This window comes from Lysobacter antibioticus (assembly GCF_000731095.1).
Lineage (GTDB): Bacteria > Pseudomonadota > Gammaproteobacteria > Xanthomonadales > Xanthomonadaceae > Lysobacter > Lysobacter antibioticus_B.
Window position 1 is genome coordinate 1 of record NZ_JMTZ01000006.1, and the last position, 57,075, is coordinate 57,075.

The following is a 57,075-nucleotide window of genomic DNA, read 5'->3' on the forward strand; positions in this document are numbered from 1 at the left end:
CCGCAGCGACGTACGTAAGCGTCGTAGCCGAAGGCCAGACAATCGGAAGCCCGCAGGGTAGGCGCTCCGGCAACCGCGTGGTATTCGTCCCCTTCGCGTGTCGCGGCTTGCGCCGCTCCTACCCCGGAGGGTTCGTCGCCTTTGTAGGAGCGGCGTAAGCCGCGACAACCACAGCGGTGCACGCAAGCGCAACGGCCGAAATCCGGACAGTCGGGAACTGCCCCGCAGAGTCGGCGCTCCGGCAACCGCGTGGTATTCGTCCCCTTCGCCTGTCGAGGCTTACGCCGCTCCTACCCCGAGGATTCGTCGCCTTTGTAGGAGCGGCGTAAGCCGCGACCAACCGCAGCGGTGCACGCAAGCGCAACGGCCGAAGTCAGGACAGCCGGGAGCTGCCCCGATGAGTCGATGGCTGCAGAAACTGCGCGGTATTCGACCGCTGCGCCTGTCGCGGCTTACGCCGCTCCTGCACAGGGTTCGCGTGAGAGGGTTTGCGCGCGCAGGCCTTTCGCTGCGCTGCGACGGCTGTTATTCCAGCCCGTACTCGCGCAGCTTCTTGCGCAGGGTCGCACGGTGAATACCGAGCATGGCCGCGGCGCGGCTCTGGTTGCCGTCGCAATGCTGCAGGACTTCGGCGAACAACGGGATTTCCAGCTCGCGCAAGGCGATCTCGTAGAGGTTCTCGGTGCCGCTGCCGTTCAAGTCGCCCAGGTAACGACGGATCGAAGTCGCGACATGGTCGCGCAACGGAACGCGAGGTCCGGAGCGGGCGGCTTCGTTGCGGTCGTTGAGAGCGTTCAAGTGCATCCCCGTGGCAAGTGACTTCCGCCGGGAGCTTGCCGATACGCTCGCTGCGCATCGCCGACGGGAGGGGGAGTCTAGCGCGGGGGAGTCGCTGTAGACAACGCGACGGCGCGATATTTCAACGGAAATCGAACGTGAACGCGACTACGCGCGGCGCCGGTTCGAGCACGTCGAACTGCACCGCGGCGCTCTGCCCCGGCGCGATCAGTTCGCCTTCCCTGTACCCCTTGCGATAGTCCTCTGGAGAGAACGCACGTTGGCCGACGCGGCGGCCATCGACGTCCTCCAGGCTCAGCACCAGGGTCGGCCAGGGCTGCGCCCAGCGCGCATCGTTGCGGAAACTGGCCGATACCCGCAATACACCCGCGCGCTCTGCGACCGGCAGCACGTTGCGATTGAGCATGGTCAGCGCGGCCGGTTCGCGCCATGCCGGAATCGTGCACGGCAGCGTCCCGCACAAGGCGCCGACGAGCGGGCGCCAGCGCGCGTCGGCGGCCAGTTCGTTGCGTTGCGCAAGCAGCAGTTGCAGGGCCAGCAACAGGCCGAGCGCGACCGCCACCGCCGGACCGCTCCAGTGCCGGCGCGCCGCCGGCGCAGCGGCGCGGGCGCGGCTGCGTACGAAGCTCGGCGCGAGGCGCGCATGCGCTACCGCGGTTTCGGATTTGCCGGCGCGCTTGCGCGTCGCGCGCTTCGGCACGACCGCATCGGCGGCGGCGCTGAGTGGCGCCAGCGCGACGGTCGGGGCGGCCTTGACCGTGGCGTCGTCGCTCGCGTCGGCGGCGTCCTGCGCGCCGAGCGTTGCCGCCTCCGGCGAGGCGGCAAGATGGCCGGCCTGGTCGTGCTCGGCGACGGTATCGCCGGCTTGAACCGGTGTTGCGCTGGCCTGCGCCGCCGAAGCTTCGGCCGACAGCGCATCGGCGCCCGTCGCTGCGTTCGCAACCGGCGCGCTCGCCGCGCCGATCGCAGCCGATTCGACCAAGGCCGGTTCGTTTGTGGCCGGCTCGACGGCGGTCGATTCGGCGGGCGCCGACTCGATCGCCGCCGCGGCGGCGAGGTCGCCGCCGCAACGCGGGCAGGCCCGGGTCGGACCGTCCTTGGCGACGATGAGGGCGACGAGGTATCCGCAATGGGGGCAGGCAGCGAACATTTCAGTATTCAATCATGCCGTCGCGCTCAGCGCCGGCGTACGCCTGTGACGCGCATCCAGTCTTCGAGACGGTCGGCGCGCAGCCCCTCGAAGTCCGCGGCATAGCGCGCGAGCACCTCGTCTTCCTGCCCGGCCAGGATGCCCGACAGCGCGATGCGCCCGCCCGGTGCGACGCGCGCGGCCAGGGTATCGGCCAGGGCGACCAGCGCCGAGGCGAGAATGTTGGCGACCACCACCGGATAGGTCGCGGCCGGTTCGTCCTGCGGCAAATGCACCTCGATGCGTTCGGCGACGTCGTTGCGTTCGGCGTTGTCGTGGGTGGCGATGACCGCCTGCGGATCGTTGTCGACGCCGACCGCGTGCGCGGCGCCGAGCTTGAGCGCGGCGAGGGCGAGAATGCCGGAGCCGCAACCGAAGTCGAGCACGCTGCGATCCGCGAGCGCGCCTTCGTCGGCCAACGCGTCGAGCCATTGCAGGCACAGCGAGGTGGTCGGGTGGGTGCCGGAGCCGAACGCCAGGCCCGGGTCGAGGCGCACCACCGCGGCATCGGCCGCATCCGCGCCCGCGGGCAGCTCGTGGTTCCACGGCACGATCCAGGTGCGGCGGCCGAACTGCAGCGGCTCGTACTGGTCCATCCAGGCGCGCTCCCAGTCCTGATCCTCGACCTGGCGAAAACGCACCTGGGTCCATTCCAGACCCGGGTCGAACGATTCCAGCGCGGCCAGGATCACCAGCGCGTCGGCATCGTGCGGAAACAGGGCGCTGAGCACGATCGACTGCCACAACGGCGTTTCGCCGACGCCGGGCTCGAGGATCGCGTGCTCGTTGCCGGTGTCGGCATCGGCGTCGAGCATCGTCACCGCCAGCGAGCCGACATCGTCGAGCGCGGCTTCGTAGCGCGGTTGTTCGGCTTCGCTGCAGCGCAGGGTCAGTTCGAGAAAGGGCATCGGTTACGGCGAGAGGCGAAAACGGCGGTCATTATTGACCCGTTTCGCGGCGATCAGATAGCGTGCGGGCTCTTCTCAGGAGTCAGACGCCATGGAATCGCAGGCCAACCCCTCTACCGCCGCCGTCATGCGGGCCTGGATATTGCTCGGATCGCTGGCCCTGGGCGCCTGCGCGGCCGGCGAAGGCACTACCCCCGTCGGCACCGCTCCTGACGACGCTAGCCAGGTCGGCGCGAGCCGGGTCGATGCTACTCGGGCAGAGGCTGCCCGAGTCGACACGCCTCAGGTAGATGCTGCGCAAGTGGGCGCCAAGGGCCAGGTCGAGCAATTGCGCCTGGAAGCGGTGACCGAGCTGCCCCGCTATGTCGCGCCCACCCCGCCGCTGGCCGACGACGGCAGCGTCCCGGACTGCGCCGAGGATGCCAAGTCGAGCGAGGCGCGGGCTGCGGTCGCGGCCGGCTGGACCATCCGCGCCGACATGGCCTGGGGCAAGGACTACCGTGTGGTCGGGGTGGCGCCGCGCGCGACCCAGGTGGCCGGCTTCGGCTGCATGTTCCCGGCCGCGCGGGTGCTGTTCTTCCGCGATGGCCGGGCGGTGGCGCAGTTGCGCGACCTCAAGGCCGACGAGGAAAGCTTCGACAGTGGCGTGCAGGGCGTGTTCGAGCACAGCGCCGAACCAGCCGACCCGGCCGGCAAGGCGGGCAGCGAACTGCGGGTCGGCGAATGGCAGGTGGCGCGTGCTCGCGTGCTCGCGACCGCCGCCGGGCTGGAGCTGACGGCCTTACCGGCGCTGGACGCCTACTGCGGCGGCGGGGCGAAGGTGCCGCGGATCGAGGGCCTGAGCCTGCCGCAGGCGCGGGCGAAGTTGCTTGCCCAGGGCTGGCGCGGCGTGCAGCCGGACCGAGAGGAGGGCGCCGAGCGCTTCCTGGGCGGCCTGATCGAAGCCGGTTACCCCGAGGTCGTCGATTGCGCCGGCACCGGCCAGGGCTATTGCAGCTTCGAATATGCCGCCGACGCCGGCCACGGCCTGGCGGTCACCACCGCCGGCGAGCACGGCGAGGACGGCGGCAAGACCTATTGGCCCACGGTCGTCGGCAGCGAAGTGACCTGCGCGGCCAAGGCCACCGCGGCTCCCGCTCCGGGCGGCTGAAGCGCCGTCTCGCCGAAGTTCGAGATCCATCACGGTTCAGCGTCGTGCGGGCATCGGCACGGCGCTTGACTTACTATCGGCATCTCGACGAAACACAGTTCAGGCCGGCCCATGCCAGCTCATGCCGACCCCGGCCCTTGCGGGGCGGCAGGCGGGCTGGGTGGCGCCAGTGCGGCGGCCCGCACCTGCGTTGCGTCCGGTTCCTGCCAGCAGCGTAGAGGCTCAGAGAAACGGTCTTGATGTCCGATGCCTACCCCTCCGGTTACAAGCCAGGCCCTGGCGGGGCGCCGGCCGGTGTGCGCGTGTCCGGACGCTCGCTGATCGCGATCATGGGCTTCGCCTTGTTGGCCGCCGCTTTCGTCTATGCCGGCCGACGCAATGGCGGCGAACAGGCCGTGCCCGACGAGAGCGTGCCGGTCCGGGTCGCGGAGAAGGCGCAGCCGACGGCGCGCGGCCAAGCCGATGCGCCGCGCGACGACTCGGTGCCGGTGGTCGAAAAGAAGGCCGCGCCGCGGGGTGCGGTCGCGTCGTCGCCGCTGCGCGTGCAGTTCGAGCAGGCGCCGGACTTGTACGCGTATGCGCAGTCGATCCGCTCGCGCGCCGATGCCGGCGAGCCCGAGGCGATCTGGCTGTTGAGCCGAGTCTACGACTACTGCTCGAACTACGCCAACGCACCGGTCGACTACGGCAACGACACGCGCACGATCGAGAGCATGAAGCTGCGCGGCGCCTCGACGATGACCGAGGCGCGTAACCGGGTCAGCTCGCGCTGCGCGCGTTTCGCGCCGAGCGACAACCTCAGTTACCAGATGATCTTCCTCAAGCGGGTCGAGGCCGCCCAATCGGGCAGCCTGCCGGCCGAGGCCTCGTTGCTGGCCGCCGGCAAGCCGCTGGAGAAGACCGAGGAATACCGGCTCAACCTGGTCGATCGCGTGCAGCGCTCGAAGGACCCGGAAGCGTATTCGGCGTTGTCGCCCGGCATGGGCATCGCCGCGAACGGCCGGCGCTGGGGCGACATGCGCGTGGCCGGCACTCAATTCGCGGAACTGGCTTGGCAGTTGGCGGCATGCGAGCTCGGGCAGGATTGCAGTCCGAAAGGCTCGTTGATGACGTCCTACTGCGCCAACGGCGGAATTTGCTCGCAAGACGCCAAACAGGATTTTGCGAGTTTCGTATACGACGCGGCGATCCCGCGTCAGGGGGCGGATGTGGTGGAAGACATGGTCGATTCGCTGCTAGGCGAACAGAGGACAGTGCAATGAAACGCGAGCACTTCGTAAACACGGCCAAGATCGGTTTCTGGGCATTGCTGCTCAGCGCGTACTCGGTCGGCGCAGCCGGCGTGATGATCGACGTATTCGGCGAGGACTACCGCGAGCTGGGACAGGTCGCGGTGACCTCGGTGGATTCGAAGACCGAGTTGCGTTCGCTGAGCGCCGCCCAGATCGCGGCCGTCTATCGCGCCCAGAGCGGCGCGCCCTTCTCGACCCTGCCGCCCGGCAGCACCTTCAAGGTGGTCTGGCCGGACGGTTCGAGCGAGTACGTGATGGTGGTCAGTCCATCGACGAGCGGCGGCGTGCAGCCGATCCCGGGCACCCAGGTGCCGGGTTCGGGCAAGAAGCCGTCGGGCACCTCGGGCAGCTCGGCGAAGGGGCCGACCCTGTTGCCGGCTTCCTCGTCTACGGAGCTCACCGAAGCCGACGTGCAGGAGATGGCGTCCTGGGTCGAGCCGGTATTGCGATGAAGCCGGGCGCCGCACCGGCGACGGTCCGCTGGCGGTAGCAGCGGCCTAAACCGCGACCGCCGACGGCGGTGTCGCGGTTTAGGCTGATGCTGCGGCGCGGTCGCGCCGACGCCTCGCCTGGTGCGTCACTCAAAACGAAACGGCCCGCGTCGTCGACGCGGGCCGTTTCGTTTTTGCCGCAGGCGTTCTTGCCGCAGGCCCGTCGAGTGCGGGCGCCGGCTCAGACGAGCGAGCGCAGACGATCGAGCTCAGACGATCGAGATCGTCTTTTCCTTCTGTTCCTTGAGCCGCTTTTCCAGGTAGTGGATGTTCATCCCGCCCTGCTGGAAGCCGGCATCCGACAAGATCCGCTGTTGCAGCGGGATATTGGTCTTGATGCCGTCCACGACCATCTCGCTGAGCGCCACGCGCATGCGCGCGATCGCGGTGTCGCGGTCGGGCCCGTGCACGATCAGCTTGCCGATCATCGAGTCGTAGTTCGGCGGCACGCGATAGCCTTCGTAGATGTGGCTGTCGACGCGCACGCCGGGGCCGCCGGGCGCGTGGAAGTGCTGGATCAGGCCCGGGCAGGGCATGAAGGTTTCCGGGTCCTCGGCGTTGATGCGGCACTCGATGGCGTGGCCTTCGAGGACGATGTCGCTCTGCTTGATCGACAACTTGCGGCCGGCCGCGATCATCAACTGCTCGCGTACCAGGTCGATGCCGGTGACCAGCTCGGTGACCGGGTGCTCGACCTGGATGCGGGTATTCATTTCGATGAAGTAGAAGCGGCCGTTCTCGTACAGGAACTCGAACGTGCCGGCGCCGCGGTAACCGATGCGGATGCAGGCTTCGACGCAGACCTTGCCGATCTCGGCGCGCTGTTCCGGGGTGATGCCCGGCGCCGGCGCTTCCTCGACCACCTTCTGGTGGCGTCGCTGCATCGAACAATCGCGTTCGCCCAGGTGGATCGCGCTGCCCTGGCCGTCGGCGAGCACCTGGATCTCGACATGGCGCGGGTTCTCGAGGAACTTCTCCATGTAGACCATGTCGTTGCCGAACGCGGCCTTGGCCTCGGACTTGGTGGTCTGGATCGCGGCGTTGAGGTGGGCCTCGGTATGCACCACGCGCATGCCGCGACCGCCGCCGCCGCCGGCGGCCTTGACGATGATCGGATAGCCGATCTCGCGCGCGATCTTGATGTTGGCGGCGTTGTCGTCGCCGAGCGGGCCGCCGCTGCCGGGCACGCAGGGCACGCCGGCGTCCTTCATCGCGCGGATCGCCTCGACCTTGTCGCCCATCAGGCGGATGGTCTCGGCGCGCGGGCCGATGAAGATGAAGCCGGACTGCTCGACGCGCTCGGCGAAGTCGGCGTTCTCGCTGAGGAAGCCGTAGCCCGGGTGGATCGCCTGGGCGTCGGTGACTTCGGCCGCGGCGATGATCGAGGCCATGTTGAGATAGCTCTCCGACGACGGCGCCGGCCCGATGCAGACCGACTCGTCGGCCATGGCGACGTGCTTGAGATTGCGATCGACGGTGGAATGCACCGCGACCGTGCGGATGCCCAGCGCGTGGCAGGCGCGCAGGATGCGCAGCGCGATTTCGCCGCGATTGGCGATGACGACTTTATCGAGCATTGGGTAGCCAGGTTCGGGAATGGGGAATGGGGAATCGGGAATCGTAAAAGCGCGTGCGGCGTTTCATGTGGAGGCCTCGCGCTTGTTGAGTGCGTTCATCAGGCCGGTGAGCTTCGCGAAAACCCGATCGATCAGTTCGTCGAGCGACGGCGACGACGCGGCGAACCCCAGGCGGATGGCGATCTGCTGTGGCGTATCCAATTCGGAAAGCGAGCCGCGGGCGATCGACAGGAAGCGCAGATAATCCCGGGTCGAACGTCGCGCTGCGCCCTCGGCCACATTCGAGGGGATGCTGACCGCCGCACGGCGCAACTGCGAGGTCAGGCCGAACCGTTCGTTGTCGGGGAACTGGGCCGAGAATCGGTAAATCGCCTCCACGAGGTCCATGGCATCGCGCCAGACCTCCAGGCCCTCGTGGGGCCGCTTCGACGATTCCCGATTCCCCATTCCCGATTCCCGTCGTGACCGGCTTCAGCCGATCACGAACAAAGGCTGATCGAACTCGATCGGCTGGCCGCTCTCGGCCATGACCTTGAGCACCGTGCCGGAGACGTCGGCTTCGATCGGGTTGAACATCTTCATCGCTTCGATGATGCCGAGGGTGTCGCCGGCCTTGACCGCCTGGCCGACGGCGACGAAGGAGGGCTTGTCCGGCGCCGGCGAGGCGTAGAAGGTGCCGACCATCGGCGCGCGCACGACGTGGCCGTCGGGCAGGTCGCTGCCGGGCTTGGCGCTGCCGCCGGTGGCCGCTTCGGTCGGCGAATGCATCGGCATGGCCGGGGCCGGGCGCTGCTCGGCGTAGGGCGCGGCCTGCATCTGCGGCGGCGCGTAGGCATAGCCGCCCTTCGGGGTGCGGGCCAGGCGGACGGATTCTTCGCCTTCCTTGATCTCGATCTCGGCGAGGTTGGATTCCTCGAGCAGGTCGATCAGTTTCTTGATTTTGCGCAGGTCCATGGAGCGGGCCTCTGGTTGGATCGTCGTTGCGGCCCGCGCGAACGCGGCCCGGGCTGGGTGGGTATCAGGTCGCCAGTCGCTTGATGGCGGCGTCGAGCGCGTAGCGGTAGCTGTCGGCGCCGAAGCCGCAAACCACGCCGACGGCGTGGTCGCTGAAATAGCTGTGGTGGCGGAACGGCTCGCGGGTGTGCGGGTTGGACAGGTGGATCTCGATGAACGGGATCGCCACCGCGGCCAGGGCGTCGCGGATCGCGACGCTGGTATGGGTGAAGGCGGCCGGATTGATCAGGATCATCGCCGTGCCGTCGCTGCGCGCCGCCTGGACCCGGTCGACCAGGACGTGCTCGGCGTTCGACTGCAGGCTGTCCAGGGCGTGTCCGGCGGCCTGGGCGTGCTCGCGCAGCCCGGCATCGATCTCGGCCAGGGTGGTGTGGCCGTAGACCTCCGGCTCGCGCGTGCCGAGCAGGTTGAGGTTGGGGCCGTGCAGGACCAGAAGCTTGGCCATTGGGACCGGACGGTTGCCTTCAAAGGGCGGCAGTTTGCGTGAAGGCCGGCCCGGTGTCCAGAAGTTGCCCGCCAAATCGGCGAAGTTGCCGCGATTTAAGCGGTTGTTTGAGTGGCGACTCTAGAATGCCGGCACGTTCGCCGGCGTCGCCGTGTTTTCGTGACCGGTTCGGCGCATTTGCCGGCACGACGGCGATTCTGAGGGTGGTCCCCGGAGCCCATTCGAGCACGATCGGGCCAGGCAAGCCGGTAACCCGTTGGCGGAATCGGCGCGTGCCTGTCGTTCGCGGCTGGCGCGGCTAGCCGACGATCGGCGAGTTTTCGCGGAGGTTGCCGCCGCGAGGTGGCGCGGGCATGACAGCGCGGCTTCGGCCCCGGACCGGTTTCAGTCGACCCAGCCCTCGATCTCGCCGTCCTCGAACGGGCCGATGCGCTGCTTGATCAGCTTGCCGTCTGCGCCGATCAGCACCGTATACGGCAGCACGCCCTTGAGATTGCCGAGGCGGACGCCGGCGTCGCGCGGGCCGGGCGCGTCGAGCAGGATCGGGTAATCGACCGGCACCCGCTGCAGGAAGGCGGCGACGTCCTCGGCGTTGTCGAGGGCGATGCCGACCACTTGCGTGCCCTGACCGCCCTGGGCCTTGGCGTAGCGGTTGAGCTCGGGCATTTCCTTGATGCAGGGGCCGCACCAGCTGGCCCACAGATTGATCATGATCGGCCGGCCGGCGTAGGCCTGCGGCAGCTGCGAGGGCCGGCCGTCGAGGCCGGGCAGGGTCAGCGCAGGCATGGCCTGGCCCGGGCTCGCCACGGCGAGGTCGGCCGGCGGCTTGGGCGCGCTGCGGGTCATGCGCTCGTGCAGGAAGTACTGGCCGAGTTCGGTGCGGGCCAGCCAGCCGCCCCCGCCGACGAGTTGCCCGGCGAGCAGGCCGAGCGCGCCCGCACCGAGCGCCAGGGCGACGAGTTTGACGGTCGAGGAGATCGCCATCGGCCGGCCTCAGCGAGTCGCGGCGCGCGCGCGCTGCGCGCGTTCGGCGAAGGCCGCGGCTTTCTCGAAACCGAACAGGCGCAGTTCGCGGCGTTCGGCGCCGGCGACGAAGTACAGGGTCGCCGGCGGGCCGATGATCTCCAGACGCTTCATCAACGCCTGGTCGATCTCGTCGTTCGCGGTCACGTCGACCTTGAGCAGGACGAAGCCCTTCAGCGCTTCGTGCACCTGCGGCTCGGGGAAGGTGTACTTCTCCATTTCCTTGCAGGCCACGCACCAGTCGGCATAGAAGTCGAGCATCAGCGGCTGGCCGGAGGCCTGCGCGGCGGCGATCTCGCGGTCGAGGTCGGCGCCGGACTTGATCTTGCGGAACGGTAGCTCGCCGGCCTGCGCGGCGTGGCCGCCGCGCAGGCCGGCGAGCGGCTGCAGGGCCTGCGCGGCGTGGCCGCCGCGCAGGCCGGCGAGCGGCTGCAGCGGGTCGTCGCTGCCGGCGAGGGCGCCGACGACCTGCGCCGCGCCGGCCAGGCCCAGCAGCAGCGCCAGCAACCAGGCGAACACGCGCACGCCCTGGCCGAGCGTCTTGGCGCCGGCCGACAGGGCGACCATCACCGCCGCGCCGAGCAGCAGTGCGCCCCACAGCGCCAGCGTCACCGGGCCGGGCAGGATGCGCGAGAGCATCCACACCGCCATGCCGATGAAGATCAGGCCGAACGCGCGCTGCACCGCGACCATCCACGGGCCGGTGGTCGGCAGGCCCCTGCCGGCGGCGACGCCGAACACGATCAAGGGCGCGCCCATGCCCATGGCCAGCGCGAACAAGGCCGCGCCGCCGAACAGCGGGTCGCGGGTCTGGCCGATATAGAGCACGGCGGCGGCGAGCGGCGGCGCCACGCAGGGGCCGACGATCAAGGCCGACAGCGCGCCCATGCTGGCGACGCCGAGCCAGGAACCGCTGCGTTGGCGATTGCTGGCTTCGCTGAGGCGGCTGCGCAATGCATGCGGCAACTGCAGTTCGTACAGACCGAAGCTCGACAGCGACAGCACCACGAACAGCAGGGCGAACAGCACGATCACCCACGGCGTCTGGAAGGCGATCTGCAGATTGGCGCCGGCCAGCCCGGCGACGATGCCGGCGAGGGTGAACACCACCGCGCTCGCCAATACGTACACCAGCGACAGCGAGAACGCGCGGCGCGTGCTCAGGCCGGGGCCCTGGCCGACGATCAGGCCCGACAGGATCGGCACCATCGGCAACACGCAGGGCGTGAACGCGAGCAGCAAGCCGAAGCCGAAGAACGTCAGCAGCGCCCAGTAGCGGTTGGCGCCCTTGAGCGAGGCGGCTAGCAGGCTGTCTTCGGCCTGCGGGGCGGCCGCGTCTGAGGGATCGGTCGCGGGCGTTGCCGCGTCGTTGGCGGGCGCCAGGTTGGCTGCGTCGGTGGCGGGCGTCGCATTGCTCGCGGCCATGCCGACGGCGGAGGCGTCGCCGGCGATGTTCGCGGCGTTCGCTTGCCTCGATGCTGCGGCGGTCGCGGGCGATACGGCGCTCGCCGCGGTTGCAGCGGCCGTCGTGCCGGCGGCCGGCTCCGTCGGCGCGACCACGCTCGCCGCCACGGTGCCGCGCGGCAGATCCAGGGTCACTTTGCGCGTCATCGGCGGATAGCAGATGCCGTCGGTCTGGCAGCCCTGGAAGTTCGCGGTCAGGGTCAGCTTGGCGGCGTCGGCCTGCTTGCGCAGCAGCGGCAGCGGCACGTCGATCTGGTCGAAGAACACGGTGACCTCGCCGAAGTGCTCGTCGCGGTGCGCGGTGCCGCGCGGCCACTGCGGCTTGCCGGCGGCGATCGCGGCCTGGTCGGTCTTCAGCGAGGTCTTGTCGCGATACAGGTAATAGCCGCGCGCCGGGGTGAAGCGCAGCAGCAGGGTGTTGCCGTCGCTGACGATGGCCTCGAAACCGAAAGCCTGCTCCGGCGGCAACGGCAGGGCATCGGTGCCGGTGTTGGCGGCCGAGGGCGCGCCGAGCGGGCTGCTGCCGAGCAGCGGATTGGCGCCGCCGCGCGGGCCGAAGGAAACCAATGGCGCGGCGGCCGGAGCCGGGTCCATCGCCGCGGCGGCGGGCGCAGCCAGCGCCACGCTGACGGTGCGGGTCTGCGGCGGATAGCAGATACCAGCGTCGGCGCAGCCCTGGTATTTGATGGTGAGCTTGGCGCTGCCGGCCTTGGCCTGGCCGGGCAGGGTGGCGACGACGCGGTCGCGGTAAGTCTCGACATCGCCGAAGAACTCGTCCTTGTAGGCCTTGCCCTTCGGCAACTGCAGTGCCTGCCCGGCGAAGCCGGCGTCGCTCTTGACCGAGATGCGGTGCTTGTAGAGGTAGTAACCCGGCGCGACCTTCCACGACACCGCGATGCGATCCGCGCCACTGGCCTCGGTCGCGAGCACGAAGGCCTCGTCGACCGGCAACAGGTCTTTTTCGTCGACCGCAAGCGCCGGCGCGGCGAACAGCGCGGCCAGGCAGGCGAGGGTGAAGGCGAAGGCGGCGCCGGCGCGCGGGCGCCGACCGGGAAGCAGGTCGTCAGTCATCGGTCTCGGGTCTGTTCGGCCACCCAGTGCAGGTACGGGTCGAGGCCGTCGCGGACTTCGACCACCAATGCCTCCGGCAGTTCATACGGATGCAGCTCGGCGATCCGCTTGAGCACGGCCGAGGCCAGGGCGGGGGTGGTCTTGATCAGCAACTGGACCTCGGTCGCGTGTTCGATGCGGCCTTGCCAGCGATAGGTCGAGCGCACGCCCGGCCAACGGCTCACGCAGGCGGCGAGCCGTTCCTCGACCAGGGCCAATGCGATGGCGTCGGCCGTGGCCTCGTCGGGGCAGGTGCTGAGCACCAGCCTCGGCAGCGGGGTGGAGTCGGTGAGGGACATCCGGCCAAGTGTAAGGCCGCCGTCGGGACCGGCCTAACCCGATCCGGTCGGATGGTGCAGGATCGAGGCCGGAACGGGCCGGAGCGGTGCCCGACAGGCCTGGAACTCCGCCGGCGTCACAAAACCCCGGGCTGCGCGTTTCCCCCCCCCTTTGAAAAAGGGAGCAGGGGGGATTTGTTTTGGGGCCAACCCCGGCCAACCCCGATGGTATAAGCCCTGCATCGAGGAGATGCCCGCGTGCCCGTAACGATCCCTGCCCGCCTGATCCTGTTCCTGCTGTTGGCCACGGCGTTGTGCAGCGCGACGGCGCAGACCGCATCCACGGCCTCGCCTGCGCTCGCGCGCAGCGTCTCCCACGGCCGCTTCCACAACATTCCGGTGCGTCTGCCCTCCGGCGAGGCGCGCCGCTTCGTGCTCTGGTTCGCCGACGGTCTCGACGGCGCGCAACGCAAGGAGCGCGTCGACGCCTTGGTCGCCGACGGCGCGATGGTCGCGACCGTCGACGTCGCCGCGCTCGAACGCGACCTGCGCAAGGACGGCGGCGCCTGCGCGTTCTCCTCCGGCGACGTCGAGAACTTCTCGCGTTTCGTGCAGGCCTATTACCGTTTGCCGACCTACCGCCTGCCTTTGTTGCTCGGCGACGGCGAAGGGGCGGCGTTCGCGTATGCGATCGCTGCGCAGGGCGGCGGCATGCTGTTCGCCGGTGCGATAGCGGTCGATTTCTGCCCGCGCCTGGCCCTGGCGCGTGCAATGTGCCCGTCCGGCGCCTTGAAGCTGATGCCGGCTCGCAACGCGGGTTCGGCGCAGTTGCAGCCTTCGCCGTTGTCGTTGCCCTGGTTGGTCGCCGCCGCGCGCGCGGACGGCCATGGTGTGCAATGCCCGAAGGCGGCGAGCGATGCCTTCGTCGCGGCCATCCCGCAGGCGCGCCGTTTCGCCCGCGATGCGCGCGGCGATGCTACGCCGGGCCTGCGCGCGGCCTTGATCGGCCTCGGTGCGCAAGGCCATGTCAGCGCGCCGTTGCCGCCGGCCGATCTGAAGGGCTTGCCGCTGACCGAGATCGCTGCAAGCAGCGGCGGCCACCGCGACAGCTTCGCGATCTTCGTGTCCGGCGACGGCGGTTGGGCCGGCTTCGACCAGAGCGTGGCCGACCGCTTGGCGAAAGCCGGCGTGCCGGTGGTCGGCATCGACTCGCTGCGCTACTTCTGGAGCCCGCGCACGCCGCAGGGCTTCGCCGCCGACCTCGATCGCATCGTCCGCTACTACCGCGCTCAGTGGCGGCGCCCACGCGTGCTGTTGATCGGTTTCTCGCAAGGCGCCGACGTATTGCCGGCGGCCTATAACCGCTTGCCGTCGCCGAGCCGCGAGGCGATCGCGCTGACCGCGTTGATTTCGGTCGGCGAGAAAGCCGAGTACGAGTTCCACCTCAGCAACTGGATCGGCAGCAGCGGCCGCGGCTTGCCGATCGCACCCGAGATCGCGCGCATGCCGGCCGCGCGCACGCTATGTTTGTACGGCGCCGACGACGGCGATGCGCTGTGTCCGAAGTTGCCAGTGGCTGCGGCACGGATCGAAAAACTGCCGGGCGATCACCACCTCGACGGCGATTACGACGGCGTCGCCGCGCGCGTGTTGTCGGCGGCCGGTATCGCGCCGGGTTCCTGAGCCTCGGGCGCGCGGGTCGGGAAACGCGCGATGCGCGGCTCGCCGTCGTCGTGCCGGCGCGGGTCGAGCGAGATCAAGCGGGTGACGTCGATCAAGGCCGCCGGCAGATGCATGCCGCCCGGCGCGGCGAGGTAGCGCGTGCGCCAGACCGGGTCGTACTTGGCCTTGAAGCGGCGCAGGCCGACGAAACCGTAGAAACGTTCGCCGTGGCGCGCGACCAGGTTGGCGAAGCGGTTCCAGCGCCCGGCAAGGCGATGCTGAGACAAGCCCGACAAGGGCGCCATGCCGAGCGAGAAACGTTCGTAGCCGTGTTCGCGGCCCCAACCCAGCAACTCGGCGAACAAGAAATCCATCGTGCCCTTCGGCGCGGTCTCGCTGTGACGCATCAGGTCGACCGACAGCTCGCGGCCGTTGGTGGCGTTCCACAGATTGGCGAAGGCGACGATGTGGCCCTCGCGTTCGACCAGGGCGACCGGCAAACGCTCGAGATAAGCGGCGTCGAAGTGGCCGAGCGAGAAGCCTTTCTCTTCGCCGGATTTGTGTTCCAGCCAATCCTCGGAAATTTCCGCGAGCACCGGCAGCAAGGCTTCGACCTCGTCGGCCGGGGCGATGCGGAAACTCAGCCCGGCGCGCTTGCCGCGGTTCCAGGCCTGGCGCAATTCGGCGCGGGTCGAGCCCTGCAGGCTGAAATCGGTCAGCGGCACCAACGCTTCTTCGCCGAGCTTGACCAGGGTCAGGCCGAGGTCGAGGTAGGTTTGCCAGTACTGCTCGCCGACCTGGTAGAACACCGGCCGCATGCCGAGCCGGTCGGCTTCTTCGCGGAAACGCCAGATCAGCGCGCGTGCGACCTCGGGCGGCCCGACCGGGTCGCCCATCGCGATCAGCGAGCCGCCGTAACGTTGCATCATTGCGAAGCCGCGTTGTTGCGGATCGAGCAGCAGCGCTTTGTCGCCGGTCAAGGCCAGATGCGCCTGGCTGTCGTCGGCCAGGGCGAGGACCGGCCGGATCGCCGCGAGTTCGGCATCGCTCGCCGCCGGCAGCGGCGCCCGCGCGGCATGCAGCAGGCGCGCCAGGCCGAACGCGATCACGGTGACGCTGACCAGCAGCATCGCGCGCAAGGCGCGCGGCGCGTTGCTCGACACCAGGAACTCCCACCACAGCTCGTTACGGTATTCGACGTGGCTGTAGGCGAAGAACAGCAGCCAGACCGCGGCGATCAACACCAGACCGAGATTGCGCAGCCAGCGCCACGACCAGGCTTCGTCGAGCAGGGCGCCTTCGCGATAGAACTCGCGTCGCGCCGCCCACAACGCGACCGCCACCAACGGCGGCGCCAGGGCCAGGCTGAGGTGGCCGCCGCGCAACCAGGTCGGCAAGGGCAGCACGATGCACACGGCCAGCGCCAGCGCCCACGCGGCATGGCTGCGGCGCTGCAGGCCCTGGCCGATCAGCAACAGGCCGACGCCGCCGAGGCTGGCGAGCAATTGCGAGGTCTCGATCAAGGGCAGCGGCGCGCCGACCAGGCGATGGCGCGGTTTCGGCAAGGTGCCGTCGAGGATCAGCGCGGCGCCGAGTACGAACGCAGCGAGCGCGATCACATGCGGCAGCCACGGCCGGATCGCGAGCCAGGCGGTGCGCAGGGCGCCGGCGCGCGCCGCCACCGGTCCGCGCACGGCGCCGATCATGCCGACCATCGTCGCCAAGGCCAGCGGCAAGGCGTAGTAAGTGATGCGATAGGCCAGCGCCGCCGCCAGCAAGCTGGCCGGCGCCACGCCCGGCAGCAGCTTGAGCAGGCTCCACTCGAACACGCCGATGCCGGCGGGCACGCTCGACAGCAGGCCGGCGACCACCGCGACCAGATACAGGCCGACGAAACCGATGAAGTCGGTACCGGCGATCGGTGCGAGCAGGACATACAGCGCGCTGCCGGCCAGGGCCAGTTCGACCACGCTCAAGGCGGTCACTTCGAGCACAGTGCGGCGATCGGGCAGCCACAGGGCATGGTCGCGCCAGCGCAGGGTGCGGCCGTCGCGCCCGACCGCGAACCACAGGCCGACGAAGGCGAGCGCGATCGCTGCGCCGATGGCGCGGATTGCGCCTTCGCCGAGCGGCAGCAACAACGCCGCCGGGGCCGGCTCGAACAACAAGGCGCAGGCCAGCAATACCCAGGCGCCGAACACGAAGCCGAGGGTGCTCATCAACACGACTTGGCCGATGTCGGCGAGCGACAGACCGGCCGCGCCGTAGCCGCGCAAGCGCACCGCGCCACCGGTCAACGCCGCGAAACCGAGCGTGTGCCCGACCGCATTGGCGAGGAAGGCGGTGACGACCAGGCGCAGCGGTTTGACCTTGCTCGCATTGCGACGCAGGCCGATGGCGTCGAAACCGACCAGGCAGGCATAGCTGGCCAGGCCGAGCAGAAAGGCCAGGACGATGCGGCGGTCTTCCAACTGCGCGAAGGCATGCCGGATCGAGCGATAGCCCTGTTCGCTGAACTCGCCGGCGAGCGCATGCAGCGCCAAGGCGAGGATCGCCAGGCTGGCCAGCATCGACAGCGCGCGGCGCCAGGAACTGGAGGTCGTTGCAGCGGGAATCGGCGGAGTCATCGGCGGGCCGTGGGGGCGATGAGCAAGCTTTCAGCAAACCACGCGAAAGCGGAATGAGGGACGGGGCTTGGAGTTTGCCGGGGGCGGTTGGTTCCGGACTTGAGGGCAGGAGCAAATCCCCCCGGCCCCCTCTTCAAAGGGGGGAATCCTTCGGGTGGGTGCTTGGTGGCCGGAGGTCTCGTGCTCCTGCCCGCGCTCGCGCTTTAGCGGCGAGTTTGAGCCGACAGGCGACACCGACATAAGCGCGATCGATCATCGCCCCCTTTGACAAAGGGGGCGAGCGCCCCGCACAGATTCGATGCCGATGCAGAACCGCAGCGCGGGGGATTTGCTTTGTGCCCGAAGCCGGGCACGCGCCAAACGCGCGTCACGTCTGCCCGGCGATCACCCGGTCCCACACCGCCGGCTCGCCGATGGTCGCTTCGACGAAGTCGATGAAGGCTTCGACCTTGCGAGGCCGGTAGTCGCGGCTCGGGTACACCGCGTAGATGCCGATCGGCAGCAGGCTCCAATCCGGCATCACTTCGACCAAACTGCCGCTGGCGAGCTCCTCGGCGACGGCGAAGGTCGCGGTCTGCAGGATGCCGCGGCCGTGCACGGCGGCATCGACCAGCGGCAGGCCGTAGTTCGCTTTCAAGCGCCCTCGCACCGGTACGCGCAGCGGTTCGCGGTCGCGATGGAATTCCCAGGTCGGGGTGTCGCGGAACAAGGTGTAGTGCAGGCAGTCGTGCTCGATCAGCTCGGCCGGCGTACGCGGTGCGCCGCGCCGTGCGAGGTAGTCGGGCGAGGCCACCAGGATCCGCCGCGTCTGCGCGATGCGGCGCGCGACCAGGCGCGAATCGCTGAGCGCGCCGATGCGGATCGCGGCGTCGAAGCCGGCGCCGATCAGGTCGACGAAGCGGTCGTCGAATTGCAGGTCCAGGTCGATGCCGGGCCAACGCTGCAGGAAGGCTTCGACGTGCGGCATCACGTACAGACGGCCGAAATTCATCGGCACCGACACCCGCAGCTCGCCGCGCGGCTGCGCCGACAGGTCGTGCACGCGTTCGCCGGCGGCGAGGATCTGCGCCAGCGCCGGCGCGACTTCGGCGTAGTAGTGGCGTCCCGACTCGGTCAGGCTCAGCCGTCTGGTCGAACGGTTGAGCAACTTGGCGCCGAGCCGCGCCTCCAGGGTATTCAGGCGGCGAGTGATCGCGCCCGGGGTGACCTGCAGTTGCTTCGCCGCGGCGGTGAAGCTGCCGTGCTGGAGGATGGCCTCGAAGGCCTCGAGTTCGGAATAGAGCCCGCCGATCATTGTTGAGACATCCTCAATGATGAGTTGCCATCGCGATCCTATATCAGTAGTCGGCTCAACAATAGTCTGGGCATCCCCCCACCCGGCCGGTCCGCGCACCGGCAGCGGAGAACCACGATGGATGCCTACCAACTCCAGGGCCACAGCCTCGACAGCCTGCGCCGCATCGACTTGCCCGAACCCCAGCCCGGCCCCGGCCAAGTCCGGATCCGCGTCGCCGCGGCGTCGGTGAATTACCGCGATTACGCCCTCGCCACCGGTCGCTATCAGCCGGAACTGCCGCGGCCGTTCGTGCCGCTGTCGGACGGGGTCGGCCGCATCGAGGCGGTCGGCGACGGCGTCGAGGGCTATGCGCCCGGCGATCGCGTGCTCGGCCATTACACCACCGGCTGGATCGAAGGGCCGTTCAAGTCGGCGAACCACCTCAGCAAACTCGGGGGCCCGCTCGATGGCTGGCTCGCGCGCCAGATCGTATTGCCCGCCGGCGCGATCCTGCCCGCGCCGGAATTCCTCAGCGACGAAGCGGCCTCGACCCTGCCGGTGTCCGGCCTCACCGCTTGGAGCGCGCTGCAGCGCATGGACCTGCGGCCTGGCGCCAGCGTACTCGTGCAAGGCACCGGCAGCGTGTCCTTGATGGCCTTGCAACTCGCGGTCGCGCGCGGCGCCGACGTGATCGCGACCACCGGCGATGCCGGCAAGGCCGAACGCTTGCGTGCGCTCGGTGCGCGCGCGGTGATCGATTATCGGCAGCGCCCGGATCTGGCCGCGGCGGTGCGCGAACTCACCGACGGCCGCGGCGTCGACGGCATTGTCGACGTGGTCGGCGGCCCGCAGTTCCTCGAGCTGTTGCAGGCGGCCGCCGACAACGCCCATATCGCGGTGATCGGCTTCCTGCACGGCATGCAGGTCGACGGCAATCTGATCGGGCCGATCATGGCGCGCCAGCTCAACATCCAAGGCATCAGCGTCGGCAGCCTGCGCGATTTCGAGGCCTTTCTGGCCGATGTGGAACGGCATCGCATCGAGCCGGTGGTCGGCGCGCGCTATGGCTTCGACGACGGCGCCGCGGCGATCGCTTCGATGGCCGGCGCGCGCGAGATGGGCAAACCGGTGGTGGTGTTCGATTGAGTGGGCAGACTATCGCCAGACCTTCATCCGGAGGTATCGCCAGGTCGCTACGCCCCGGCCAGGGCGCTCCGCGCCCACCGGACTTTCATGCGAGGACGCTTGAGGTCTTTAGGACGATGCGGCGGTATCCCCTGCGCGGGGATGACGCCAGATGGGTTACGACCCATGCGGCCATACGATCAATACGAGGCAATGCAAGCAAGCGCACTGCCCGGGCTGCGCGGTTCTCGTTGCTCCAAAAACGAACGCCCGCATCCGCGGGCGTTCGTCCTTGCGCGTTACTTGCCGATCACGGAATCAGCTGGCAGCTCGCCGGCTTGGCCGAGTTGAACAGCGAGGCGGTGGCCCACTCCGGATGATCGATGAAGGGGTTGCGGTTGCCCTGGAAGCTGAAGATCACTTCGTTGCGCGCCAGTTCGGCGGCATCCGGCGGGTCGGCCTGGTGCCAGGACAGCAGCGTGGTCAACAAGCCCATGTAGGCCGGCGAGGACGAGGTGATGACGATCTTGCTGCGGTCGTCGGTCAGTTCCAGGTCCGGTTCGCTCTGGCCGTTGTTCGGATCGGTGCCGCCTTCGTAGCGGATCGCCATATACAGCACCGCGCGCGCCATATCGCCCTTGCGCTTGCCCCAGACCTGGAACGAACCGGCATTGCCGTCGGGCGTCTTGAACCAGTTCGAGTTGCCCGGGTACACGCCGCTGCCGCCGCCGTTGCCGTTGTTGACCTCGGTGACGCGCTCGCCGCAGCCGCTCGACAGCGAGCAGTCGGCGAAAGGCTTGTTGCCGCGGTCGGCGTTATAGCCGGCATCGGTGAGGTACAGCATGTGGGTGTCGGTGTAGGGCGCGTACGGCAGGCCGAGGTTGCCGGTGGCCGAGCCGAAGCCGAGCGAGTTCGGCCAGGTGTGTTCGCGGTTGTATTTCACGCCGCTGCCGCTGCCCGCGCGGTCGGTGACCTTGACGAAGCTGCGGTTCTTGTAAGCATCGAGGATGCGGCCGGCGTTGTTGGGGTCTTCGTCGGCGATTTCCAGGATCGTCCAGGTGTTGGTGGTGCCGCCGCTGTACGGATAGACCGTGTGGCCCTTGATGGTTTCGTGCAGCGAGCAACGCAACTGGCTGGCGCTGCTGGTGTTGACGTGCGAGTAGTAGCCGGTGCCGCCACCGCCGCCGCTGGCGACGGTGAAGTTGGCGACCGTGTTGGCCGCCAGATGCGCGCCGCCGGCGTCGCTGACCTTGCTGGCGACGACGGTGAAGGTGCAGCTTTCGCCGGCGCGCAGGGCGGTGCCGGTGGAGGCGGTAATGGCGGTGCCGCTGGACGGATGGGTCAGGGCGACCGTGCCGGAGGTCGCGCACTGCAGGGTCAGCGCGCCGCTGGCCAGGGTCACCGCTTCGCTGAAGTTCGCGACCAGGTCGCCGGCGGCCGGGAAGTTGCTCGCGCCGTTGCTCGGCGTGGTCGAGGTGACGCTCGGCGGCGTGTTCGGCGTCGAGGTGGTGAAGCTCTGGCCGTTGTTGCAGGCGCCGAAGGTTTGGGACGCCGAGTTCTGCCAGGCGAATTGCGAATAGGCGCTGCCGCTGCCCGACAGCTGCAGCGAGGTGCCGGCCGCGGTCGAGCCGGATTCCGACACCGGCAGGTTGGTGCTGGTGCGGCCCGAGGCGGGACCGCCGCTGGCGGTGATCTGGCCTTCGTAGCTCAGGAACTGGACCACGTTGCCGCTGCCGTCGACCAGGGCGAAGCCGTCGTTGGAACCGTTCTGGATGCCGTTGGTGGGATAGCTCAGCGTCGCGATGCGCACGCTGCCGCCGCAGGTGACGACGCTGCCGGCCGGCACCAGGTCGTTGTCGCAGGTCACCGCCGACGAGGGCGAGCTGCCGTTGTACAGATAGACGCGGTAGTTGCTCAGCGTTTCGCCGGCGGTCGCGACGATCTCGATGCGCTCGCCGACGTCGCCGGCGGAGGTCGCATCGTCGTAATGGAATTCGTTGATGAAGACGGCGGCCGAGGCCAGCGACGGCAACAGGGCGCAGATCGCCAGGGCCAGGCGCGCGGCTTGGCGCGGCAGGGCGGGGCGGGGGCGTGCGGGGTGTGAACAGTGCAGGGCGGTGGATCTGCCACGAACGGACATCGGCATCGAACGGCTCCTTATGTATTGACGACGCGTGCGTGCGGAACGACGCGGTCGATGCACCCTCCCCGGGCGCATACGGTCGAGTCTAGTCGGGGTTTATGACATCGCCCGCTGCCCTGCGTCACGGTTCGCGCCCGAACTTGCGACGGGCTTCTCAGGTCGTCGTGCGCTTGCCGCCGCCAGCGACCGAGCGCGCCGGGCGGCCGGTGCGCAGTTCGGCCATCTGTTCGACGACCTCGACCAGCGGTGCCTTGGCGCGTGTCGGCGCCTCGCGGAAGGCCAGGATCAGGCGCAGTTCCAGCGGGTCGTCGATCAGCAAGGCCTCGGCCGCGGCGACCGAGTCCATCGCCGTGTCCAGCGACAGGCTCATCTTGCCGCGACCGGTCGCCAGCCATTCGAACTGCACCCCGGTGACCAGGGCCAGTTCGCGCAGGTGGGCGACGCTCGGGAATTTGCTCTGCGCCGACTCCCAGTGACCGACCGCGCTGCGTTGCACCCCGACCGCCGCCCCGAGCGCGGCTTGCGAGAGTCCGGCGTGACGCCGGGCGAGGCGGATGCGCTGTTGCGGCGTCATATGACAGTTCCTGACAGGTTTGTGGCCGAAATCACACGTTCAGCTACCAATAGTCACCAGGTGATCGATAGTCGCATCAGCCCGTGCGTTTACGCTGTCGTGCTGCACCATTCGGCCTATTTATTACAATGACTTAGGCCGATAAGCAATCGGCAGCGCTACCAAAAGTAGCGTAATTTCCGGTCGCGCTCCCTAGCAACCGTAGCGTGGACTTTGGAATATGGCCGCACGCCGATAAGGACTTCGGAAAGACAAGAGGTCGGTTCGGGGGGAGGGCGCCGGATAGCGCCATGCAGAGGACAGGCCATCTCCGCACCAAAGAGCGCGTTCCACGGGACGCGCTCTTTTCTTTTGTGGCGTCGGGTCTTCGGCGTCGACACCGAATCGTCCGGCCCGACCGGCCGTGAGCATCGGTAGCGGCAACCGCGATCGAGCGATGATGCGTCCATCGACGACGCGGCGGCTGCCAAGCCATCGCGTTCGCAGGTCGTCTCGTCGATGGATTCGGTCGCGTCGGCTCAGCCCAAGGGGCGCAGTTGCTCGTCGAGCGAGCGAGTCTTGTCGGTGACCACGTCGCCTGTGTGCAGGGTGGTCTTGCGCTCGATCAGCATCAGATGGCATTCCTCGTCGGCGATCGGGTTGTGGCGCACGCCCTTGGGCACGACGAACATCTCGCCCTCGCCGAGTTCGACCTTGCGGTCTTCCATCTCGATCACCAGCCGGCCCTTGAGCACGAGGAACAGCTCGTCCTCGTCGGCGTGGCTGTGCCAGGCCAGTTGCCCTTGCACGCGGGCGACCTTGATGTAGGCGTCGTCGACTTCGGCGACCACGCGCGGCGACCAGAATTCGGTCAGCGACGCGGCGATCTGTTTGGGGGAGGTCACGGATGACATGCGGCGGTCCTGGCGATGGCGGGGATGGCTGCAGTCTAGTGCGCGGCGTAGCGGGGCGCGCGGTAGGGAAGTCATGGGTAGCGTGGAATGTCGGGCACCGCAGCGACGCGGCAGGCGGAGCGATCACGGTCGCGGCTCGCGCCGCTCCTACCCAAGCGCCGCGACGATCGTTGCCGTTGCCGTTGCCGTTGCCGTTGCCGTAAGTGCTTGGCGCAGTTCCGAACTAGCGATGCAACCGTAGACCCGGAGGGCGCCGCACAGGACGTGCGGCGTTTTCCGATAAGACAAGGATGTCTTATCGGAAAATCCCGGCGCAGGCTGCGTGCTCGCAGGGGAGCTTCGTCAAGGAGAGCCCTTTTCTTTGGTTAGCTTTCTTTTGGGCTTAGCAAAAGAAAGTAACCCGGCCGCGTAGCGGACGGAAGCTTTAGATCTTGATGTTGTTTCACCGCTCTGCGGCAAGACACGTGGTCACGGCAAGCAGCGCGGTCGCGGCTTACGCCGCTCCTACAGGGGGCTACGGCCAGGAGCGCCGCGAGCCGCGACCGCGAACCAGGGACGCGACGAAACCTCGGCCCTTACGCGTCCGCCATTCCTATCCTTGCCCGGCAACCCACGCACGCAGCCCCGGATCGCGAATCTCCAATACCTCGAACAGACCCAACGCGCGCAAGGCCGGCAACGCCTCGGCGATATGCCGTTCGGCCTGCGCACGCGCATCGGCATCGCCATCCGACCAGACCCGCGCATTGGCGAGAAACGCGCCGACCGATCCTTTGCGCACGAGGACGCCGTCGATGCGGGTGTGGTCGAGATGGTCGGGCAACAAGTCTTCGGCTCGCATGGCGCGGCTCCGTTCGGGATGAAGCGATCATGCTGGGTTCGGCGACGGCGCTCTGCTACGTTGCCCCGGCCATTCGATAGCGCGTTCCAGCCAATGTCCGACCCTCTGCTCGCCGCGCTCCGCGCCGATTCCGCCGACGGACCGGTGGTGATCGCCGTGACGATGGCCCGCGCCGGCGTGCGCGACACCGCCGCGCACCGACACGCACGCGGGCAGTTGTTCGGCGCGCACCGCGGCTTGCTGACCGTCGGCACCGCGCAAGGGCGTTGGGTCGTGCCGGCCACCGATGCGGTATGGGTGCCGCCGCAGGCCGAGCATTCGCTGCGCTCGCACGGCGCCGCCTTTTCCGGCTGGAGCGTCTACGTCGCCGAATCCGCCTGCGCGGCGCTGCCGGCGCAAGCCTGCGCCCTGCGCGTGTCCGGTCTGTTGCGCGAGGCGGTCGCGCGGGCCGCGCAATGGCCGGGCGACGCGCCCCTGGGCCCGGCCCAGGCCCGGCTCGCCCAGGTGCTGCTCGACGAGATCGCCCTGGGCGAGCCTGCTCTAAGCGGGTTCGCACTGGATGGGCCCGCTCTCAGCAGGCCCGCGGACCCGGCGCAGCGGCCGATCGGCCTGCCGATGCCGACCGACCCGCACTTGCTGCGCGTCGCCCAGGCCCTGGCCGACGATCCGGCCGACCCGCGCGGCCTGGCCGAGTGGGCCGCGTTCGCGCATCTGTCCGAGCGCAGCCTGAGCCGGCGCTTCGCCGCGCAGACCGGCCAAAGCCTGCTGCAATGGCGGCAGCGCGCGCGCCTGATGCGGGCGCTGGAGCGCCTGGCCGCCGGCGATGCGGTTACCGCCATCGCCCTGGACCTGGGCTACGACAGCGTCAGCGCCTTCATCGCCATGTTCCGGCGCAGCCTCGGCGCCACCCCGACTGCCTACCTGAAGCGGCTCGGGACCTGAGCGGTCGGGCTGCGCGAGCGGGCCGGTACCCGGCCTGTCATCGACCGGCGCCAGGATTTCGTCGCCCACCCCTTGAAAGGCTCCCGGGACCGCCTCATCTAGCGTGCAGTCCCGGTTCGTCCGGGCGCTTTTGTCCCCGGCGTTGGCACTCTCCGGGGGCGACTGCTAAAATTCCCGTCCTTTCTCCACCCATTCAAGCACTTACAGAGGGTTGCCATGAATCTCAAGCCGCTTTACGACCGCGTTGTGGTCAAGCCGATCGAAGCCGACGAAATCTCGGCCGGCGGAATCATCATCCCCGACGCCGCCAAGGAAAAGTCGACCAAGGGTGAAGTCGTCGCCATCGGCGAAGGCAAGGCCCTGGACAACGGCAGCGTGCGCGCGCCGAAGCTCAAGGTCGGCGACAAGGTCATCTACGGCCAGTACTCGGGCAGCTCCTACAAGCAGGACGGCGTCGAATACAAGATCCTCAAGGAAGACGACGTCCTCGCGATCGTCGGCTGATCGGGCGGGAGTCGGGAATAGGGAATCGGGAATCGGTAAGCGCTTGCGCTGCCTCCCGGGTTTCCGTTCCGACTCCGTAATGCGCTCTCTCGATTCCCTATTCCCTATTCCCCATTCCCGGAGTTCCAACCATGTCCGCTAAAGAAATTCGTTTCGGTGAGGACGCGCGCGCCAAGATGGTGCGCGGCGTCAACGTGCTCGCCAATGCCGTGAAGGCCACCCTCGGTCCGAAGGGCCGCAACGTCGTGCTCGAGAAGAGCTTCGGCGCGCCGACGATCACCAAGGACGGCGTGTCCGTCGCCAAGGAAATCGAGCTGGCCGACAAGTTCGAGAACATGGGCGCGCAGATGGTCAAGGAAGTCGCTTCCAAGACCTCCGACAATGCCGGCGACGGCACCACCACCGCGACCGTGCTGGCCCAGGCGCTGATCCGCGAAGGCATGAAGGCCGTTGCGGCCGGCATGAACCCGATGGACCTCAAGCGCGGCATCGACAAGGCCGTGATCGAGGCCGTGGCCGAGCTCAAGAAGCTCTCCAAGCCGTCCTCGACCAGCAAGGAAATCGCCCAGGTCGGCGCGATCTCCGCCAACTCCGACGCCGACATCGGCGACCTGATCGCCCAGGCGATGGACAAGGTCGGCAAGGAAGGCGTGATCACCGTCGAAGACGGCTCGGGCCTTGAGAACGAACTCGACGTCGTCGAGGGCATGCAGTTCGACCGCGGCTACCTGTCGCCGTACTTCATCAACAACCAGCAGTCGATGTCGGCCGAGCTCGACGACCCGTTCGTGCTGCTGTACGACAAGAAGATCTCCAACGTCCGCGACCTGCTGCCGGTGCTGGAAGGCGTGGCCAAGGCCGGTAAGCCGCTGCTGATCGTCGCCGAGGAAGTCGAAGGCGAAGCGTTGGCGACCCTGGTGGTCAACACCATCCGCGGCATCGTCAAGGTCTGCGCCGTCAAGGCCCCGGGCTTCGGCGACCGTCGCAAGGCGATGCTGGAAGACATGGCCGTGCTGACCGGCGGCACCGTGATCTCCGAGGAAGTCGGCCTGCAGCTCGAAAAGGCCACGATCAAGGATCTCGGCCGCGCGAAGAAGGTGCAGGTCTCCAAGGAGAACACCACCATCATCGACGGCGCCGGCGACGGCGATTCGATCCAGGCCCGCATCAAGCAGATCAAGGCGCAGATCGAAGAGACCTCTTCGGACTACGACCGCGAGAAGCTGCAGGAGCGCGTGGCCAAGCTGGCCGGCGGCGTGGCGGTGATCAAGGTCGGCGCATCGACCGAGATCGAGATGAAGGAAAAGAAGGCTCGCGTCGAAGACGCGCTGCACGCTACCCGCGCTGCCGTGGAAGAAGGCATCGTCCCGGGCGGCGGCGTCGCGCTGCTGCGCGCCAAGGCCGCGATCTCGGGCCTCAAGGGCGCCAACGAAGACCAGAACCACGGCATCCAGATCGCCCTGCGCGCGATGGAAGCCCCGCTGCGCGAAATCGTCACCAACGCCGGCGAAGAGCCGTCGGTCATCCTGAACAAGGTCCAGGAAGGCAAGGGCGCGTTCGGTTACAACGCCGCCAACGGCGAATACGGCGACATGCTCGAGTTCGGCATCCTGGACCCGACCAAGGTCACCCGCACCGCGCTGCAGAACGCGGCTTCGATCGCCGGTCTGATGATCACGACCGAAGCGATGGTCGCCGAGCTGCCGAAGAAGGACGAGCCGGCGATGCCGGGCGGCGGCGGCATGGGCGGCATGGGCGGCATGGACTTCTGATCGACCGATCGCCATGAAGCAACATAAGGAACCCCGCCGAAAGGCGGGGTTCTTTTTTTGCGGCATGCCGTGCGGCGCCGATCGCGCCGCGCACCACGATCGCGGTATCGATTTCCGATCCAGCCGTTCGCCGTCGCACGCATCGAAAAACCCCGTCGGAAGGCGGGGTTTCTGTCGATTCGGCGCGCGACCGCGGGCTAGAGAATCGTGCCGAGGAAATCGCGATTGAGCGGCATCACGTAAGCGGCCATGTCCAGCACGGTATAGCGCGCGCTGGCGCCGGAACCGGCGAATTGATCGATCAGGCTGACACAGCGGTCGCGTTGCCGGGCAGGCAGAAAGCGCAGGATCGGCACCAGCCGGCGATGGCCGATGGTTTTCCATAGCTCCACCGCGTCCAATCCGGCCATCCATTGCAGGGCCAACTCGTCCGACAGGCCCAGCGCCGGATGCCCGCCGACGGTGCGGATGCTCTGCTCGCGCAACTGGCGGATGTGGCGATGATTGGAGCGCTGCTGGTCGGCGCTGGCGAAGCCGATGTCGCTGCTGGCCGGGCCGAAGCGGGTCGGCGCGTCCTTCGCGGCGGCGCCGAAACCGAAGCCCGACAGCAACTGCTCTTGCTCCTGCAGGTCTTCGCTGATCGCGCTGAGCGTGCGCATGCGCGTGCCGCCGAGCAAGGCCTCGCACGGGAAGAAATAACCGAACGCGGCGAACACGCGCTCGTGCAGCGCTTCGTATTGTCCGGCCCGGCCGGGCGTCGCCAGCGCGCGGTCGACGGCTTCGACCAACTCGGGCGCGACGTCCAGATCGGTGTCCGGGTCCAGCATCAGCACGACTCTCGGCGCGATCATCTCGTCGGTCAGATGGATCGTGGTGACTTCGTTGCGTTGCAAACGCTCGAGATCGCGGCGGAAATCCGCGGCCAGGCCGAAGCCGTTGACGCCGCCACCGGCGTTGGCGTTGTGGATGCTGCGCGTGTGCAGTTCGTGCAGCACCCGGCTGGCGGTGGCGCTGATGGTCCAGCGCGAGGTGAAGGACACTCCGCCCGAACGCGGCGGCCGCTGCGGATGCCGGTAGACCACCGGCGAACGCGGCGAGCGGGCACCGAACAAGGCGTCGCCCGGATCGGGGCCGAAACGCAGGCCGCGGTCGAGCCGGCGGGCGGCGAACAGCGCCTGCACCGTCGCCAGCGGCAGCGCGGTGAACTCGTCCGGCGTGCGCACGCTGAACCCGGCCAACCGGCCCTGCAGGTTCGCGAGCAAGTCCGGCGCTTCGTCTTCGTTGCGCAGTCCCCAGTTCGCTTCGGCGGGCTGCGCCGTGGGCGCGGTGGGGCGCAGCGCCGGACGCGGCGGCGCGGGCGCCGGTGCCGGTTCGGGCTCCGGCTCGGGTTCGGGCTCCGGTTCCGGTTCCGGCGCGCGCGGCGCCGGACGTACGCTGAGCACGGCGTCCTCGCCGATCACTTCCTTGAGTTTGGTCTCGGCCTCGATCGACGGATCCAGGCGGGCATTGCCGAAACCGAAGCGGTCCCCCGGCGCCATCGCGTCGAGGCCCGCGAGTTGTTCGCGAACCTGCCGCAACGAGGTGTCCGGCATCAGGCGCAGGACGAGGTCGCGATCGGGTTCGCCGGTGAATGCGATGGTGACGAGCATGCGGAGCCCTCGGTTGGGCGCTACGGCGGGCGCGGCGCGCGGCCGCTCAATCCGGATCGACGACGAAAAAATGCACCCGCAGCCGGCCGAAGAAGTCCCGATCCGGGTCGCCTTCGTCTTGCACCTGGATGCGTTCGAAGGTTTGCTCGGCGCTGCCGTCGGCCCAGACGACCCCGGCGTTGACCTGCAGCGCCGCGCCGCCGCCCGCCTCCAGCGCGGTGCCGCGCCGGGTGTCCAGCCGCCCGGCGGGCGGCGTCGGCGGGAAGCGCCGATTGTTCCGGGTATAGACCTGCGCGGTGATCGGGTCGAGAAACTGGTGCACGTCCCAGGTGATGATGTCGCAGGTCCATAGCTGTTGCAGTGCGGCCAGGCGGTGCGAGTGGCCGAGCCGCGCGCGCATCAGATCGACGGTGATCAGATTCGCTTCGTGCTGGAACCGGCGCACGGTGACGCTACGAAAGCCCAACGCGTCGTCGCGCTGGACCGCGTAGAGGCGATCCACCACCGGCTCGGCACCGGTGGCGATGCGGAAACCGAAGCCCAGCGGCCCAGGCGATCGCGCGCGGATCTGGATCGACAGCGCCGCGCCGCGGCTCACCGCGACCAGATTCGGAAACACGCGATCGGGTGCGAGCTGCGGCAGGCGCGCGTCGGTGAACATATGCGCCTGCGCGCCACGATTGCGATGGCGGGCATCGGCATCCTCGTCGTTGAGGCCGAAGCGGACCAGCAGATCTTCGCTGTCGCGCAGCCAATCGGTGGATTGGCCTTCCAGCGCGTGGGACGCGGTCATGGTCGGATGCCTCAGATGCGATTGATCGAAAAGCTCAAGGTAGTGCCGCGCACGCTGAAGGTAGCGGTATGGCCGTTCGGCGCGTAGGCCACCGACGGGCCGTCGCGGCGCGTCCCTCCGATCGCACGCGCGCGCACGCGCACGCGTTCTCCCACGCGCAGCGCATCGCCGTGGAAGCGCATCGCGGACAGGTCGACGCTGCGGGTCAGCCCGGCCGCGAATGCGCCGCCGGCCGGGGCCTGGCTGATGGCCCGGTCGCCGTCCAGGCGCTGGATGATGAAACGCAGCACGAACGCGGCGTTGTTGGCGCAGGCGATGTGCTGCACGTGAATTTCGGGCTGGCCTGACTCTGCGGGATTTCCGGATGGGTGCATGACGGGCGCCTCGTGCGCGCAAGACAGAAAGCGGAGGAGTCGATACGGGGAACGCCCTGGCGGGCCGGGCGTGAAGGCGAGCCGGTGTTTACGCCGGAGCGGGCGCGCTCGACAATGCGAACGGTTTTTGCCCGGTGGATAGGACATGCGTGGTTGGGTCGGCTTGTTGGCGGGACTGGTGCTGCTCGGCGGCAGCGGCTGCGCCGTGGTCAAGGTCAAGGAACGCGCGTTCGGCGAGGTCGCGGTCGAACGCAACGTCGACGCGCTCAGCGGCGGGCGCCTGAGCACCGCGGCGGCGACCGCGCTGGGTTCGGCCGGCCTCGACCCCGAGCAATGCGCGCGCGAGCCCGAGCCCTGCATCGCGCAGCTGCGGCCGCTGGCGGCGGTCGAAGACTGGCTGGCGACCGCGGCGGAGTTGCAACTGCTGCGCATGAACGCCGCGCCGGCCACCGTGACCAAGGCCGCCGAGAGCGCCGGGATCGCGAAGCGGGCCGAACCGTCGGAGAGCCCGGTCGTGGCGCCGGACGTCGACAGCGACCTGCGCACGCGCGCGGCGATCGAGACCGCGCGCTATGCCTACGCCTATTTGTTTCTGAGCCCGCGCACGCCCGAGCAGCGCGTGTTCGAGGCGCGTCAGGAGCGCGTGCTGCGTTTCTACAACCGCGCCATCGACGTCGTCGCCCAAGCCGCGTTCGAGGCCAGCCGCGGCCAGATCGGCACTACGCCCCTACAGGTCGGCGGGCTGGAACTGAGCATCGCCCTGCACGGTTATGAAGCCACCGAGCTGACCCAGCAGCCCGAAGCCTTGCTCGCGTCCGACACCCTGGGTTTCGACAACCTGCGCGCGGTGTATCGCCGCGACGGTTTCGGCACCGCCCTGGTGGCGGTGTTCCCGCGCCGTTCGCGCAGCGACCCGGATGCCGCCGACACGCCCTACCGCGACACCCGCTACCTGCCGGTCACCGCGACCCTGCGTTTCGACGGCGACGGCGACGGCGACGGCGGGCTCGATGCCGTGCTCGCCAGCCGCACCGCGCGCATGGACGTCTACAACCCTTATCGCATCGACAGCGAGACCATCGCCGGGCGCAAGGTGCCGCTGGCGGCGAACTACTCGGCCGCCTACGGCATCTGGCTGGCGCGTTCGGAACTGGCGCGGTTGAGCCTGTCGAGCCTGCTGCGGCCGAAGCAGGCGCGCGCGTTCAAGCCGCGCATCTATCTCAACCAGCCCTACGACCCCGACAAGCGCGTGATCGTGCTGGTGCACGGCCTGGCCAGCAGCCCTGAGGCCTGGGTCAATCTCGCCAACGAACTGCTCGGCGACGAAACCCTGCGCAAGCATTACCAACTGTGGCAGGTGTTCTATCCGACCAACCTCAGCATCCTGTCCAATCGCGCCGCGATCGACTCGGCCCTGACCCAGACCTTCGCCCATTACGACCCCGAAGGCGACGATGTCGCCGGCCGCGATGCGGTGCTGGTCGGGCACAGCATGGGCGGGGTGATCTCGCGATTGCTCGTGAGCGACAGCGGCGACCGCGTCCTCGATGCGACCCTTCAGCCCTTCGACCCGGCCGCTGCGCAGCGCCTGCGCAACGAGCCGATGGTGCGCGAACTGACCGTGTTCAAGGCGATGCCGCAGTTCGAACGCGCGGTGTTCCTGGCCTCGCCGCATCGCGGCGCGGTGGTCACCGACGGCTGGCCGCTGCGGATGGTGCGCAAGCTGATCCGCTTGCCGTTCGACGTATTGCGCGAAACCGCCGAACTGGCCCAACGCAACGAAGTCGGCCAGGACGAATTGCAGAAGATCGGTTTCCGCAAGGGGCGCCCGCCGACCGGCCCCGACGACCTCAGTCCGAACTCGTTGTTCATGCGCAGCACCGAAAACCTGCCGATCGAAGCGGGGCTGCCGTACCACACCATCGTCGGCCAGCGCGATCCCAAGCTGCCGCTGCTGCAGTCCAGCGACGGGGCGGTGCCTTACCGCAGTGCGCATCTCGATGGTGCGCTCTCGGAGAAGGTGATCCCCTCCGGTCACAGCGTGCAAGAGACCCCGCAGGCGATCCTGGAGCTGCGCCGCATCCTGCGCATCGACATGGCCGAGTATGCGAAGCGGGTGAAGCGCTGAGGCGCGGATCGCCTGGATCTGCGCTAGCGAGTAACGCCCCTTGTAGGAGCGGCGTAAGCCGCGACCGCGCTATCGCGGTAACGATGCCGGTCCGGTTTCGCGGGCGGGGCGCCGGGCTTCGGGATGAGGCGTGGGATCTATCGCTTCGGTCGGTCGCGGCTTACGCCGCTCCTACAGCAGACATGCGTGGATCGCGGCACGAGCGATCCGCTCGTGCCGCGATCTCGTCGTGCCTCAATGGTGGCCGTTGCCGATGCCGTTGCCCTTGCCGTCGGGCACCAGCATGCGCACGTTCTGCATCATGCCCATGTCCTCGTGGTCGAGGATGTGGCAGTGCAGGACGTACTCGCCGATGTAGCGTTCGTAGCGGGTACGCACGAACAACTGGTAGCCGCCCTTGACGAACAAGGTGTCTTTCCAGGTGCCTTTGGTATTGGCGTACTGCGAGTCGCCCGGATCGCCGGTGACGCTGACGTCCTTGCCTTCCTTATTCAGAATGCGGTCCACCTGGAAGGGATTGACGTGGATGTGGAAGGGGTGACTGCCGACGGTGGAGGTCAGGCGCCATTCCTCGACATTGCCGAGCACCAGGTCGCGCCCACTCTTCGGGTCGTAGGTTTTGCCGTCGACCATGTAGTCCTCGCCTTTGATCGAGAACTCCAGTTCCTGCTTGCCGGTGAGGTCGCCGGTGGCGATGTCCTTGTGCGGCACGAACGCCGTCAGCCGCAGACGGTCGTTGAGGTCGGCGACGACCTTGGCGCGGACGCCGTCCGGCATCAGGTACTTCGCCGAGGTGATCAGGTTCTCGGTCAGGTAGGCGCGAATGTCGGCGACCGGCGGCACCGCGGTCGCGGCGACGTTGGCCAGGCCGAGCAATTGCCGGTTTTCGGCGGCGTTGGTGATGCTGGCGCTGGCCGGTGCGGCGCCGTCGATCACGCAGTACTGGCCGGCCTGCGGGAACACGACCAGGGCGTCGCTGCGATAGCCCGGTTGCAGGACGATTTCGCTTTTCTCGATCGCCTGGCCATGGGTCAGGCCGTCGGCGGCGACCTCGAACTGCGGTAGCAGCGGACCGGTGCAGTTCTGGGTCACCCAGCCGTCGAGCGCCGGTCCGGACAAGCCCTCGATGCTGGCGGCGCCCGCGCGCACCGCGCGCAGTTGCAGGTTGATGCTGTTGCGTACGCCGGCGTGCACCAGGCGCCAGCGTTCGATGCGGCCGGCTTTGAGTTCGTAGAAATTGGGCAGCACTTCGCCGTTGATGCTGGTGTAGCGGCCGGAGAGTTCCCACAGGCTCTTGCCACCCGGGAACCCGAACTGGTCGTAGGCTTCGATGCCGCCGACATCGCCCGGATCGCAGCGCCAGAAGCCGTTCTCGTCGGTCTTGATCTTGCCGAGCGTCTTGCCGGGCTCGGGCCGATCGCGACAGGCGTAGGCGACCTGCTGGAACAGCAACAGACGTTCCTGGTAGGGCGTGCCGCCTTGATCGCGCAGCAGCGTGTCGAGGTCGCCGTTGCGATCGTTCGAGGGCAGGCGGTTGCCGCGTACGATCAGCGCGCCGGCCATGCCGCTGGACACCTGCAGCGCGGTCGAGCCGTGCAGGTGCGGGTGATACCAGAAGGTGCCGGCCGGGTGATCGGCGGGCAGGTTGTACTCGTATTCGAACTTCACTCCGGGACGCAGGGTCAGCAGCACGTTGTCGCTGTTGCCGGTCGGGCTGACCCACAGGCCGTGCGAGTGCAGGTTGGTCGAGTTGAAGCAATGCGGCACGTTGATGCCGATCGGCGCGCAATCTTCTTTCGGCAGGCTGTTGTCGAGGCGCACGCGCACGGTTTCGCCCGGCGCGGTGACGATGGTCGGCGCCACGAACGGCACCTTGGGATTGGTGCCGGGGCTTTGATAGGAACGCAGCTTGACGGTGTCGAAGCGCGTATGCCCCGGGTCCCAGATCTTCGACTCGGTATACACGATGCGCAGGTCGAGCACGGCCTCATGCGTGTCCAGCGGTTGCGGGCCGCTCTTGGTCAGAAGCAGAGACGGCGTCTTGGCGTCGCCCGAGCGCAGCATGCGCGCCAAGACCGGTTCGTCGAAATTGCGCGGCGCGTTGTCCTGCGCGGCGAGGGTCAGGGGGGCAGCGGCGAGCAGGCAAGCGAGAGCGAGAGGTTGCGCTCGCGGTGTCGGCCAGCGTTGCGCATTCACAGCCGAGGTCTGGGAATTGCGGTCCATGCTTGGGTTCCTGGTGGCACTACGGTGAAGTGCCGGATCGGCACTGGAAGGTGTCTCGGTGGACCGCCGGCGCCTTGCGCGCCGGCGTTCTGAATCGCCGCGGTGCTGTTGCTGCTGTTTACAGTGCGGGGGTCGCTCGCGATGCGGTCTGTTGCTGCCCTTGCGCGGCCTGCTGGGCCGGCGCCTGGGCCTGGTTCAGGGCTTCGAGTTGGCGGAAGGATTCTTCCGCCGGCGCGGTGCGATCGGTCGCCACGCTGACGCGCGTATGGGTGGGGCTGGTGAGGTCGCCCTGGACCAGGAACGCGGTTTTGCCGACTTCCTGGGTGGCCGGATCGACGCTCAGCACGACATGGTCCGGAGTGAGCCGGTTGCGCTTGCTCTCCAGAGTCAGGCCGGCGGCGATGCGGTCGGCGTCGCGCTCGGACACGCTGCCGCCGTGCTTGTGGAACTCGCCGTTGACCTTGTCGAGGATGCCGCGGAACAAGGCGTGGTCGGGATGCTCGGCATGGCGCGGGTCGCCTTTGCCGTGCGCATGCGGGTCGCCGCGCAGCTCGTTGAGCAGGTCCAGCGGCGAGGTGTTGATGTTGACGTGGGTATGGGTCGACTTGGTGTGGTCGAAGTGCCCGGCCCTGGGCGGCGTGCTGCTGGTGTCGAAGTAAGGCTGGCGGTTGGCGGAATTGGCGCCGAGGTCGATGCCGTTCTGCTCCATGATGTTTTCGTTGAGCTTGAGCTGGGTCAGGTTGACGTGCAGCTCGGGCTTGCCGCCGGCCGCGGTCTTGCCGTGGGCGTGTTCGAGCTGGCTGACGTAGCTGATGTAGCCGGCGCCGTAGTAGTTGGTGTAGTCCGAATTGCCGTTGTGGCCCAGGCGCGCCTGCGCCGGCGGCATGTCGAAGTAGTACTTGCCCATCGCCTTGACGTTGTCGGCGCTCATCGCCATCGACAGGTTCGCATCGACGGTCAGGTCGGCCTTGAGCGCATAGGTGAAGTTGGGCGCGGTGCCGCCGCGGGTCATGAAGTCGCCGGCGCGGCCGGGCGAGGCGTTGTAGACGTCGGCCAGGGTCGCGGTCGGCTTGGCTTCGCGCACGCTGCCGACCAAGGCGTTCCAGCCGGCGATGTGCGCCTTGGCTTCGTTGTCGCGGTCGGCCTGGATGACCTTGCCGATGGTCGCGGTGTAGTCGTGCTTGTCGCCGACGGTCTTGGCCAGCGCGGTGGCTTCGGTGGCGAAGGTCTTGAGCGCGGTGTCGCGATCGGTGCGGTAGAAGCCGTGCTGCACTTCGTGGCCGAGCACGAAGGTCATGTTGCCGGCGTTGTAGCTGCCCGCCGGCGGCTTGGTCAGGCCGTTGATCGGCAACAGCATGGCCTGCTCTTTGCCGTTGTAGGCGCCGCCGGCATGTGCGTCGGTCAGCGGCTTGAACGATTTCAGGTGGCCCTTGGCGATGGCGTCGTCGACCTGCGCCGCCAGGGTGGGCGAATTGGCGATGGTGGTCTTGAGGTTCGCGGTGACCTCGGCGGTGACGCCGGGTTGCTTGGCGAATTCGTCGAGCAGCTTCTGCAGCTCGGTGCTGGTCGGAGTCGGCATGACGGCTTCCCTGCCTTATTCGATGGTGATGGTCTTGACGCAGCGATGGCCGATCTTCTCCGGCGAGTCGTTGGACTCGCCCTCGATGAAGACCTGCAGCGTCAGCGTCGGGCGCTGGAAATTCCAGTGGTCGACGCGGCCGTGTTCGCCGTACGAGGCGCTGTCCTGGAATCCCATGCCCTTGAGCTCCTTGGCATAGGCGTCGAAGTCGAGGCCGCAGATCGGGGTCATCGGCGCACGCTCGTTGCCGGTGCGGGCGAAGTCGAAGATCAGCTTGTTCTTCTGCGAACCGGCCGGGCGGGTGACGTAGAGGTTGTACGACCAGTCCGGATGGATCTGGGCGCCGGCGCCGAACGAGCCGTCGCCGCTGTCGGCCTTCCGCATGGCCAGACCGGTGTGTTTCTCCAGGTGCTCGGCGGTCAGGTCGGCATTGGACGCCAGGCTGCCGATCAGCTTGAGCATGCGGCGGCTGACCTCGTCGCCGCTGAGTGGGGTGGTGCCGGTGGCGGTCATGGGGTCCTCCTTGGGTGCGTTGGTACTTGAACGGGGCGATGAGGCATGGCTGCAGGCCGACAGGGCCAGGCACATGGCCCAGGCCGTCAGCAAGCTGCGGGGGAATGCTGGATTGCGGGGCATGGCGCCTCCTCCGTGGACGCGGGTGGCTTCCATATAGATACGGGGAGCACGCCAAATCAACGGCAGGAGCGTGGCCGACAGGACAAAGCGGTTCATGAGCGCGCGCAGCGTCACGCTATTCATGCCGCCGGGCTGCGACCGTTTGGCGCAAGCGAGTGCAGGGCTTCCCTATTCAGGTTTCTTCGGCCGCGAGAGCGTCACGCGCTTACGGTCACAGCGATGAATCCGATGTCATCGGTAACATCCGCGCCGCGACAGGCTTTGCCGATCCGTATCGGGAATCGTTCTCAGTGCTTCAAATGAACTGGGGAGTTCTGTTTTGCAGTGCAGCGTGCAAAGGGGATAACGCTTCCTTCACGATCGCCCCGCATCCCGACGTGGGGGAGGGAGCAAGCCCGCAACCGGTTCTACCGGAAGCGGGCTTTTTTATGCCCGAAGGTTTTGTGGCGGGTTCGGCGTCGTCGCGAACGCCTGCATCGGCCGATCGAGTTCGTGCGAACGGGGCCGACGAAAGCAAGGTGCGAGCGCGTTGACTGCCGCCACGCCCGGCGCCGCGCCGCACGGCCGAATGCAGGCATCGGAATCGCTGCTCGTTCGATGTGCCGGCCAGGAGCGCAGACAGCGCGGCATCGGTCGCCGCCGCTGCGCTCCGCTTGTCTCGCTCATCACTCCTCGCTTCTCACTCCTCGTTCCTCATCCACGCCGATTCCGATTCCGATGCCGCGCAACGGCATGCCATCATCGCCGCATGTCCGCGTCTTTCTCTTCGACTCTTCCCCACGACGGCCCAGCACTCGAACACGCGCTCGCCGAGCGTGCGCTGACGCGCTTGCGCGCCGCCTCGCCGGAGGCGCGCGCCGCGCTCGACGATGCCGGCCTGGCCGCGCGGGTGGCGCGCGTCGCCGCGGTCAGCGACTTCGCCATCGACACCTTGGTGCGGCAACCGGCCTTGTTGCTCGCGCTCGGCGCCGACGACGGCGCGAGCGAACCGCCGCCGCCTTCGCTCGAGGCCGAGTTCCGCGCCGACTGGGGCGCGCGCCTGCGCCGTTACCGCGCCGCCGGTTCGACGCGCCTGATCTGGCGCGACACGCTCGGCCTGGACCGGGTCGAGGACACCTTGGAGGGCAGCACTCGCTTGGCCGAGGTTTGCCTGCAGGTCGCATTGAGCGCACTCGAAGACGAATTCGAACGCCGCCACGGCGCGGTGCGCACCCGCGACGGCGAACGCGTGCGCCTGGTCGTGTTCGGCCTGGGCAAGCTCGGCGGCGGCGAGCTCAATTTCAGTTCCGACGTCGACCTGGTCTACGCCTACGAGCACGACGGCAGCACCGAGTTCGACGGCCGCGACGCCGCGCGCGCGCTCGACGCCGAGGCTTATTTCGCCAAGCTCGGCCAGCAACTGGCGCGCTTGCTCGACGAGATCACCGCCGACGGCTTCTGCCACCGCGTCGACTTGCGTCTGCGCCCCTACGGCAACGCCGGTCGCGTGGCCTGGTCGTTCGCGGCGATGGAACAGTATTTCCAGCGCGAAGGCCGCGACTGGGAGCGTTATGCCTGGCAGAAGGCGCGCCCGGTGGCCGGCGACCTCGAGGCCGGCGAACGCTTCCTGGATGCGTTGCGGCCGTTCGTGTATCGGCGTTATCTCGACTTCGGCGCGCTCGACGGTTTGCGCGCGATGAAGGCGGCGATCAGCGCCGAGGTCGCGCGCAAGGAACTGGCCGACGACATCAAGCGCGGCCCCGGCGGCATCCGTGAGATCGAATTCCTGGTCCAGGCCCTGCAACTGATCCGCGGCGGCCGCGAAGCCGAACTGCGCGGGCGCCGTCTGTTGCCTGCGCTGCGCGAATTGATCGCGCTGCGCCAGATCGCCGAAGAAACCGGCGAGTCGCTGGCCGAGGCTTATCGCTTCCTGCGCCGTCTGGAGAACCGCCTGCAGATGCTGCGCGACGCCCAGACCCATGCCTTGCCGGCGGCCGAAAGCGACCGCCTGCGCATCGCCGTCGGCCTGGGCTATCCGGATTGGTATGCGCTGGCGGGCGAACTCGAACGTTGGCGCGAACGCGTGACCGGCGAGTTCGAGGCCTTGCTCGCGCCGCGCCGCCGCCGCGCCGCGCCCGATGCCCTGACCGCGTACTGGCGCGCGCTGCCCGAGTCCGGCGATGCCGAGACCTTGGCCGAGGCCGGCTTCGAGGCCGCTGCCGATGCCGACGGCGCGCTGCGCGATTTCGCCCGCAGCCCCGGCGTGCGCGGTTTGTCGGATGCCGCGCGTACGCGCCTGGACCGAGTGTTGCCGGCGCTGCTGCAGGGCGCGGCGACCTCGTCGCAGCCGATGCTCGCGCTCAAGCGACTGCTCGCATTGCTGCACAACGTCCTGCGCCGCAGCGCCTACCTGGCCTTGCTCGATGAGCAGCCGGCGGCGTTGTCGCGCCTGGTCGAGGCGGTGTCGCGCAGCGCCTTGCTGGCCGAGCGCCTGGCCTCGCATCCGCTGCTGCTCGACGAGTTGCTCGACGCGCGCGTGGTCGGCCCCTTGCCGGGCCGGGAAGAACTGCAGGCGGCCAGCGCCGAGGTCGACGGCGGCGACGATGCCGAGGCGACGCTGCAGGCGCTCAACGAGGTGCGGCAGTCGCTGAGCTTCCGCATCGCCATGGCCCTGCGCGACGGCCGCCAGAGCGCCGAGCAGAGCGCGCGCCAGCTCGCCTGGCTCGCCGACGGCGTGGTTATGCGCATCCTGGCCTTGGCCGAGCAGGAAGTGGCGAGTGCGCATGGCCGCGTGCCGGGCGCGCGTTTCGCCGTGCTCGGTTACGGCAGCCTCGGCGGCGAGGAACTCGGCTTCGGTTCCGATCTCGATCTGGTGTTTCTCTACGACGCGCCGGCGATCGAAGGCGGGGCGCAGTCCGACGGCGCGCGTCCGCTCGACGCCGGGCGCTGGTTCGCGCGCCTGGCGCAGAAGATCGTCGCCCTGCTCGGCGCGGTCACCGCGGCCGGGCGTTTGTTCGACGTCGACGTGCGCCTGCGCCCGGACGGCGCCAAGGGCCTGCTGGTGTCGTCCTTGGCCAGCTTCAGCGACTACCAGTACGAGCGCGCCTGGACCTGGGAGCACCAGGCCCTGGTGCGTGCGCGCTTCGTCGCCGGCGATACCGGCCTGCACGAGCGCTTCGAGGCGGTGCGCGAACGCACCCTGGCGCGCGAGCGCGACCTGGCCAAGTTGCGCGACGACGTCGCCAAGATGCGCTTGAAGATGCGCGCCGAGCTCGACCGTAGCGACGCCGCCTATTTCGACCTCAAGCAGGGCGAGGGCGGCCTGGTCGACCTGGAGTTCTTGCTGCAATACCTGGTGTTGCGTGATTCGGTGCGCGAGCGCGCCTTGTTGTCGCCGCGCGACTCGGCCGGCCTGATCGAGGCGGCGCGTCGCTGCGGCGCCTTCGACGACACCCAGGCCGCCTCGCTGCGCGTGGCGCATACGACCTTGCTGGCGGCGGGCCTGGAATGCACGCTCGACCGGCGCCCGCGCCGGGTGGTCGAGACCGAGGCGATCGCTGCCTCGCGCGCGGCCATCTCCACGGCGATGCAGGCGCACGGCCTGCGCGAGGCGTCATGAGCGGGCCGCAGGCATGATCGACGACACCGCGCGCGGCATGATCTCGGTGTGGATGGGCACGACCACGCAATCGCCGCAGGCGTTCGAGCGCTATCTCGACGGCATGGAAGCGAGCGGTTCGGGCTGCCCGGCGCATCGCGACTTCGGCTGCGACTTTCTCGATGCGGATTTCTTCATCGCCTATGCCACCGCCGGGCATCGGCGCGTGCCGATCGAGGAACTGGTGCGGGAAGTAGACACGCATACGCCGCAGACCGAACGCGCGATCCTCGCGCGCTGTCATGAGCTCGGCGTGATCGAAGGCAATGCGCTGTATTTCTACGACCACGCCGTTTTCCACGAAGCGCAGCCCGGGCGGCGTTACAACGAGTTGTATTTCATCGGCAACTTCGCCAACCCGCGCCAAGCCCGCTAGGCGCGGCCGTCGGCCGAATGCTCAGTCGCGCAGGCCCAGCCGTTGCCGGACTTCCTGCGCGACCCGCGCGGTTTCGCGCAACGGCGTCACCGGGTAGGCCGACAAGCGTTGGTCGAAGGGCCGTACGCGGCCGAGGCTGAGCAGGCTGTCGACGAAACGGCCCGGGCGGCCGTCGACGCGCTCGATGCCGAAGGCGAACACCGGCACGCGCGTGGCCGCGGCTTCCGACAGCATGTTGACCGAGTCGGCGGTGCAGACGATGCGGTCGGCCCAGCCGAGCAGGCCGGGATACGGGTTGCTGCCCTCGCCGGGCTCGTACCAGGACACCCGCGGCAGGCGTGCCAGACGCTGGCGCAGGCGCGCGCGGATCTCGACCGGCGTGCGTCGCGAGGTGGTCGCCAACAGGCTGCCCGACTCGCGTTCGAGCAGGGTCTGCAACTGCGTCGCCAGCACGTCGAACGCGGCCTGGTCGAACTTCGCGTGCGCGCTCGGGCCGCCGAGCAACAAGGCCGTACGCGGCCCGGGCAGGGCGCCGAACGCGGGAAAGGCGCTGCGCGCGCCGGCCAGCCACAGGTCGTCGACCGGGTTGAGGCTGCCGAGCAGGGTGACGACGTTGCTGCCGTGCAGGCCGTCGTGCTCGGGCGCGATCACCAGGTCCCAGTGTTTCGGCGAGATGCGCGGGTCGAGGATCTGCACCGCCGCGCAGCCGTCGCCGCGCAGCAGCCGGGTGGCCAGCGCGGCCTGGCGACCGCAACCGATCACCAGCGCCGGGCGGGCGCCGCGGGCGCGAACGAATTCGGGGCCGAAGGCCTGGCCGGCGCCAGGCAGGCACCGTGGCGAGGCCCAGCGCCAGGGCGCACGCGGGCTCAGCGTCCAATCGATCGCCGGCCGGCCCAGGGCCTGGGTCAGGGCATTGGCTTGGCGCTGATTGCCGGCATGGCCGTCGGTCAGGATCCAGGTTGCAGCCGTGGAGCTAGTTTTGGCAGAAAGACCGTTTCGTTGCACAGATGCGCTTAATCCGTTCCGGGATTGTCGGTTCTAAGGTCAGATTGAGACTCTACACTTCGTCTCCCGATCAATGCCCAGCGCGGCAGCCTCATGGAGAAGACGATGTCCAGGCCCCTGAACGACGAAGCCCTCGATCAACTGTTCCGCACCGCCCGCACGCATAACGAGCTCGGCGGCGAGGTCAGCGACGAGACGCTGCGCCAGCTGTACGACCTGGTCAAATGGGCGCCGACCAGCGCCAACGGCTCGCCGGCGCGCTTCGTGTTCGTGAAGTCGGCGCAGGCCAAGGAAAAGCTGCGCCCGGCCCTGTCGGAAGGCAACCTGGCCAAGACCATGGCTGCCCCGGTCACGGTGATCGTCGCCCACGACCTGGAGTTCCACGACAAGCTGCCCTACCTGTTCCCGCATGCCGATGCCCGCAGCTGGTTTGCCGGCAACGACGAGCACATCCGCACCACCGCGTTCCGCAACGGCAGCCTGCAGGGCGCCTACCTGATCCTCGCGGCGCGTTCGCTCGGCCTGGACACCGGCGCGATGTCGGGCTTCGACAACGCCAAGGTCGACGAGGCCTTCTTCGCCGGCACCCAGGTCAAGTCCAACTTCCTGATCAACCTCGGCGTTGGTGCGCCGGCGGCGCTGTTCCCGCGTTCGCCGCGCCTGCCGTTCGACGAAGCCGCGCGCATCGATTGAGGCGTGCGCGCCGCCACGCTTCCGGCGCGGGCCGAAGCCGGCCCGCGCTTGCTTGCGCAATAGTGCCGTGATGTCGTTACCCCCGACCCATACGATCCATCCCCTTACGACTCCATTCGAGGAACTCACCATGAAGCGCATCCTGCTTGCCGCTGCCCTGGGCCTGGCCTTCGCCGGCACCGCCAGCGCCGCCGCCGTGACCTACAAGATCGACCCCAACCACACCGACGTGGTGGTCGGCTGGAGCCACTTCGGCTTCTCCAACCCGGTCGCGCATTTCGGCAAGGTCGACGGCACCATCACCTACGATCCGGCCAAGCCGGCGGCGTCCTCGGTGCAGGTGACCATCCCGTTGGACGGCCTGGATTCGCACGTGCCGGATTTCGACGAGCACCTCAAGAGCGCCGATTTCTTCGACGCCGAGAAATTCCCGACCATCACCTTCAAGAGCACCAAGGTCGAAGCGGCCGGCGACAAGAAGCTCAAGGTGAGTGGCGAGCTGACCGTGCACGGCGTGACCAAGCCGGCCGTGCTCGACGTCACCATCAACAAGATCGGCGAGCAGCCGATGGCCAAGCGCGCCGCCGCCGGTTTCGACGCCAGCACCACGCTCAAGCGCAGCGATTTCGGCCTCGGCAAGTACGCGCCGAACGTCAGCGACGAAGTCAGCATCCGCATCACCACCGAAGCGCTGGTGCCCAAGCCCGAAGCCAAGAAGTAAGCGCGACCGCATGATCATCGAACGCCCATCCAGCGCCCGCGGCCAGGTCCAGGCGGGTTGGCTAGACAGCCGCCACACGTTTTCGTTCGGCGGCTATTACGACCCGGCCTGGATGGGCTTCGGTGCCTTGCGCGTGATCAACGAAGACCGCGTCGAAGCCGGCGCGGGCTTCGCGCCGCATCGCCACGCCAATATGGAAATCCTCAGCTACGTGCTGAGCGGCCGCCTGTCGCACAAAGGCAGCGCCGACGACGGCGGCGTCATCGGCCCCGGCGAGCTGCAGTGGATGAGCGCCGGTCACGGCGTCGAACACAGCGAGTACAACGGCTCCGACAGCGAGCCGGTGCATTTCCTGCAGATCTGGGTCCAGCCCGACCGGCTCAACGCCCAACCCGCCTACGCCAAGCGCGAGGCGGCCGAAGCGCGCGACGGCGAGTTCGTTCTCCTGGCCTCGCGCGACGGCGCCCACGGCGGCCTGCCGGTGCGCCAAGACCTGCGCCTGTATTCGCTGGCCCTGGCGCCCGGGTCCAGCGCGCGACGCCTGCTTGACGCGGGACGGCTGTATTGGCTGCAGGTCGCGCGGGGGCGGGTCGAGGTGGGCGGACGCACGCTCGAAGCCGGCGATGCGCTGGGGTTTCGCGAAGAATCGGTCGAACTGGTGTCGACCGGGTTGGGCGATACGACGGCCGATCTGCTGTTTTTCGATCTGCCGCCGGCGGGTTGAGAGCAAGAGCAAGAATCAAGAGCAAATCCCCCCTGGCCCCCCTTTTTCAAAGGGGGGGACCGTTACGGGGATTTCGCCGATCTGAGCCTTGATCGCTTCGATCAATCTTTAGCTGATCGAGCCGTTCGCTTCGTCGTTACGAGATCAAGAGCACCCGGAGGCGACCAAGCCGCCAGTGCTGCCATACCCACCAGAAGGATTCCCCCCCTTTGAAAAAGGGGGCTAGGGGGGATTTGCTCCTAACGTACCCAACCCGGCCGCCGCGCCCCGCACACGGCCTTGCCCCGCAACGCTGCTAAACTGCCACCCCCGCGTCGCCATCCGTCGTCCCTCATGACCGCAGCCAACGCCCATCCCACCCAGGCCAACGCCGAGCAGCGCTATACCGTCACGCGCGCCGACCTGCCGTTGAGCTGCCCGCTGCCGTCGATGGCGCTGTGGAACTCGCATCCGCGCGTGTACCTGCCGATCGAGGCCGAGCGCGAATGCCAGTGCCCGTACTGCGGCGCGCATTTCACCCTGGTCGACGACTGATCGCGGCCGCGTGACACCGCCCACGCCGACCATGCGCCGGCTGACGGTGATGCAATTGCTGCCGAAGCTGGAATCCGGCGGCGTCGAACGTTCGACTCTCGAAGTCGCCGAAGCGCTAGTGCGCGCCGGCCACCGCGCCATCGTGGTCTCGGCCGGCGGCCGCCTGGTGCCGCAACTCGTCGCCTCGGGCGCCGAACACATCGAACTGGCGATCGGGCGCAAATCGCCTTCGACCCTGCGCCATGGCTTCACCTTGCGCCGGCTGTGGGCCGAGCACTCGGTCGACATCGTCCACGCGCGTTCGCGCCTGCCTGCCTGGATCGGCCTGCTGGCCTGGCGCGGCATGGACGAGGCGACGCGGCCGCGCTTTGTAACCACTGTGCATGGGCTCAATTCGCCGTCGCGCTACAGCGCGGTGATGACCCGCGGCGAACGCACCATCTGCGTCTCGCGCACGGTCCGCGACTACGTGCTCGAACACTATCCCGATACCGACCCGGACAAGCTGCGCATCATTGCGCGCGGCATCGACCCGGCGGCGTTCCCGCACGCGCCCTGGCCCGATCCGCAGGCGCGGGCCTGGGCCGCGGCGCGGCATCCCGCGCTCGCCGGCGACGGCCCCTTGTTGCTGTTGCCCGGACGCGGTACGCGCCTGAAGGGCCATGCCGATGCGCTGGCCTTGCTCGCCGCGATCCGCGCCGACGGCCGCGATGCGCGGCTGTGGCTGCCGGGCGCGCGCGAAGCCGGGCGCGAGGCGTATATCGTCGAACTGGAACAGGCCGCGCAGCAACTCGGCATCGGCGAGGCGATCGCCTTCACCGCACCGACCGACGAGATTGCCCGCGCCTATGCCGCGAGCGATCTGGTCCTGCAGCTCTCGCGCAAACCCGAGGCCTTCGGCCGCACCGTGGTCGAAGCCTTGTCCTGCGGGCGTGCTGTGGTCGGTTGGAATTACGGCGGTGTCGGCGAGCTGCTGACCCAGTTGCAGCCGCGCGGCGCGGTCGCGCCGTTCGACCTGCAGGCCCTGCGCGCGGCGGCTTGCGAATTGCTAACGCAAGCGCCCGCGGCTGTGGATACGATGGCGTTTTCCCTGCGGGCGATGCAGGAGGCCACGCTTGCCGTCTATGCCGAACTCGTCGATGCCGCACACCGCGCCTGATCCGGCGACGGCTTCGTCCGGGCCGCCGCCCGCCGAGGCACCTCATGCGATCGTCGGCTGGCGCTGGGCGCCGGCCTGGATCCTGGCCTATGTCGCGCTGCTGTTCGCGCCGGGCTATGCCGAAACCGTACTCACCCTCGGTGCGCTGACCGCCCTGGTGCGACTGGTGCTGGTGCGCTTCAACACCGGCGCGCGCCTGCTCAGCGATCCGGCCTGGGTGCTGACCAGCGCCTTGTTCGCGGCGTACTGGTTGCCGGAACTGATCTCGGCCACCGATGCGGTCGACCCGGGCCGCGCCTTGCGTGAGGCCGCGGTCGATCTGCGCTATCTGCCGTTCCTGTGGCTGGTCGCGGCGGCGGTCGCGACCCGGCAGGGGCAACGCACCACCTTCGGCGGCCTGGCCATCATCATCGGCCTGTGGACCGTCGATGCCTTGCTGCAAGGCCTCACCGGCACCAGCCCGCTGTTCTTCGGCATCGACTCGCTGAAGCAGGCGATCAGCGGCCACGGCATGTGTTCGGACGCCGAGATCGCCAGTGTCGACCGCCTCAGCGGCGTGCTCGGCCCGTGCAATCTCAAGCTCGGCCAGGTGATCGCGAGCTTCTCGCCGTTTGTGCTGTACGCGGTCGGCCGCCGTTTCCGTCTCGGCGGTTGGTTGGTCGCTGCCGCCGCGGTCGGCGTGGTCGTGGTATTGGCCGGCTCGCGCGCGTCGTGGATCACCTACGGCCTGGTGCTGGTGCTGTCGGGTTGGCGCCTGCTCGGCTGGAAACGCCTGCTCGGCGTATTCGCGTTCGGCGTGCTGGCACTGGCGCTGCTCGACCAGACCAGCCCGCAGGTGCACGACCGCCTCGCCCGCACCGCGCACATCGTCAGCGCCGACGTCGAAGGCCTCGACAGCGCGCTGTCGGGGCGCACGCGCATCTGGCGCGCGGCGCTGTGCATGGTCGGCGAGCATCCGCTCAACGGCGTCGGCGCACGCGGTTTCCGCGAAGCCTTTCCGGCCTGCGACCCGCAACCCGGGCGCACCACGTCCTGGGGCGAAGGCCCGGCGCTGCATGCGCACCAGTTGCTGCTCGAAGTGCTCGCCGAAACCGGCGCTTTCGGCCTGTTGCTATGGCTGGCCGGCGCCGCATTGGCCTGGCGCGCGTGGGCGGTCGCCGACGCGCGCGCGCGCGAAGCCGCGCGGCCGGCGATGCTGGCCCTGCTGGTGACGGTGTTCCCGTTCAACACCCACCTGGCCTTCTATTCGACCTTCTGGGGCGGGCTGACCTTGCTGTTGGCGGCCTTGTACGCCGGCAGCCTGCTGGCGCAGCCGCCGGACGAGGGCGACGCGACGGCGTAAGCGGTCGCGTTGTTCTGGTCCCGACCGGGCCGATCAGGCCGGAGCGTTCTCGACGGGCTTCTTGTACGGCGAACGCAGCCCCGGCGGGCGGCGCTTGAAGCGGCGGTGGATCCACAGGTACTGGCTCGGCGCTTCGCGCACCATCGCCTCGATCTGGGCGTTGACGCGGGTGCTGTCCTGCGTGGCATCGCTGGACGGGAACTCGGCCAGCGGTGCGCCGACGCGCAATATGTAATCGGCGCCCTCGCGGCGATGGAAGAACGGCACCACCGCGCAGCCGCTGAGGCGCGCGAACTGGTGGGTGGCGGTGATCGTCGCCGCCGGCACGCCGAAGAACGGCGCGAACACCGTGTCCTTGCCGCGCATGTCCTGGTCTGGCGCATACCACAGGAAGCCGCCCTGCTTGAGGTGGCGCATCGCCGGACGGATCTCTTCGTTGGTGAACATGGCCGCGGCGTAGCGCAGGCGGCCGCGCTTGACCGCCCATTCCATGACCGGGTTGCGGTGCTTGCGGTACATGCCGGCCAGCGGCAAGTGGTCGCACATCAGCCGCCCGCACATCTCCAGGGTCATGAAATGGCCGGAGATCATCAGCACGCCGCGTCCGGCCGCGCGCACCTCGTCGAGCCGCTCCAGGCCTTCGATGCGCACCGTGCGCCGCATCGGCGCGACCCCGCCCCACCAGGCGCGGGCGAATTCGAAGAAGCCGATGCCGAGATCGCGGAAGCTTTGCCGCAGCAGGGTTTCGCGCTCGGCCTCGGTCTTTTCCGGGAAGCACAGGGCCAGGTTGATGCGGGCCGCGCGTCGGCGCTGGCCCGCCACGCGCAGGGCGAAGACCCCGATCAGGCGGCCGAGCGCACGTTGCAGGCCCCAGGGCAGGCGCGCGCCGAAACACATCGCGGCCAGCGCGAGCCACATCGGCCACAGGCGCGGCACCAGCAGGGAAGGGCGAGGGGGCAGGACAGGTTCGGCCATGGCCATAGTTTATGCGGTGAGCGTGCAGTGCCGGTGCAATACGGGCCACGAGCGCGACCGCGGCGGGCATCCGCACGTCGGGGTTCGATGCCGGCGGTGTGTGGTTTGCGCTGCGCTGCGGGCCTCGCAGCCTCCGCGCCGATGAGCTGCGAATGCCCGCGTATCGCCGGTTCTGCGCATCCGGTCGAGTCCGGTACGGTGCGCGATGACGGCATCCACGACCGGATCACCTCCGCAAGCTTTATCCTTGTCGGATGCGGAAGGACTTGATCGAGCGCCTGTTGCGCGGCCTGTATTCGGTCGCGCTGTATCTGTTGGCGCCGGTGACGATCTATCACCTGATCTGGCGCGGTTTCCGCCAGCCGGCCTATTTCCAGCGCTGGCTCGAGCGTTACGCGATCTATCGCGGCCCCGCGCAGACCCGCACCCTGTGGCTGCACGCGGTCTCGGTCGGCGAGGTCAACGCCGCGATTCCGCTGGTGAACGCCTTGCGCCGCGGCCGTCCCGATTTGCGCCTGCTGGTGACCACGATCACCCCGACCGGTTCGGACCGCGCGCGTTCGGCCTGGGGCGATTCGGTCGAGCACGTGTATCTGCCTTACGACCTGCCCGGCGCGGTCGGGCGTTTCCTGCGCCATCACCAGCCCTGCGCGGCGCTGATCATGGAAACCGAGTTGTGGCCGAACCTGTTGTTCGGCTGCCGCGACCGCGGTATTCCGGCCTATATCCTCAATGCGCGCCTGTCGGAGCGTTCGCTGCGCGGCTACCGCGTGTTGGCGCCCTTGGTGGGGCGCGCCCTGCGCACGGTGCGCACGGTGGCGGCGCAGTCGCGCGCCGACGGCGAGCGTTTCGTCGAACTCGGCGCGCGCCCCGAGCAAGTCACCGAGACCGGCAACCTCAAGTTCGACGTCAACGTGCCCGACGCACTCGACGAGTTTGCGCTCGAATGCCACCGCCACACCGGTGAGCGGCCGGTGTGGATCGCGGCGAGCACGCACGAGGACGAAGAGGCCGCGACCGTGACCATGCATCGGCGCCTGCGCGAGCGTTTCCCCGACCTGCTGCTGTTGTGGGCGCCGCGCCATCCGGAACGCTTCCGGGTCGTCGCCGAACATGCCCGCAGCGCCGGCTGGCAGGTGTCGACGCGTTCGCGCGCGCGCTGGCCGCAGCCGGGCGACGATGTCTTCGTCATCGACACCCTCGGCGAACTGATGAGCTTCTACGCCTGTGCCGACGTCGCTTTCGTCGGCGGCAGCCTGCAGGCGATCGGCGGGCACAACCTGCTCGAACCGGCCGCGACCGGCACCCCGATCGTGACCGGCCCGCACCTGCACAACTTCGTCGAGATCGCGCAGCGCCTGGAAACCGCCGGTGCCTTGCGGATCGGCGCCGACGCCGAGGCGGTCGAGGCCGCGGTCGAGCGCCTGCTGGCCGACCCGATCGAACGCGCCAAGATGATCGACGCCGGCCGCGCCCTGGTCGAACTGGGCCGCGGCGCCTTGGCCCGCACCATGGCCTTGCTGCAGCCGGCCTTGCCGCCGCTGCGTTGAGCGCGGTGAATCCATCCCTGTAGGAGCGGCGTAAGCCGCGACCGCGGGATGGGCAGAAACGCCATCGTCGTCGTAAATCATCGACGCGAAATACCGGCACGCGGGTAGGAGCGGCGCAAGCCGCGAGCGCGAACCCGCAACCATTGCGCAGCCATCCGCAGAGCGTCGTATTCGCAGCGGTGCCCGCGGTTGCACGGTCGTTGCCAGGGCGCGGTCGCGGCTCGCGCCGCTCCTACCCTGGTCCCCTGACGGCCGCTGCTCTTAGGAGTAGGAGCGGCGCAAGCCGCGACCGCGAATCCGCATCCATTGCGCCGCCGTCCGCGGAGCCTCGTCTTCGCAGCGGTGCCCGTGGTCGCGTCGTCGTTGCCAGGGCGCGGTCGCGGCTTGCGCCGCTCCTACCCTGGTGAAGCTACGCGGCTTCGATCGATTACGAAGACATTGAGGTTGTTGCGCGTCCCGCGCCGCTCCTACAGGGGAAGAAGGCGCGGCCACAAACGAAAAAACCGCCGGTGGGCCGGCGGTTTTTCGTAGGGCTTCGAAGGTATCCGGATCGCCGCGTTACTGCGCCTGCGGCGGTGCCAGGTTGGTCGCCGCGTCGGCGGTCAGCAGGCGGTTGATGTCCTGCACGTCGGCGACGTCGAGCGAGCCGGCGGCCTGTTCCAGCAGCAGGCGATTCTGCAGGTAGTTGTACTTGGACTGGGCATAGGCCTGCTGCGCTTCCAGCAGGGTGCGCTGGTTGTTCAACACGTCCAGCACGGTGCGGGTGCCGACTTCCAGGCCGACCTGTGAGGCATCGTAGGCGGCCTGCGCCGAGACCAGGGCGAGGCGGCGCGCTTCGACTTCGCTGATGCCGGCGACCAGGGTCTGGTAGGCGTTGCGGGTGGTGCGCACGAGCAGACGCTTCTGGCGTTCGAGTTCGTCCTGGGCGGCGTCGCGACGCGCCAGGGCCTGGCGCACGCCGGACTGGATGCGGCCGCCCGCGTACAACGGGACCGACAGTTCCAGGCCGATGCTCGGGCCGTGGTTGGCGTTGCCGGGTGCGTTCATGGTCTGGCCCATGAAGGTGCGGTCGCCCCAACTGGCGTTGTCGCCGTAGCTGCCGTTCAAGCTCAGCGTCGGCCAATGGCCGGCGCGCGCGGTTTCCACGCCGATTTCGGCGGCCCGCACCTGCAAGTCCTGCGCGCGCAGCGAAGGATTGTTCTGCACGGCATTGTTGACCCAGCCTTCGACGTCCTGCGCTTCCGGCAGGTTCGGCTTGAAGTCGGCCGGCAAGGCCTTGAGCGCGCGCACCGGTTGGCCGGTGATCTGGCTCAGGCCCTGGTAGGCGTCTTCGACCGCGTTGCGCGCGGTGATGGTGCCGGCGCGGGCGGTGTCGTACTGGGCGCGCGCTTCGTGCACGTCGGTGATCGGCGCCAGGCCGACTTCCAGGCGCTTGGAGGCGTAGTCGAACTGCTTTTGCAGCGCGGTTTCGGCGGCTTCGGCGGCGGCGAGGTTCTCCAGCTTGACCAGCACGTCGAAGTAGGCCGCCGAGGTGCGCGTGATCAGTTCCTGGCTGGCCGATTCGAGGGTGAAGTCGCTGGCCTGGCTGATCGCATTCTGACCCTGGTAGGTCTTGATGCTGGCGCGGTTGTAGATCATTTGGCTCGCGGCGAGCGAGTAGTTGCGCGAGGTGCTGTCGGAGCGAACATCGACGCCGGCCGGGATCGGGTCCGGATCGGTCGGATCGTTGCTGCCCGAACCGCCTTCGCTGGTGGTGCGGCTGCGGGTCAGCCGCGCGGTGCCCGACAAGGACGGCAGCAACGCGGCGCGGGCCTGGATGCGGTCTTCCTTGGTCGCCAGACGGTTGGATTCGGCCGCCGACAGCTGCGGGTCGCCCTGGCGCGCGAGTTCATAGGTCTGCAGCAAGTCTTCCGCCGACGCGACGGCCGGCAGCAGGGATAAGGCCAGGGCAAGAACGAGAGGGCGGCGGGTCATGCGGCTTCCTTGAGCGTTCAGAACTCGAAGGCAGGCGCGGGGGCCGCGCCGACGAGATAGGGGAGGTCGGTTTCGAACAACGATTGGATGCGCGCAGCGTTGACATCGTTGCGTTCGCCGGCGGTGACCCGCAGTCCTTCCATGGCCGGCGAACGGCCGCGGACGACGAACAGGCGGCCGTTGGGCTGCAACCACTGCAACCACTGCGGCGGAATTTCCGCGACCGCGCCGGTCACGCAGATCGCGTTGAAGCGGCGGTCGGTGCGGTAAGTCAGGGCGTCGGCATCGACGACCTGGACGTTGTTGATCGATTGCGCGGCCAGGCGCTTGCGCGCGGTCGCGGCGAGGTCGGCGTGGCATTCCAGGCTGACCACTTCGCGGGCGAGGCGGCCGAGGCAGGCGGTCAGGTAGCCGCTGCCGGTGCCGATCTCGAGCACGTCGTCGGTCGGGTCGACCGCGAGCGACTGCAGCGTGCGGCCTTCGAGCACCGGCTTCATCATGAATTCGCCGTGCGCCAACGGCAGCTGCACGTCGGTATAGGCCAGATTGCGGTGCGCTTCGTCGACGAAGGCCTCGCGCGGCAAAGCGGCCAGCACATCGAGCACGCGCGGGTCGAGCACGTCCCACGGCCGAACCTGTTGTTCGACCATCAGTTCACGTGCTTTTGCGTAATCGAGCGTAGTCATCGGGGCGTCTTCATGTTGCGTGGGAACTGCGAATTCTACCGGGACCACGCGACCCCCGGAGCAAAAGAATTAACCACGCCCGGGCCCGGGCTTAGTGCCGAAAGTCACCGGAACTCTCGGCACCGTGCGGGTTTCGGGCCGTGCCAAGGCGGTTTCAGCGCTCGCGGCGGGCATAGGCGCGCAGGAACATCGTCACCGAGGCGTCGATGTGCGCGCGCACCTCGGTCCGGCCCGGCGCGCCGCAGCCGAACATCAGCAAAGCGTGCGGTTCGCCCTTGACCAGGCAGAAGAACTGCGGCGCGGCGCGGGGCACGTCGTCGATTTCCAACTCGCCGGCCTCGACCCGGCGCTGCAGCAAGGCGGTGAATTCGTCGTGCAGGCGCTGCGGCCCGGCCTCCCAGAACATCTTCGACAGCGGCGATTGGGCGACCTGGGGCGAGCACAACAGACGATGAATCTGGATCGCCTCGGGCGAGCTGACCATCTCGTAGAAGGCGTTGGCGATCGCCAGCAGGCGCTCGCGCAGCGGCGTGGCCGGGTCGGGCACGAACATCAGCGGCGGCAGGTGCTGCTCGCAATACGCCTTGACCGCGGCGCCGAACAGGGTCTCTTTGTCGCCGAAATGGCTATAGACGGTGAGCTTGGAGACCCCGGCCCCGGCGGCGATCTGGTCCATGCTGACCCCGTCGAAGCCGTCGACCAGGAACAGCCGTTTGGCCGCGTCGAGGATTGCGTTGCGCTTGCTGAGGTCCTTCGGGCGGCCTGGGCCGGCCGGCTTGGCCGGCGGCGTCGGGGGGCTGGAGGGTCGGGGCGAGGACATAGGGAATACTGGACTACCGGGTTCGTTATTTATACAGTACTGGCAAGTACATTAATTCGCGATGAGGCCAACCGCAATGCGCCACCGGACTTTTACCGCCGCGCCCACCGCTCCGATGCTGTTCGGCGCGGCGCTCATGCTGGTCCTGACGGCCTGCGGCAACGGCCCACAGGTCGAAGAGTCCCCGCGGCCGGTGCTGGTCGCCCGCCCGGGCGGTGCGGTCAACGGGGTCTCGGCCTTCGCCGGCGAGGTCCGGGCCCGCGAGGAGAGCCCGCTGTCGTTCCGGGTCGGCGGCAAGCTGATCGAGCGCAAGGTCGACGTCGGCGCCCATGTTGCCGCAGGCCAGGTGCTGGCGATACTCGACGCCGGCGATCTGGAGGCCCAGGCGCGCGCGGCTCAGGCCCAGCTCGCCGCCGCCGAGGCCGATTACGGCCGCGCCCGTGCCGACCAGGTGCGTTATTCGCAGCTGGCCAAGGACCAACTGGTCAGCCGTTCGACCCAGGACGCCCAGGACGCCGCGGCCAAAGCTGCGCTCGGCCAGGTCAACGCCGCCCGCGCCAACCTCGAGGTCGCGCGCAACCAGTCCGCCTACACCCATCTGCGTGCGCCGAGCGCCGGCGTGATCGCCAGCCGCAGCGCCGAGGCCGGCCAGGTGGTCGCCGCCGGCCAGCAGGTGTTCGCGCTGGCCGCCGACGGCGCCCGCGAAGTCGCCTTCGCCGTGCCCGAGGGCGCGATCGCGACCTTCAAGCCGGGCCAGCAGGTCTTGATCGAACTGTGGTCGCAATCCGGCCAGCGCTGGCCGGGCCGGGTCCGCGAAGTGTCGCCGGCGGCCGATCCGGCCTCGCGCACCTACGCCGCGCGGGTCACCGTCGACGCGCCGGCCGGCACCCTGGAACTGGGCCAGAGCGCGCGCATCTACCTGCCCAACCACGCCGCCAGCGGGCTCAGCGTGCCGCTCGCGGCCGTGCAGCGCAGCGCCAACGGCACGGCCGTATTCGTCGCCGACCTCAAGAGCGGCACGGTCAAGCTGCGGCCGGTGCAGACGGGAGCCTACGGCCCCGAGCGGGTGCCGGTGAGTTCGGGCCTGCAGCCCGGCGACTGGATCGTCGCCGCCGGCGGCCACCTGCTGCGCGACGGCCAGAAAGTGGTCGCCGTCGACCGCGACAACCACCCGGTTGAGCGCTGATCGCTGCGACGTTGAGCGTTAACCGCCTCCGCGACCCCGACCAGGCCGGCCATGCCCTCGCGCGACCGCCCGCACTCTCACCCCAACCCTGTCCCGCCGCCGGGACAGGGGCCTACGAAGTGAGCTGATCCATGCGCTTCAATCTTTCCGAATGGGCCCTGCGCCATCGCAGCCTGATCGTCTACGCCATGCTGGTGCTGGCTATCGCCGGTGCGATGTCCTACCTGCGCCTGGGCCGCAGCGAGGACCCGGCCTTCACCTTCAAGGTGATGGTGGTGCGCACCCTGTGGCCCGGCGCGACCGCAGAGGAAGTCTCGCGCCAGGTCACCGAGCGCATCGAGAAGAAACTCATGGAGACCGGCGAGTACGAGTTCATCCGCTCGTACTCGCGCGCCGGCGAATCGCAGGTGATCTTCGCCGCGCGCGATTCGATGCGCTCCAGCGAGATCGGGCCGTTGTGGTACCAGGTGCGCAAGAAGATCGGCGACATCCGTCCGACCTTGCCCAGCGACGTGGTCGGCCCGTTCTTCAACGACGAATTCGGCGACACCTTCGGCAACATCTACGCGCTGACCGGCGAGGGCTTCGACTACGCCGTGCTGAAGGACTACGCCGAGCGCGTGCAACTGGCGCTGCAAAGCCAGACCGACGTCGGCAAGATCGAACTGATCGGCGTGCAGGACGAAAAGATCTGGGTCGAGCTGTCCAACGTGAAGCTATCGACCCTGGGCGTGCCGGCGCAGGCGGTGCAGGAAGCGCTGAATCAGCAGAACGCGTTGGCCCCGGCCGGTTTCTTCGAGACCCCGACCAGCCGGGTGCCCTTGCGCGTCGGCGGCCAGTTCACCTCGGTCGAACAGATCCGCGAGTTCCCGATCCGCGTCGGCGACCGCACCTTCCGCCTGGCCGACGTGGCCGACGTACGTCGCGGCTTCTCCGACCCGCCGCAGCCGCGCATGCGCTTCATGGGCCAGGACGCGATCGGCATCGGCGTGTCGATGAAGCAGGGCGGCGACATCCTGCAGCTCGGCAAGACCCTGGAATCGGAATTCGCGCGGCTGCAGAAAACGCTGCCGGCCGGCATGGAACTGCGCAAGGTCGCCGACCAGCCCGCCGCGGTCGAGGAATCGGTCGGCGAGTTCGTGCGCGTGCTCGCCGAGGCGGTCGCGATCGTGTTGCTGGTGAGCTTCTTCTCGCTCGGCCTGCGCACCGGACTGGTGGTGGCGCTGTCGATTCCGCTGGTGCTGGCGATGACCTTCGCGGTCATGGATTTCTTCGGCGTCGGCCTGCACAAGATTTCGCTGGGCGCGCTGGTGTTGGCGCTCGGCCTGCTGGTCGACGACGCGATCATCGCGGTGGAGATGATGGCGATCAAGATGGAGCAGGGCTTCGACCGCCTGCGCGCCGCCGCGTTCGCCTGGGACAGCACCGCCTTCCCGATGCTGACCGGCACCCTGGTCACCGCGGCCGGCTTCCTGCCGATCGCGACCGCCGCCTCGAGCACCGGCGAATACACCCGATCCTTGTTCCAGGTGGTGACCATCGCCTTGCTGGTGTCGTGGATCGCCGCGGTCGCCTTCATTCCCTTCCTCGGCGACAAACTGCTGCCCGACTACGGCCACGCTGCGGCGCCGCCGAAGCCCGGTTCGCTGGCCGCGCGCTGGCACGACGCGCGGGTGGCCTGGGCCGAGCGCCTGCCGATGTTCGCCAGCGTGATCGCGCCGAAGCCGCCGATCGACGGCCACGCCCACGATCCCTATGAGTCCAAGTTCTACGTGCGATTCCGCGGCTGGGTGACCTGGTGCGTGCGCCGGCGCTGGCTGGTGATCGGCATCACCGTCGGCGCCTTCCTGCTGTCGGTGTTCATGTTCCGCTTCGTGCCGCAGCAGTTCTTCCCGGACTCGGTGCGCCCGGAGCTGATGGTCGACATGGAGCTGGCCGAAGGCAGTTCGCTGCGCCAGACCGGCGAACAGGTCCAGCGCCTGGAAGCCATGCTCAAGCAGCGCAAGGACCTGGCCAACTACGTGTCCTACGTCGGCACCGGCTCGCCGCGCTTCTACCTGCCGCTCGACCAACAGCTGCCGGCGGCGAACTTCGCCCAGTTCGTGCTGATGCCGAAGGACTTGCAGGCCCGTGAAACCCTGCGCACCTGGATCATCCAGGACGTGGCGCCGCGCTTCCCCGAACTGCAGTTGCGGGTGACGCGACTGGAGAACGGCCCGCCGGTCGGTTATCCGGTGCAGTTCCGCGTGTCCGGCGAGCACATCGACCAGGTGCGCAAGATCGCCAACCAGGTGCGCGAGAAGATCCGCGCCAACCCGCACGTGGCCAACGTCAATCTCGACTGGGACGAGCCGAGCAAGGTCGTCCGTCTGCAGGTCGACCAGGAGCGCGCGCGTGCGCTCGGCATCAGCTCGGCCCAGCTGTCGCAGTTCCTGTCGAGTTCGCTGTCGGGCTCGCACATCAGCACCTACCGCGAAAGCAACGAGCTGATCGAGATGCTGCTGCGCGGCCCCGACCAGGAGCGCCTGCAGCTCGACATGCTCGGCAGCCTGATGGTGCCGACCGGCAACAACCGCAGCGTGCCGCTGACCCAGATCGCCACCCTCGAGTACGGATTCGAGGAAGGCATCATCTGGCATCGCGACCGCCTGCCGACCATGACCGTGCGCGCCGACATCTACGACGGCACCCAGCCTTCGAGCGTGATGGCGCAGATTTCGCCGACCCTGGACGGACTGCGCGCCAAGCTGCCGTACGGCTATTCGATCGACATCGGCGGCAGCGTCGAGGACTCGGCGCGCGGGCAGAAGTCGATCAACGCCGGCATGCCGCTGTTCCTGTTCGCGGTGTTCACCCTGTTGATGGTGCAACTGCGCAGCTTCTCGCGCAGCTTCATGGTGCTGTTGACCGCGCCGCTGGGCCTGATCGGCGTGACCCTGTTCCTGCTGGTGTTCCGGGTGCCGTTCGGCTTCGTCGCGATGCTCGGCACGATCGCGCTGGCCGGCATGATCATGCGCAACTCGGTGATCCTGGTCGACCAGATCGAACAGGATCGCAGCGAAGGGCACGAGCCCTGGAAGGCCATCGTCGATGCGACCGTGCGGCGATTCCGCCCGATCGTGTTGACCGCGCTGGCGGCGATCCTGGCGATGATTCCGCTGTCGCGCAGCGCTTTCTTCGGTCCGATGGCGGTGGCGATCATGGGCGGCCTGA

The 57,075-nt window shown here is 68.6% G+C and carries 46 protein-coding genes and 1 pseudogene (1 of these 47 only partly in view); 20 read left to right on the top strand and 27 right to left on the bottom strand.

The features are described from left to right. Positions 1-525: 525 nt before the first annotated feature. From fis to prmA, 3 genes are all read right to left on the bottom strand, one after another. Complete coding sequence (gene fis, locus EX88_RS0101645; RefSeq protein ID WP_031370276.1) at positions 526-798, bottom strand: DNA-binding transcriptional regulator Fis; 273 nt, start codon at positions 796-798, stop codon at positions 526-528. 121 nt (positions 799-919) lie between these two features. Further along, complete coding sequence (locus EX88_RS25020; protein WP_081930544.1) at positions 920-1,948, bottom strand: DUF3426 domain-containing protein; 1,029 nt, start codon at positions 1,946-1,948, stop codon at positions 920-922. Between the two features lie 26 nt (positions 1,949-1,974). Then, positions 1,975-2,895: a 50S ribosomal protein L11 methyltransferase gene (prmA, locus tag EX88_RS0101655; RefSeq protein ID WP_031370278.1), complete on the bottom strand. Its 921-nt coding sequence runs from the start codon at positions 2,893-2,895 to the stop codon at positions 1,975-1,977. Between the two features lie 301 nt (positions 2,896-3,196). On the opposite strand from prmA, the gene EX88_RS24230 reads away from it, so the two are divergent. From EX88_RS24230 to EX88_RS0101675, 3 genes are all read left to right on the top strand, one after another. Next, positions 3,197-4,045 carry a hypothetical protein gene (locus EX88_RS24230; protein WP_031370280.1) on the top strand — a complete coding sequence of 283 codons (849 nt, stop codon included), beginning with the start codon at positions 3,197-3,199 and terminating at the stop codon, positions 4,043-4,045. A 239-nt stretch (positions 4,046-4,284) separates the two neighbouring features. Then, the gene (locus EX88_RS0101670) at positions 4,285-5,307 is read left to right on the top strand and encodes a hypothetical protein (protein WP_235186179.1); all 1,023 of its coding nucleotides are present in this window, start codon (positions 4,285-4,287) and stop codon (positions 5,305-5,307) included. Then, the gene (locus EX88_RS0101675) at positions 5,304-5,789 is read left to right on the top strand and encodes a hypothetical protein (RefSeq protein WP_318025777.1); all 486 of its coding nucleotides are present in this window, start codon (positions 5,304-5,306) and stop codon (positions 5,787-5,789) included. Before EX88_RS0101670 ends, EX88_RS0101675 begins: the two co-directional genes overlap by 4 nt. A gap of 248 nt (positions 5,790-6,037) precedes the next feature. Here the strand turns inward: EX88_RS0101675 and accC are convergent, their stop codons facing one another. The 7 genes from accC to cutA all read right to left on the bottom strand — a co-directional run bounded on the left by accC (position 6,038) and on the right by cutA (position 12,760). Further along, positions 6,038-7,405 carry an acetyl-CoA carboxylase biotin carboxylase subunit gene (gene accC / locus EX88_RS0101680; RefSeq protein ID WP_031370283.1) on the bottom strand — a complete coding sequence of 456 codons (1,368 nt, stop codon included), beginning with the start codon at positions 7,403-7,405 and terminating at the stop codon, positions 6,038-6,040. A gap of 63 nt (positions 7,406-7,468) precedes the next feature. Further along, entirely contained in the window at positions 7,469-7,792 is a 324-nt protein-coding gene (locus EX88_RS0101685; protein WP_430536889.1) for a four helix bundle protein, read from the bottom strand. 84 nt (positions 7,793-7,876) lie between these two features. Continuing rightward, positions 7,877-8,359 (bottom strand): acetyl-CoA carboxylase biotin carboxyl carrier protein, encoded by a 483-nt coding sequence (gene accB / locus EX88_RS0101690; RefSeq protein WP_031370285.1) that lies wholly within the window; start codon positions 8,357-8,359, stop codon positions 7,877-7,879. A gap of 64 nt (positions 8,360-8,423) precedes the next feature. Beyond that, positions 8,424-8,864 (bottom strand): type II 3-dehydroquinate dehydratase, encoded by a 441-nt coding sequence (aroQ, locus tag EX88_RS0101695; protein WP_031370286.1) that lies wholly within the window; start codon positions 8,862-8,864, stop codon positions 8,424-8,426. Positions 8,865-9,248: 384 nt separating this feature from the next. Next, positions 9,249-9,848, bottom strand: coding sequence for a TlpA family protein disulfide reductase (locus EX88_RS0101700; protein ID WP_081930545.1), 600 nt, complete (start codon positions 9,846-9,848; stop codon positions 9,249-9,251). A gap of 9 nt (positions 9,849-9,857) precedes the next feature. Then, positions 9,858-12,422, bottom strand: a complete 2,565-nt coding sequence (gene dsbD, locus EX88_RS0101705) for a protein-disulfide reductase DsbD (RefSeq protein WP_051884310.1) — start codon at positions 12,420-12,422, stop codon at positions 9,858-9,860. Further along, positions 12,419-12,760 carry a divalent-cation tolerance protein CutA gene (gene cutA / locus EX88_RS0101710; RefSeq protein ID WP_031370289.1) on the bottom strand — a complete coding sequence of 114 codons (342 nt, stop codon included), beginning with the start codon at positions 12,758-12,760 and terminating at the stop codon, positions 12,419-12,421. Before cutA ends, dsbD begins: the two co-directional genes overlap by 4 nt. 279 nt (positions 12,761-13,039) lie before the next feature. Between cutA and EX88_RS0101715 the strand changes: the two genes are divergently transcribed. Continuing rightward, on the top strand, positions 13,040-14,422 hold the full coding sequence (locus EX88_RS0101715) for an AcvB/VirJ family lysyl-phosphatidylglycerol hydrolase (protein WP_036147844.1): 1,383 nt from the start codon (positions 13,040-13,042) through the stop codon (positions 14,420-14,422). Between the two features lie 47 nt (positions 14,423-14,469). On the opposite strand, the pseudogene mprF reads toward EX88_RS0101715, so the two are convergent. Beyond that, positions 14,470-17,028: pseudogene (mprF, locus tag EX88_RS0101720) on the bottom strand (bifunctional lysylphosphatidylglycerol flippase/synthetase MprF); the annotation flags it as partial. A 367-nt stretch (positions 17,029-17,395) separates the two neighbouring features. Further along, positions 17,396-18,322 carry a LysR family transcriptional regulator gene (locus EX88_RS0101725; protein WP_031370292.1) on the bottom strand — a complete coding sequence of 309 codons (927 nt, stop codon included), beginning with the start codon at positions 18,320-18,322 and terminating at the stop codon, positions 17,396-17,398. Between the two features lie 117 nt (positions 18,323-18,439). Here EX88_RS0101725 and EX88_RS0101730 point away from each other — a divergent pair, with 117 nt between their 5' ends. After that, positions 18,440-19,450 (top strand): zinc-dependent alcohol dehydrogenase family protein, encoded by a 1,011-nt coding sequence (locus EX88_RS0101730; RefSeq protein ID WP_031370293.1) that lies wholly within the window; start codon positions 18,440-18,442, stop codon positions 19,448-19,450. Between the two features lie 289 nt (positions 19,451-19,739). Here the strand turns inward: EX88_RS0101730 and EX88_RS0101735 are convergent, their stop codons facing one another. The 4 genes from EX88_RS0101735 to EX88_RS0101750 all read right to left on the bottom strand — a co-directional run bounded on the left by EX88_RS0101735 (position 19,740) and on the right by EX88_RS0101750 (position 23,880). After that, entirely contained in the window at positions 19,740-21,569 is a 1,830-nt protein-coding gene (locus EX88_RS0101735; RefSeq protein ID WP_081930552.1) for an endonuclease, read from the bottom strand. Positions 21,570-21,726: 157 nt separating this feature from the next. Next, a complete protein-coding gene (locus EX88_RS24235; RefSeq protein ID WP_051884311.1) occupies positions 21,727-22,146 on the bottom strand; it encodes a helix-turn-helix transcriptional regulator in 420 nt (139 codons plus the stop codon). A 518-nt stretch (positions 22,147-22,664) separates the two neighbouring features. Continuing rightward, the gene (locus EX88_RS0101745; protein WP_031370296.1) at positions 22,665-23,039 is read right to left on the bottom strand and encodes a cupin domain-containing protein; all 375 of its coding nucleotides are present in this window, start codon (positions 23,037-23,039) and stop codon (positions 22,665-22,667) included. 592 nt (positions 23,040-23,631) lie between these two features. Next, complete coding sequence (locus tag EX88_RS0101750) at positions 23,632-23,880, bottom strand: hypothetical protein (RefSeq protein ID WP_031370297.1); 249 nt, start codon at positions 23,878-23,880, stop codon at positions 23,632-23,634. A 93-nt stretch (positions 23,881-23,973) separates the two neighbouring features. Between EX88_RS0101750 and EX88_RS0101755 the strand changes: the two genes are divergently transcribed. From EX88_RS0101755 to groL, 3 genes are all read left to right on the top strand, one after another. Further along, positions 23,974-24,822: an AraC family transcriptional regulator gene (locus tag EX88_RS0101755; RefSeq protein ID WP_031370298.1), complete on the top strand. Its 849-nt coding sequence runs from the start codon at positions 23,974-23,976 to the stop codon at positions 24,820-24,822. A gap of 216 nt (positions 24,823-25,038) precedes the next feature. Continuing rightward, entirely contained in the window at positions 25,039-25,326 is a 288-nt protein-coding gene (locus EX88_RS0101760; RefSeq protein ID WP_031370299.1) for a co-chaperone GroES, read from the top strand. A gap of 131 nt (positions 25,327-25,457) precedes the next feature. Further along, a complete protein-coding gene (groL, locus tag EX88_RS0101765) occupies positions 25,458-27,098 on the top strand; it encodes a chaperonin GroEL (RefSeq protein ID WP_031370300.1) in 1,641 nt (546 codons plus the stop codon). 197 nt (positions 27,099-27,295) lie between these two features. Here groL and EX88_RS0101770 read toward each other — a convergent pair whose 3' ends face one another. From EX88_RS0101770 to EX88_RS0101780, 3 genes are read right to left on the bottom strand one after another with little or no spacing between them, the layout of a single operon-like run. Further along, complete coding sequence (locus tag EX88_RS0101770; RefSeq protein ID WP_031370301.1) at positions 27,296-28,747, bottom strand: hypothetical protein; 1,452 nt, start codon at positions 28,745-28,747, stop codon at positions 27,296-27,298. Between the two features lie 46 nt (positions 28,748-28,793). Beyond that, the gene (locus EX88_RS0101775) at positions 28,794-29,540 is read right to left on the bottom strand and encodes a hypothetical protein (RefSeq protein WP_031370302.1); all 747 of its coding nucleotides are present in this window, start codon (positions 29,538-29,540) and stop codon (positions 28,794-28,796) included. A gap of 11 nt (positions 29,541-29,551) precedes the next feature. Then, positions 29,552-29,866 carry a hypothetical protein gene (locus tag EX88_RS0101780; RefSeq protein ID WP_031370303.1) on the bottom strand — a complete coding sequence of 105 codons (315 nt, stop codon included), beginning with the start codon at positions 29,864-29,866 and terminating at the stop codon, positions 29,552-29,554. 193 nt (positions 29,867-30,059) lie between these two features. On the opposite strand from EX88_RS0101780, the gene EX88_RS0101785 reads away from it, so the two are divergent. Then, positions 30,060-32,042 (top strand): esterase/lipase family protein, encoded by a 1,983-nt coding sequence (locus tag EX88_RS0101785; protein ID WP_031370304.1) that lies wholly within the window; start codon positions 30,060-30,062, stop codon positions 32,040-32,042. Between the two features lie 234 nt (positions 32,043-32,276). On the opposite strand, the gene EX88_RS0101790 is transcribed toward EX88_RS0101785, so the two are convergent. From EX88_RS0101790 to EX88_RS24240, 3 genes are all read right to left on the bottom strand, one after another. Further along, positions 32,277-34,265, bottom strand: a complete 1,989-nt coding sequence (locus EX88_RS0101790) for a multicopper oxidase family protein (protein WP_051884312.1) — start codon at positions 34,263-34,265, stop codon at positions 32,277-32,279. Positions 34,266-34,383: 118 nt separating this feature from the next. Beyond that, positions 34,384-35,844, bottom strand: coding sequence for an XVIPCD domain-containing protein (locus tag EX88_RS0101795; RefSeq protein WP_051884313.1), 1,461 nt, complete (start codon positions 35,842-35,844; stop codon positions 34,384-34,386). A gap of 15 nt (positions 35,845-35,859) precedes the next feature. Continuing rightward, the gene (locus EX88_RS24240) at positions 35,860-36,357 is read right to left on the bottom strand and encodes a hypothetical protein (protein ID WP_051884314.1); all 498 of its coding nucleotides are present in this window, start codon (positions 36,355-36,357) and stop codon (positions 35,860-35,862) included. An 871-nt stretch (positions 36,358-37,228) separates the two neighbouring features. Here EX88_RS24240 and glnE point away from each other — a divergent pair. Together glnE and EX88_RS0101810 are read left to right on the top strand one after the other, a co-directional pair. Further along, positions 37,229-40,078, top strand: coding sequence for a bifunctional [glutamate--ammonia ligase]-adenylyl-L-tyrosine phosphorylase/[glutamate--ammonia-ligase] adenylyltransferase (glnE, locus tag EX88_RS0101805; protein WP_036147824.1), 2,850 nt, complete (start codon positions 37,229-37,231; stop codon positions 40,076-40,078). Between the two features lie 13 nt (positions 40,079-40,091). Further along, on the top strand, positions 40,092-40,493 hold the full coding sequence (locus EX88_RS0101810) for an immunity 22 family protein (protein ID WP_031370309.1): 402 nt from the start codon (positions 40,092-40,094) through the stop codon (positions 40,491-40,493). 21 nt (positions 40,494-40,514) lie between these two features. On the opposite strand, the gene EX88_RS0101815 is transcribed toward EX88_RS0101810, so the two are convergent. After that, a complete protein-coding gene (locus tag EX88_RS0101815) occupies positions 40,515-41,498 on the bottom strand; it encodes a mitochondrial fission ELM1 family protein (RefSeq protein WP_051884315.1) in 984 nt (327 codons plus the stop codon). 105 nt (positions 41,499-41,603) lie between these two features. Here EX88_RS0101815 and EX88_RS0101820 point away from each other — a divergent pair, with 105 nt between their 5' ends. The 6 genes from EX88_RS0101820 to EX88_RS0101845 all read left to right on the top strand — a co-directional run bounded on the left by EX88_RS0101820 (position 41,604) and on the right by EX88_RS0101845 (position 46,671). Next, entirely contained in the window at positions 41,604-42,191 is a 588-nt protein-coding gene (locus EX88_RS0101820; RefSeq protein WP_031370311.1) for a malonic semialdehyde reductase, read from the top strand. A 130-nt stretch (positions 42,192-42,321) separates the two neighbouring features. Beyond that, entirely contained in the window at positions 42,322-42,912 is a 591-nt protein-coding gene (locus EX88_RS0101825) for a YceI family protein (protein WP_031370312.1), read from the top strand. A gap of 10 nt (positions 42,913-42,922) precedes the next feature. Then, entirely contained in the window at positions 42,923-43,636 is a 714-nt protein-coding gene (locus EX88_RS0101830) for a pirin family protein (protein WP_031370313.1), read from the top strand. A 333-nt stretch (positions 43,637-43,969) separates the two neighbouring features. Then, positions 43,970-44,170, top strand: coding sequence for a zinc-finger domain-containing protein (locus tag EX88_RS0101835; protein WP_031370314.1), 201 nt, complete (start codon positions 43,970-43,972; stop codon positions 44,168-44,170). A 31-nt stretch (positions 44,171-44,201) separates the two neighbouring features. Next, a complete protein-coding gene (locus EX88_RS0101840; protein WP_031370315.1) occupies positions 44,202-45,329 on the top strand; it encodes a glycosyltransferase in 1,128 nt (375 codons plus the stop codon). After that, positions 45,310-46,671: an O-antigen ligase family protein gene (locus EX88_RS0101845; protein WP_081930553.1), complete on the top strand. Its 1,362-nt coding sequence runs from the start codon at positions 45,310-45,312 to the stop codon at positions 46,669-46,671. The genes EX88_RS0101840 and EX88_RS0101845 overlap by 20 nt, the downstream gene beginning before the upstream one ends. Positions 46,672-46,704: 33 nt before the next feature. Here EX88_RS0101845 and lpxL read toward each other — a convergent pair whose 3' ends face one another. Further along, complete coding sequence (gene lpxL / locus EX88_RS0101850) at positions 46,705-47,646, bottom strand: LpxL/LpxP family Kdo(2)-lipid IV(A) lauroyl/palmitoleoyl acyltransferase (protein WP_031370317.1); 942 nt, start codon at positions 47,644-47,646, stop codon at positions 46,705-46,707. A gap of 254 nt (positions 47,647-47,900) precedes the next feature. Between lpxL and waaA the strand changes: the two genes are divergently transcribed. After that, on the top strand, positions 47,901-49,196 hold the full coding sequence (waaA, locus tag EX88_RS0101855; RefSeq protein ID WP_031370318.1) for a lipid IV(A) 3-deoxy-D-manno-octulosonic acid transferase: 1,296 nt from the start codon (positions 47,901-47,903) through the stop codon (positions 49,194-49,196). A 558-nt stretch (positions 49,197-49,754) separates the two neighbouring features. Here waaA and EX88_RS0101860 read toward each other — a convergent pair. The 3 genes from EX88_RS0101860 to EX88_RS0101870 all read right to left on the bottom strand — a co-directional run bounded on the left by EX88_RS0101860 (position 49,755) and on the right by EX88_RS0101870 (position 52,676). Continuing rightward, positions 49,755-51,170: a TolC family outer membrane protein gene (locus EX88_RS0101860; RefSeq protein ID WP_031370319.1), complete on the bottom strand. Its 1,416-nt coding sequence runs from the start codon at positions 51,168-51,170 to the stop codon at positions 49,755-49,757. Positions 51,171-51,187: 17 nt separating this feature from the next. Further along, entirely contained in the window at positions 51,188-51,856 is a 669-nt protein-coding gene (locus EX88_RS0101865; protein WP_031370320.1) for a protein-L-isoaspartate O-methyltransferase family protein, read from the bottom strand. 154 nt (positions 51,857-52,010) lie between these two features. Then, positions 52,011-52,676 (bottom strand): TetR/AcrR family transcriptional regulator, encoded by a 666-nt coding sequence (locus EX88_RS0101870; protein WP_031370321.1) that lies wholly within the window; start codon positions 52,674-52,676, stop codon positions 52,011-52,013. Between the two features lie 76 nt (positions 52,677-52,752). Here EX88_RS0101870 and EX88_RS0101875 point away from each other — a divergent pair, with 76 nt between their 5' ends. Both EX88_RS0101875 and EX88_RS0101880 read left to right on the top strand, forming a co-directional pair. Beyond that, positions 52,753-53,862 (top strand): efflux RND transporter periplasmic adaptor subunit, encoded by a 1,110-nt coding sequence (locus tag EX88_RS0101875; protein WP_223620976.1) that lies wholly within the window; start codon positions 52,753-52,755, stop codon positions 53,860-53,862. A gap of 131 nt (positions 53,863-53,993) precedes the next feature. After that, positions 53,994-57,075 carry the 5' portion of an efflux RND transporter permease subunit gene (locus EX88_RS0101880; protein WP_031370323.1) on the top strand. The gene runs 83 nt beyond the window's last position, so only the first 3,082 of its 3,165 coding nucleotides appear in the window; it begins with the start codon at positions 53,994-53,996; its stop codon lies beyond the right edge, outside the window.

Bases quoted from the DNA above. Each gene is read 5' to 3' on its own strand.
- prmA (WP_031370278.1), bottom strand. From the start codon at position 2,895: ATGCCCTTTCTCGAACTGACCCTGCGCTGCAGCGAAGCCGAACAACCG.
- EX88_RS0101675 (WP_318025777.1), top strand. From the start codon at position 5,304: ATGAAACGCGAGCACTTCGTAAACACGGCCAAGATCGGTTTCTGGGCA.
- dsbD (WP_051884310.1), bottom strand. From the start codon at position 12,422: ATGACTGACGACCTGCTTCCCGGTCGGCGCCCGCGCGCCGGCGCCGCC.
- EX88_RS0101760 (WP_031370299.1), top strand. From the start codon at position 25,039: ATGAATCTCAAGCCGCTTTACGACCGCGTTGTGGTCAAGCCGATCGAA.
- EX88_RS0101735 (WP_081930552.1), bottom strand. From the start codon at position 21,569: ATGTCCGTTCGTGGCAGATCCACCGCCCTGCACTGTTCACACCCCGCA.
- EX88_RS0101700 (WP_081930545.1), bottom strand. From the start codon at position 9,848: ATGGCGATCTCCTCGACCGTCAAACTCGTCGCCCTGGCGCTCGGTGCG.
- EX88_RS0101745 (WP_031370296.1), bottom strand. From the start codon at position 23,039: ATGTCATCCGTGACCTCCCCCAAACAGATCGCCGCGTCGCTGACCGAA.
- EX88_RS0101835 (WP_031370314.1), top strand. From the start codon at position 43,970: ATGACCGCAGCCAACGCCCATCCCACCCAGGCCAACGCCGAGCAGCGC.
- EX88_RS0101790 (WP_051884312.1), bottom strand. From the start codon at position 34,265: ATGGACCGCAATTCCCAGACCTCGGCTGTGAATGCGCAACGCTGGCCG.
- EX88_RS25020 (WP_081930544.1), bottom strand. From the start codon at position 1,948: ATGTTCGCTGCCTGCCCCCATTGCGGATACCTCGTCGCCCTCATCGTC.
- EX88_RS0101875 (WP_223620976.1), top strand. From the start codon at position 52,753: ATGCGCCACCGGACTTTTACCGCCGCGCCCACCGCTCCGATGCTGTTC.
- glnE (WP_036147824.1), top strand. From the start codon at position 37,229: ATGTCCGCGTCTTTCTCTTCGACTCTTCCCCACGACGGCCCAGCACTC.
- EX88_RS0101670 (WP_235186179.1), top strand. From the start codon at position 4,285: ATGTCCGATGCCTACCCCTCCGGTTACAAGCCAGGCCCTGGCGGGGCG.
- EX88_RS0101845 (WP_081930553.1), top strand. From the start codon at position 45,310: ATGCCGCACACCGCGCCTGATCCGGCGACGGCTTCGTCCGGGCCGCCG.
- cutA (WP_031370289.1), bottom strand. From the start codon at position 12,760: ATGTCCCTCACCGACTCCACCCCGCTGCCGAGGCTGGTGCTCAGCACC.
- accC (WP_031370283.1), bottom strand. From the start codon at position 7,405: ATGCTCGATAAAGTCGTCATCGCCAATCGCGGCGAAATCGCGCTGCGC.
- accB (WP_031370285.1), bottom strand. From the start codon at position 8,359: ATGGACCTGCGCAAAATCAAGAAACTGATCGACCTGCTCGAGGAATCC.
- EX88_RS0101840 (WP_031370315.1), top strand. From the start codon at position 44,202: ATGCGCCGGCTGACGGTGATGCAATTGCTGCCGAAGCTGGAATCCGGC.
- EX88_RS24240 (WP_051884314.1), bottom strand. From the start codon at position 36,357: ATGACCGCCACCGGCACCACCCCACTCAGCGGCGACGAGGTCAGCCGC.
- EX88_RS0101810 (WP_031370309.1), top strand. From the start codon at position 40,092: ATGATCGACGACACCGCGCGCGGCATGATCTCGGTGTGGATGGGCACG.
- EX88_RS0101795 (WP_051884313.1), bottom strand. From the start codon at position 35,844: ATGCCGACTCCGACCAGCACCGAGCTGCAGAAGCTGCTCGACGAATTC.
- EX88_RS0101770 (WP_031370301.1), bottom strand. From the start codon at position 28,747: ATGCTCGTCACCATCGCATTCACCGGCGAACCCGATCGCGACCTCGTC.
- aroQ (WP_031370286.1), bottom strand. From the start codon at position 8,864: ATGGCCAAGCTTCTGGTCCTGCACGGCCCCAACCTCAACCTGCTCGGC.
- EX88_RS0101775 (WP_031370302.1), bottom strand. From the start codon at position 29,540: ATGACCGCGTCCCACGCGCTGGAAGGCCAATCCACCGATTGGCTGCGC.
- EX88_RS0101730 (WP_031370293.1), top strand. From the start codon at position 18,440: ATGGATGCCTACCAACTCCAGGGCCACAGCCTCGACAGCCTGCGCCGC.
- EX88_RS0101750 (WP_031370297.1), bottom strand. From the start codon at position 23,880: ATGCGAGCCGAAGACTTGTTGCCCGACCATCTCGACCACACCCGCATC.
- lpxL (WP_031370317.1), bottom strand. From the start codon at position 47,646: ATGGCCGAACCTGTCCTGCCCCCTCGCCCTTCCCTGCTGGTGCCGCGC.
- EX88_RS0101825 (WP_031370312.1), top strand. From the start codon at position 42,322: ATGAAGCGCATCCTGCTTGCCGCTGCCCTGGGCCTGGCCTTCGCCGGC.
- EX88_RS0101755 (WP_031370298.1), top strand. From the start codon at position 23,974: ATGTCCGACCCTCTGCTCGCCGCGCTCCGCGCCGATTCCGCCGACGGA.
- EX88_RS24235 (WP_051884311.1), bottom strand. From the start codon at position 22,146: ATGACGCCGCAACAGCGCATCCGCCTCGCCCGGCGTCACGCCGGACTC.
- groL (WP_031370300.1), top strand. From the start codon at position 25,458: ATGTCCGCTAAAGAAATTCGTTTCGGTGAGGACGCGCGCGCCAAGATG.
- EX88_RS0101860 (WP_031370319.1), bottom strand. From the start codon at position 51,170: ATGACCCGCCGCCCTCTCGTTCTTGCCCTGGCCTTATCCCTGCTGCCG.
- EX88_RS0101865 (WP_031370320.1), bottom strand. From the start codon at position 51,856: ATGACTACGCTCGATTACGCAAAAGCACGTGAACTGATGGTCGAACAA.
- EX88_RS0101685 (WP_430536889.1), bottom strand. From the start codon at position 7,792: ATGGACCTCGTGGAGGCGATTTACCGATTCTCGGCCCAGTTCCCCGAC.
- EX88_RS0101870 (WP_031370321.1), bottom strand. From the start codon at position 52,676: ATGTCCTCGCCCCGACCCTCCAGCCCCCCGACGCCGCCGGCCAAGCCG.
- EX88_RS0101785 (WP_031370304.1), top strand. From the start codon at position 30,060: ATGCGTGGTTGGGTCGGCTTGTTGGCGGGACTGGTGCTGCTCGGCGGC.
- waaA (WP_031370318.1), top strand. From the start codon at position 47,901: ATGCGGAAGGACTTGATCGAGCGCCTGTTGCGCGGCCTGTATTCGGTC.
- EX88_RS0101830 (WP_031370313.1), top strand. From the start codon at position 42,923: ATGATCATCGAACGCCCATCCAGCGCCCGCGGCCAGGTCCAGGCGGGT.
- EX88_RS0101725 (WP_031370292.1), bottom strand. From the start codon at position 18,322: ATGATCGGCGGGCTCTATTCCGAACTCGAGGCCTTCGAGGCCATCCTC.
- EX88_RS0101820 (WP_031370311.1), top strand. From the start codon at position 41,604: ATGTCCAGGCCCCTGAACGACGAAGCCCTCGATCAACTGTTCCGCACC.